33 protein-coding genes, 2 tRNA genes and 1 pseudogene are annotated in these 51138 nt (G+C 71.5%); 33 read left to right on the top strand and 3 right to left on the bottom strand.

What is annotated here, in order from left to right; genetic code table 11:
- Positions 1-223 precede the first annotated feature (223 nt).
- The 12 genes from J7E94_RS28435 (at position 224) to galE (ending at position 24467) form a co-directional block, all read left to right on the top strand.
- Positions 224-1048: a hypothetical protein gene (locus J7E94_RS28435; protein WP_215019664.1), complete on the top strand. Its 825-nt coding sequence runs from the start codon at positions 224-226 to the stop codon at positions 1046-1048.
- A gap of 111 nt (positions 1049-1159) precedes the next feature.
- Positions 1160-1939 (top strand): TIGR03936 family radical SAM-associated protein, encoded by a 780-nt coding sequence (locus J7E94_RS28430; RefSeq protein WP_215019663.1) that lies wholly within the window; start codon positions 1160-1162, stop codon positions 1937-1939.
- Positions 1940-2174: 235 nt separating this feature from the next.
- On the top strand, positions 2175-6176 hold the full coding sequence (locus tag J7E94_RS28425) for an Rne/Rng family ribonuclease (protein ID WP_215019662.1): 4002 nt from the start codon (positions 2175-2177) through the stop codon (positions 6174-6176).
- Positions 6177-6541: 365 nt separating this feature from the next.
- On the top strand, positions 6542-8122 hold the full coding sequence (locus J7E94_RS28420; protein ID WP_308345492.1) for a VCBS repeat-containing protein: 1581 nt from the start codon (positions 6542-6544) through the stop codon (positions 8120-8122).
- Positions 8119-11727, top strand: coding sequence for a LamG domain-containing protein (locus J7E94_RS28415; RefSeq protein WP_215019661.1), 3609 nt, complete (start codon positions 8119-8121; stop codon positions 11725-11727). Before J7E94_RS28420 ends, J7E94_RS28415 begins: the two co-directional genes overlap by 4 nt.
- 97 nt (positions 11728-11824) lie before the next feature.
- On the top strand, positions 11825-18745 hold the full coding sequence (locus J7E94_RS28410; RefSeq protein WP_251057348.1) for an RHS repeat-associated core domain-containing protein: 6921 nt from the start codon (positions 11825-11827) through the stop codon (positions 18743-18745).
- Positions 18746-18752: 7 nt separating this feature from the next.
- A complete protein-coding gene (locus tag J7E94_RS28405) occupies positions 18753-19268 on the top strand; it encodes a DUF4265 domain-containing protein (RefSeq protein ID WP_215019660.1) in 516 nt (171 codons plus the stop codon).
- Positions 19269-19487: 219 nt separating this feature from the next.
- A complete protein-coding gene (gene rplU / locus J7E94_RS28400; protein WP_008738952.1) occupies positions 19488-19808 on the top strand; it encodes a 50S ribosomal protein L21 in 321 nt (106 codons plus the stop codon).
- Between the two features lie 13 nt (positions 19809-19821).
- Complete coding sequence (gene rpmA, locus J7E94_RS28395; protein ID WP_069920265.1) at positions 19822-20076, top strand: 50S ribosomal protein L27; 255 nt, start codon at positions 19822-19824, stop codon at positions 20074-20076.
- A 178-nt stretch (positions 20077-20254) separates the two neighbouring features.
- Positions 20255-21700, top strand: a complete 1446-nt coding sequence (gene obgE, locus J7E94_RS28390; protein ID WP_215019659.1) for a GTPase ObgE — start codon at positions 20255-20257, stop codon at positions 21698-21700.
- Between the two features lie 67 nt (positions 21701-21767).
- On the top strand, positions 21768-23384 hold the full coding sequence (locus J7E94_RS28385) for a glycosyltransferase family 2 protein (RefSeq protein ID WP_308345491.1): 1617 nt from the start codon (positions 21768-21770) through the stop codon (positions 23382-23384).
- A gap of 69 nt (positions 23385-23453) precedes the next feature.
- Entirely contained in the window at positions 23454-24467 is a 1014-nt protein-coding gene (galE, locus tag J7E94_RS28380; protein WP_215019658.1) for a UDP-glucose 4-epimerase GalE, read from the top strand.
- Between the two features lie 85 nt (positions 24468-24552).
- Here the strand turns inward: galE and J7E94_RS28375 are convergent, their stop codons facing one another.
- Positions 24553-25725: a glycosyltransferase gene (locus J7E94_RS28375; protein ID WP_215019657.1), complete on the bottom strand. Its 1173-nt coding sequence runs from the start codon at positions 25723-25725 to the stop codon at positions 24553-24555.
- Positions 25722-28601 carry a bifunctional glycosyltransferase family 2 protein/CDP-glycerol:glycerophosphate glycerophosphotransferase gene (locus tag J7E94_RS28370; RefSeq protein WP_215019656.1) on the bottom strand — a complete coding sequence of 960 codons (2880 nt, stop codon included), beginning with the start codon at positions 28599-28601 and terminating at the stop codon, positions 25722-25724. Before J7E94_RS28370 ends, J7E94_RS28375 begins: the two co-directional genes overlap by 4 nt.
- A gap of 167 nt (positions 28602-28768) precedes the next feature.
- Between J7E94_RS28370 and J7E94_RS28365 the strand changes: the two genes are divergently transcribed.
- The 7 genes from J7E94_RS28365 to J7E94_RS28335 all read left to right on the top strand — a co-directional run bounded on the left by J7E94_RS28365 (position 28769) and on the right by J7E94_RS28335 (position 35426).
- Positions 28769-29788 carry a glycosyltransferase family 2 protein gene (locus J7E94_RS28365; RefSeq protein ID WP_215019655.1) on the top strand — a complete coding sequence of 340 codons (1020 nt, stop codon included), beginning with the start codon at positions 28769-28771 and terminating at the stop codon, positions 29786-29788.
- Positions 29785-30216, top strand: coding sequence for a GtrA family protein (locus J7E94_RS28360; RefSeq protein ID WP_215019654.1), 432 nt, complete (start codon positions 29785-29787; stop codon positions 30214-30216). Before J7E94_RS28365 ends, J7E94_RS28360 begins: the two co-directional genes overlap by 4 nt.
- A 75-nt stretch (positions 30217-30291) precedes the next feature.
- Positions 30292-31419: a glutamate 5-kinase gene (gene proB, locus J7E94_RS28355; protein WP_215019653.1), complete on the top strand. Its 1128-nt coding sequence runs from the start codon at positions 30292-30294 to the stop codon at positions 31417-31419.
- A gap of 99 nt (positions 31420-31518) precedes the next feature.
- A complete protein-coding gene (locus J7E94_RS28350; protein ID WP_251057351.1) occupies positions 31519-31920 on the top strand; it encodes a hypothetical protein in 402 nt (133 codons plus the stop codon).
- Between the two features lie 370 nt (positions 31921-32290).
- Complete coding sequence (locus J7E94_RS28345) at positions 32291-33568, top strand: glutamate-5-semialdehyde dehydrogenase (RefSeq protein ID WP_215019652.1); 1278 nt, start codon at positions 32291-32293, stop codon at positions 33566-33568.
- A gap of 76 nt (positions 33569-33644) precedes the next feature.
- On the top strand, positions 33645-34208 hold the full coding sequence (locus J7E94_RS28340) for a hypothetical protein (protein WP_215019651.1): 564 nt from the start codon (positions 33645-33647) through the stop codon (positions 34206-34208).
- Between the two features lie 69 nt (positions 34209-34277).
- Positions 34278-35426, top strand: a complete 1149-nt coding sequence (locus J7E94_RS28335; protein ID WP_215019650.1) for a hypothetical protein — start codon at positions 34278-34280, stop codon at positions 35424-35426.
- Here the strand turns inward: J7E94_RS28335 and J7E94_RS28330 are convergent.
- Complete coding sequence (locus J7E94_RS28330; RefSeq protein WP_215019649.1) at positions 35410-36504, bottom strand: M48 family metallopeptidase; 1095 nt, start codon at positions 36502-36504, stop codon at positions 35410-35412. The genes J7E94_RS28335 and J7E94_RS28330 overlap by 17 nt on opposite strands.
- Before the next feature lie 139 nt (positions 36505-36643).
- Here J7E94_RS28330 and J7E94_RS28325 point away from each other — a divergent pair, with 139 nt between their 5' ends.
- The 14 genes and pseudogenes from J7E94_RS28325 (at position 36644) to J7E94_RS28265 (ending at position 50913) form a co-directional block, all read left to right on the top strand.
- Complete coding sequence (locus tag J7E94_RS28325) at positions 36644-36811, top strand: hypothetical protein (RefSeq protein ID WP_215019648.1); 168 nt, start codon at positions 36644-36646, stop codon at positions 36809-36811.
- A gap of 51 nt (positions 36812-36862) precedes the next feature.
- Entirely contained in the window at positions 36863-37480 is a 618-nt protein-coding gene (gene nadD / locus J7E94_RS28320) for a nicotinate-nucleotide adenylyltransferase (RefSeq protein ID WP_215019647.1), read from the top strand.
- A gap of 24 nt (positions 37481-37504) precedes the next feature.
- A complete protein-coding gene (locus tag J7E94_RS28315) occupies positions 37505-39169 on the top strand; it encodes an LCP family protein (protein ID WP_215019646.1) in 1665 nt (554 codons plus the stop codon).
- A 108-nt stretch (positions 39170-39277) separates the two neighbouring features.
- Positions 39278-39724: a ribosome silencing factor gene (rsfS, locus tag J7E94_RS28310; protein WP_215019645.1), complete on the top strand. Its 447-nt coding sequence runs from the start codon at positions 39278-39280 to the stop codon at positions 39722-39724.
- Complete coding sequence (locus J7E94_RS28305) at positions 39721-40377, top strand: histidine phosphatase family protein (protein WP_215019665.1); 657 nt, start codon at positions 39721-39723, stop codon at positions 40375-40377. The genes rsfS and J7E94_RS28305 overlap by 4 nt, the downstream gene beginning before the upstream one ends.
- 124 nt (positions 40378-40501) lie before the next feature.
- Positions 40502-40574, top strand: a tRNA-Ala gene (locus J7E94_RS28300).
- Between the two features lie 144 nt (positions 40575-40718).
- Positions 40719-40952 carry a hypothetical protein gene (locus J7E94_RS28295; RefSeq protein ID WP_008738908.1) on the top strand — a complete coding sequence of 78 codons (234 nt, stop codon included), beginning with the start codon at positions 40719-40721 and terminating at the stop codon, positions 40950-40952.
- A 155-nt stretch (positions 40953-41107) separates the two neighbouring features.
- Positions 41108-41180 (top strand) — tRNA-Ala (locus J7E94_RS28290).
- A gap of 260 nt (positions 41181-41440) precedes the next feature.
- Complete coding sequence (gene leuS / locus J7E94_RS28285; RefSeq protein ID WP_215019644.1) at positions 41441-44326, top strand: leucine--tRNA ligase; 2886 nt, start codon at positions 41441-41443, stop codon at positions 44324-44326.
- 174 nt (positions 44327-44500) lie between these two features.
- A complete protein-coding gene (locus tag J7E94_RS28280) occupies positions 44501-45232 on the top strand; it encodes a hypothetical protein (protein ID WP_215019643.1) in 732 nt (243 codons plus the stop codon).
- A gap of 366 nt (positions 45233-45598) precedes the next feature.
- Positions 45599-46444, top strand: coding sequence for a DegV family protein (locus J7E94_RS28275; protein WP_215019642.1), 846 nt, complete (start codon positions 45599-45601; stop codon positions 46442-46444).
- Between the two features lie 443 nt (positions 46445-46887).
- Positions 46888-47520: a ComEA family DNA-binding protein gene (locus J7E94_RS35820; protein WP_308345490.1), complete on the top strand. Its 633-nt coding sequence runs from the start codon at positions 46888-46890 to the stop codon at positions 47518-47520.
- Positions 47517-49898 (top strand): annotated as a pseudogene (locus tag J7E94_RS28270) (ComEC/Rec2 family competence protein); the annotation flags it as partial. The gene J7E94_RS35820 and the pseudogene J7E94_RS28270, both read left to right, overlap by 4 nt.
- 133 nt (positions 49899-50031) lie before the next feature.
- A complete protein-coding gene (locus J7E94_RS28265) occupies positions 50032-50913 on the top strand; it encodes a YceI family protein (protein WP_215019641.1) in 882 nt (293 codons plus the stop codon).
- Positions 50914-51138 lie beyond the last annotated feature (225 nt).

The raw sequence follows: 51138 nt of genomic DNA, 5'->3' as shown, positions 1-51138 counted from the left end.
TCACGCAGGCGGCTTGACACGGTCATTGAGATTCTCCTTTGGTGAGACGGGTGGAAAGGGTCTCTCCAGTACCCCCCGGCAGGCGCACCGCGTCACGACCCGGAATCACGTGGCTTGACGGACTGAAGCGACCGCTGGTATCGAACGGGCCGTCGCCCGCGGCGTGACCGAATCGTCACTGGCGTCCCGCAACAGTCGGGGCCGTCCGGGTGTCCTTCAGGGCATGGAGAACGAAGAGCCGCAGCTCGCGCACCGTGGTGACGGCTGCCTGGTCGGGATCGTGCGGATACCCGTGAAGATCATCGCGGTGCTGGTCGTGCTGCCCGTACGGGTGGTCTGGGACCTGCTCGCCGCGCTCGGGCGCCTCGTGCACCGCCACCTGCTCGCCCCGGTGTGGACGTATGTCCTCGCGCCCGTGCTGCGCGGGCTCGGGTGGGTCGTTTCTACCCTGCTCAAGCTCGTCTTCGTGTGGCCGTGGGTCGGGCTGTGGCGGTACGTCCTCCTGCCGGTGGGCTCGTGGGCGTACGCGTACGTGTTCGCCCCGGTCGGGCGCGTGCTCTCCGCGTACGTGCTCCGCCCGCTGGGCCGGGCCATCGCCTGGCTCGCGACGCTGACCTGGCGCCATGTGGTGGTGCCGGTCGGGCAGGCGATCGCCTGGGCGGCCATGACGGTCCACCGCCACCTGCTGCTGCCGCTCTACCGGTACGTGCTGACCCCCCTCGGGCGGGCCCTCGCCTGGGCCTGGCACGTGGCCGGGGTGATCACCGGTGCGCTGTGGCGGGCGTTCAAGTGGGCCGGCTGGGTGGTCGTCGGGTGGCCCCTCGCGCAGGTGTACCGGTACGTGCTGACGCCGGCCGGGCACCTCCTGCGCGCGGTGTGGCGGACGGTCCGCGACACCGCCCGGGAGATCCGGGCCGAGGTGGCCAGGGCGCTGTTCGGTACTCCTCCCCGGGAACCGGCGAGGTCACGGGCGCGTACTCTGGGTAGTACGACAGCCGCCGACGCGGCACCCGCTGACGAGATCTCCCTGCACCAACGGCAGGGGTGAGCCGGAGCGGGTCGAGAAGACCTCAGGGCGACGCGCGAGCCGCGGAGCCCCGCACAAGGAGAAGAACCACTGGGCAAGCGACAGCCCGAAGGCCCGCCTCCCGCACCGGTGGTGCAGCGCATCCGACTGCGCTACACCAAGCGCGGCCGCCTCCGGTTCACCAGCCACCGTGACTTCCAGCGCGCCTTCGAGCGGGCCCTGCGCCGCGCCGAGGTGCCGATGGCGTACTCGGCGGGCTTCACCCCCCACCCGCGCGTCTCGTACGCCAACGCCGCCCCGACCGGGACCGGCAGCGAGGCCGAGTACCTGGAGATCGGCCTCGCCGAGGCCCGCGACCCCGACAAGCTGCGCGAGCTGCTCGACGAGTCGATGCCGACCGGGCTCGACATCATCGACGCCGTCGAGGCCCGCACCTCGGGCCTCGCCGACCGGCTGACCGCCTCCGTGTGGGAGCTGCGCCTGGACGGCGTGCAGCCCGCCGAGGCCGAGCGGGCCGTGGCGGCCTTCCTCGACGCCGAGAGCGTGGAGGTCCAGCGCCGCACCAAGAACGGCATGCGGACCTTCGACACCCGGGCCGCCGTCGTCAGTCTGGAGGCCGTTCCGGCCCCGGCTGATAGGCCTCTGGACCATGCCTGTGCGATACTGCGCCTGGTTGTTCGGCATCTGACACCTGCCGTGCGACCCGACGACGTCCTGTCCGGTCTCCGAGCTGTGGCCGACCTGGCGCCGCCGGTCCCCTCAGCGGTGACCAGGCTGGCGCAGGGGCTCTTCGACGAGGAGTCCGGCACGGTGACCGACCCGCTCGCGCCCGACCGCGAGGCTGTCACGGCCGCCCCACCCACGGCCGCCGTAGCCGCCGACGCGAAGGCGCCGGAAGGTCCCGCCGCGTAGGGATCGTCGTCGTCGCGCCGCCCTGGCACTCGGGAGCCACCTGGGTCGGGCAGCGCACAGACCTGAAGACTTCCGCCAGGCCGTACGGACCATACGTACGGAACCGGCGGCCATGGACTACAGCTCCCGTGTGGCGAACGCGCCCCGGAGGCCGGCTCCGCGCTCATTACGCGAAGCCGTGCCGGACCGGAAGTCAGCCGCGGCGCCCGGGGGCGTGACGGGAGAACCGCCCGCAATGCCGAACAACGAAATCGATACCACCGCCGACAACACCAGCCCGAGCGACAACCTGCCTCCGCGCAGGCGTCGCCGCGCCGCCTCCCGGCCCGCCGGGCCGCCCGGCGCCACCGCCGCCGAGGCGACACCGGTGAGCGAGGCCGCTCCGGCCGCCCCCGTGGAGGAGGCCGCCCCGGCCGCCGCCCCCGCCCGTACCCGCCGCCGTGCGACCCGTGCCGTGGCCGCTCCCGAGGCTCCGGCCGCGGAGGCCGTCGTCGAGGCGCCGGCCGCTGCGCCGGCCGCTGCCGCTGCCGCCGCCGAGGAGCCCGCTGCTCCGGCGCCGCGTGCCCGGCGCCGTGCGACCCGCGCCGTCGCCGCCCCGGAGGCTCCGGCCGCCGAGGCCGCCCCGGTGGTCGAGGAGGAGGCCCTGGCCGCTCCCGCCCCCCGTACCCGGCGCCGTGCGACCCGTGCCGTGGCCGCTCCCGAGGCTCCGGCCGCGGAGGCCGTCGTCGAGGCGCCGGCCGCTGCTCCGGCCGCTGCCGCTGCCGCTGCCGCCGCCGAGGAGTCCGCCGCCCCGGCGCCGCGTGCCCGTCGCCGCGCGACCCGCGCCGTCGCCGCCCCCGCTGCCGAGGCCCCCGCCGCTCCGGCCGCCGAGCCCGCCCCGGCTCCCGTGGCGGAGGCTCCGGCCGCCGTCGCCGAGGAGCCCGCCGCCCCGGCCCCGCGTGCCCGTCGCCGTGCCACGCGCGCCGTCGCCGCCCCCGCTGCACCGGCCGCGCCCGCCGAGGAGGCCGCCGAGGCCCCCGCCGAGGTGGAAGAGGCCCCCAAGGCCGCCGCCCGGACCTTCACCGTCGCCGACGCGCTGGACTCCCCGAAGCGCGGCGGCCGCCGCCGCGCCACCCGGTCCTCCGCCCCGGCCGCTCCGGCCGCCCCCGCGCAGCCCGCCGCCGAGGCCGAGGCCGAGGCGCCCGCCGCCCCGGGCCGTGCCCGCCGCGCCGCGCGTCCCGCCGTGGCCGTCTTCCAGGCCCCGGTCTTCGCCGAGCCGATGTTCCAGACCCCCGAGACCGCCGCGATGGCCGCCATGGCCGCGCGCGCCGCCGCCCCGGACGAAGAGGCCGAGGAGGAGGAAGAGGCCGAGATCGAGGCAGAGGCCGTCCAGACCCTGGCCCCGCAGCCGGCCGGCCGCCGCCGTCGCCGTGGCCGCGGCGCCGCCGAGGCCGCCCCGGTCGCCGAGTCCGGGCCGATGTCCCTGCCCGAGGTGCTCGCCGAGGAGGAGCCGGAGGCCGAGGCCGCCGAGCTCGAGGAGGAGTACGAAGAGGGCGACGAGTCGGGCGAGCGCCCCTCGCGCCGCCGCCGTCGCGGTGGCCGTCGCCGCCGCCGTGGCGAGGCCGCCGACCTCGATGAGTCCGCCGAGGAGGAGGCCGCTGCCGAGCAGGAGGCCGACGAGGAGGAAGAAGAGGAGTCCGAAGAGGCCCTCGGTTCCAGCTCCAGCCGTCGCCGCCGCCGTCGCCGCCGTCGTAGCGGTGAGCCCACCGACGTCACGGCCGAGGCCGTGGGCGAGGAGGAGGGCGTACGCACCGTCGTCAAGGTCCGGGAGCCGCGCCCGGCCCGCGAGCGCGCCGAGTCCACCTCCTCCGACGAGGTCCAGTCCATCAAGGGCTCGACCCGCCTGGAGGCGAAGAAGCAGCGCCGCCGCGAGGGCCGCGAGCAGGGCCGCCGCCGCGTGCCGATCATCACCGAGGCCGAGTTCCTGGCCCGCCGTGAGGCCGTCGAGCGCGTCATGGTCGTCCGCCAGAGCGGCGAGCGCACCCAGATCGGCGTCCTCGAGGACAACGTGCTCGTCGAGCACTACGTCAACAAGGAAGAAGCCACCTCCTACGTCGGCAACGTCTACCTGGGCAAGGTCCAGAACGTGCTGCCGTCGATGGAGGCCGCCTTCATCGACATCGGCAAGGGACGCAACGCGGTCCTGTACGCCGGTGAGGTCAACTTCGAGGCGCTCGGCATGGCCAACGGGCCGCGCCGCATCGAGTCCGCCCTCAAGTCCGGCCAGTCGGTCCTGGTGCAGGTCACCAAGGACCCGATCGGCCACAAGGGCGCCCGCCTGACCAGCCAGGTCTCGCTGCCCGGCCGCTACCTGGTCTACGTGCCCGAGGGCTCGATGACCGGCATCAGCCGCAAGCTGCCCGACACCGAGCGCGCGCGCCTGAAGACCATCCTCAAGAAGATCGTCCCCGAGGACGCGGGCGTCATCGTGCGCACCGCCGCCGAAGGTGCGAGCGAGGACGAGCTGCGCCGCGACGTCGAGCGTCTCCAAGGCCAGTGGGAGGACATCCAGAAGAAGTCGAAGCAGATCTCGACCTCTTCGCCGAGCCTGCTGTACGGCGAGCCGGACATGACCGTCCGCGTCGTCCGCGACATCTTCAACGAGGACTTCTCGAAGGTCATCGTCAGCGGTGACAGCGCCTGGGAGACCATCCACGGCTACGTGAACCACGTGGCCCCGGACCTGGCCGACCGGCTGTCCCGCTGGACCTCCGAGGTCGACGTCTTCGCGACGTACCGGATCGACGAGCAGCTCGCCAAGGCGCTCGACCGCAAGGTGTGGCTGCCCTCGGGCGGCTCGCTTGTGATCGACAAGACCGAGGCGATGATCGTCATCGACGTCAACACCGGCAAGTTCACCGGTCAGGGCGGCAACCTCGAGGAGACCGTCACCAGGAACAACCTGGAGGCGGCCGAGGAGATCGTGCGCCAGCTGCGGCTGCGCGACCTGGGCGGCATCGTCGTCATCGACTTCATCGACATGGTCCTGGAGTCCAACCGCGACCTGGTCCTGCGGCGCATGCTGGAGTGCCTGGGCCGCGACCGCACCAAGCACCAGGTGGCCGAGGTCACCTCGCTGGGCCTGGTCCAGATGACCCGCAAGCGGGTGGGCCAGGGTCTGCTGGAGTCCTTCTCCGAGACCTGCGTCCACTGCAACGGCCGCGGTGTCATCGTGCACATGGAGACCCCGACCGCGATCGGCGGCAACGGCAAGCGCGCCAAGCGCCGCGCCGGCAAGGCCGAGTTCGACCAGCACGAGCACGAGATCGAGACGGTCGAGGCGGAGGCCTTCGAGTCCGAGGCCGAGGTGGCCGCCGAGGCCGCCGCGCCGCGGGCGCTGCCCGAGCCCGAGTTCGTCGCGGACGAGGAGCTGTACAGCAGCCCGGCCGAGGCGGAGGCCGCCGCGGGTCTGAGCGGCCGTCGCAACCGCCGCCGCGCCACCCGCAAGGCGACCGCTCCGGCGGGGGCCCCGCGCGGTACGGCCGCTCCGGCGCCGGCAGCGGCACCGGCCCCCGTGGCCGAGGTCGTCGCCGAGCCGGTCACCGAGCCGGTCGACACGGTCCTGGAGCCGGCCGCCGAGGTCGTCGCCGAGGCCGTGGAGGCCGCCGAGACGGTCGAGGCCGCCCCGGTCGAGGAGGCCGCGCCGAAGGGCCGTACCCGTCGCCGCGCGACTCGTAAGGCCACCGCCCCGGCGGGCGCCCCGGCCCCCGCGGCCGAGGTGGCCCCGGAGCCGGAGCCGGTCGCCGTGCCGGAGCCGGTCGTGGAGCCCGAGCCCGAGCCCGAGCCGGTCGTCGCCGAGGCCGAGCCCGAGCCCGTAGCCGAGGCCCCCGTGGCCGAGGCCGCGCCGGCCCGCCCCCGCCGGCGTGCCACCCGTAAGGCCACCGCCCCGGCCGGTTCCCCGGCAGGCGCGGCCGAGGCCGCCATCGTGGTCGTGGAGACCCCGGCTGCCGAGCCCGAGGCGCCGGCCCCGGCCGAGGCCGAGGAGCCCGCTCCCGCCAAGAAGGCGGTCCGCAAGACGGCCGCCAAGAAGGCGACCACCACGGCGAAGAAGGCCCCGGCCAAGAAGGCGGCGGCCGCGAAGAAGACCGTCGCCAAGAAGACGACGGCCAAGAAGACCGTGGCGAAGCGGGCGACGAAGAAGACCGCGGCGGCGGAGCAGCAGACGCCGCCCTCCGTCTCGGCTCCGACCGAGGGCTGATTTCGGCCTCGCGGTCCCCGCTCCACCCCCGGCCCCGCCCGGCACCGGACTTCCGGCGTCGGGCGGGGCTTTTGTCTGGACTCTTGGCGGATCTTGGTTCGGATGTTACCGATCTGTTAATAAATAAGATCCTCCGATGTCGGACATCGTCAGTTGTCGGAGGTGCGTACGGCGGGCGATGGTGTGCCCAACGCTTCAATGCGGCTTGTCACGGGTGGGGATCTGCGACAACCGGGGGGAAACGGCCGAGCGCGCTTGACCACGCGCTTTGATGCCCTTTTCATCACTTAACTCCGTTTTTTGCTCCATCGAATTCCAGCCGCGGTGCAGCGTCCCCGCGTATTCGACGGAGACGGACCACACAGGTGATCAGAAAAACCCCCGCGCCGCCCGGCGCTTCCAGGCGGCATGCCGCCAGAGGGACGCTGGGCCTCGCGGCCGCGGCAGTCGCACTGGCCCTCACGACGGGGCCGGTGGCCAACCCGGCCGTGGCCGCGGTCGCGATAGCCGCCGGATGCAGCGGAGCCGAGGCGGACTTCAACGGCGACGGCATACGCGACACGGCCATCGCCGACCCGGAAGCCACGGCCGCAGGCATCTCGAAGGCCGGGGTCGTGCACATCGTGTACGGCGGCGGCAAGGGCAATCTCGAACTGACCCAGGAGGCCGCGAAGGCCGGACCCTCCGAGTCGGGCGACCTCTTCGGCCACGCGATGGCGGTCTACGACGCCGACCTCGACGGCTGCTCCGACCTGGCCATCGGCTCGCCTTACGAGGACGTCGGAGCCCAGGTCGACGCCGGCCGGGCCGTCGTCGTCTACGGCTCGCCCGCAGGACTGGCCGCTGGCAAGGCGACCGTGGAGTACGTCCAGGGGTCGGGGCTGCTGTCCGGTATCGGCGCCGAGGCGGACGACTGGACGGGCTACTCCCTCGCCGCGGGCAAGTCCCAGGCCGGCGTTCCATTCCTCGCCGTCGGCATCCCGGGCGAGGCCCTCGACACGACGGTCGACGCGGGCGCCTTCCTTTACATCTCCGGCTCGACCACGGTGACGGCCGCGTTCGTCACCCAGGAGACGGCCACCGCCGGCGCCGTGCCCGACGTGAAGGAACCGTACGACCGCTTCGGTGCGGCCATCGCGGCAACCCCGACCCACCTCGCGGTCAGCTCCCCGGGCGAGGCGCAGGCCGCCATCCCCGAGGCGGGCGCGGTGACGATCTTCAGCCACGTCCTCACCTCGGGCTCTCCCAAGCCGCTGAGCGTGATCACCCAGGACACCCCGAGCGTGCTCGGCGCCTGCGAGGACGGCGACGGCTTCGGCACGTCGCTCGCGGCGGTGCCCTACCGTGCCGCCGGGGCCACCGCCACCACCGAGTCGCTCCTCGCCGTCGGCATCCCGGGCGAGGACCTGTCCACGACCGTCGACGCGGGCGCCGTCCAGGTGTTCAAGCTCGACGCGGCCGGTGCCTCCACCGAACTCACCTGGATCGACCAGAACGTGACCGACGTCGGTGGCACGGCCGAGCCGGGCGACCACTTCGGCCAGCGCGTCGCCGCCTTCAACACCGCTCCCACCAGCACAAGCACGGCGACCAACGTCCGCCTCGCGGTGGGCGTACCCGGTGAGGACGCCGCCAACGGCATCGTCGACCGGGGCGTCGTGCACATGTTCCCGATGATCGGCCCGCCCGGAGCCTCCGACAAGATCCTGGAACCGGGCTCCGAGATCCCGACCCCGGCAGCCCCGCGCCAATACGCGGGCATGAGCATCGGCGGCGGCACCGCCGGGCTCTACGTCGGCATGCCCTACGGCCCCACCGAGGGCCGCGCCGTCTACCTCTTCCCGTGGACGATCAGCGGCACGGGCGGCGCCCCCACCGAGACGTTCAAGCCCGGCGAGGGCGGACTGCCGGCCGAGCGCAACACCTTCGGAACGGTGGTCCGATGATGACGACCCAGCCCAACGGACTCCGCCGTACCGTACTGCGCCGCGCCTCGCTCGCGGCCGTCACCGCCGGAGCCCTCGTCGCCACCACTCTCGGCCTGGAGCTGTGGAGCGGAGCCGACGCGTCCCGCTCCCCGGAGCCCATCGCCGTAGGCACCCCCGTCCAGACGGAGGCGGAGGCCCAGGCCGCGGCCCGCAAGAGCGGCAAGCAGGTCGAAGTCCTCGGCATGCGCACCGAGCAGCGCGAGATCTTCGCCGCGCCGGACGGCACGTACACGGCCCGCGAGTACACCGAGCCGGTCCACGCCGTGCAGAACGGCAAGTGGGTCGACATCGACAAGAACCTCGTCAAGCGGGCCGACGGCAGCGTCAGCCCCAAGGCGACCACGGTCGCCCTGACCTTCTCGGGCGGCGAGGCGGGCAAGCCGTTCGTCACGATGCGCCGCGCCACCCGCGAGATGTCGCTGACCTGGCCGTACGGCAAGCTCCCCGCGCCCGTCCTGGACGGTGACACCGCCACCTACCCCGACGCCCTGCCGGGCGTCGACCTCAAGGTGCGCGCCGAGGCGAACGGCTTCGGTCACCTGCTGGTCGTCAAGACCCCGCAGGCAGCCGCCGATCCGCGCCTGGCGCGCCTGGACCTGGGCCTCAAGTCCAAGGGCCTTACGTACAAGAAGGACGCGAACGGCGCGGTCACCGCCGTGGACAGTACGGTCGGTGGCACCGTCTTCCAGTCCGGCGCCCCCAGCATGTGGGACTCGGCCTCATCCCAGGAGGCCGCCGCCCGCGCCAAGGGCCCCAAGGCCGTCGCACAGTCGCTGTCCGCGGCCCGCGCCGACGCCCCCACCGGGCAGGACGCCGCCGCGGCGCTCGCCCCCGAGCTTCAGGGCCCGGGCGGCGGCGGCAAGGCAGCGCCGCTCGGACTCGAAGTCTCCGCCGACAAGCTGACGCTGGTCCCCGACCAGAAGCTGCTGCGCGACGGTGCCACGGTCTTTCCCGTGGTCATCGACCCGATCCAGAAGACCGCAGACCGCTCCGGCTGGCTTGGCGTCATGTCGGGCAAGCCCTCGGTCGGCGAGTGGCAGTACTCCGGCAGCGCGGGCGTCGGCAAGTGCCCGACGGACTACAGCGCGGCCTCCTGCGCCGGCGTCGGTGTGCGCCGTGTCGCCTTCCAGATCCCGCTGTCCTTCTACAAGGGCAAGCAGATCCTCGACGCGACCTTCAGCGCCCGCGTCCAGCACGTGTACTGGGCCGATGCCCGTGCCGAACCCATCCAGCTCCAGCGGATCGGGGGCAGCACCGCCCACATCGACAGCCTCAGCAACTGGTCCAACACCCAGAACACCACGCTGACCACGCTGGAGACGCTGAACCAGAAGATCCAGCCCACGAGCTGCGAGTCGCAGGCCAACATGCACTTCAAGTCGGGTGCCACCGGTGGCCTGACCAACAGCGTGCGCACTGCGGCGAACGATGGCTGGGACTCGATGCTCCTCAACCTGCGCGCGCAGGACGAGAGCAGCTTCGGCGGCTGGAAGCGCGTGTGCGGCAACGCGTACATGACCATCAGCTACAACACGCTGCCCGGCCAGATCAGCGCGAGCGCCATGTCGTCCAATCCCGGTGGCGCCTGCGTCACGGGGACCGGCCGGCCCTACACCGACGTGCCGCCGACCCTGCGCGCCGTCGCCAACGACGTCGACTCCGGTGAGCAGGTCAAGGTCCGCTTCCGCGTCGCGTGGAAGGACGCGGCCGGCGCCGCCCAATCGTACGAGGAGGACACGGAATACAAGGCGCCGACGACCTCGACCCCGTTCGAGCGCATCGTGAGGTCCACGATCCCCGAGAACACGCCCATCTCCTGGAGCGTCGCCACCCATGACGGCGACGGCTGGGGCCCGTGGAGCGGCACGTGCGAGTTCATGTACGACAAGTCCTTCCCGGGCAAACCGGAGGTGTTCTCCACCGCGTACCCGGCCACCAACGAGTACCACGACGGTGTCGGCGCGCCCGGCACCTTCACCTTCTCGCCGAACCCGAACGACTCCGTGCCCGACACGGATGTCGTCAAGTACCGCTACTCCTTCGACGGTGCGCCGAACCAGGACGTGGCCAACGCCGCCGCGGGCGGTCCCGCCTCGGTGACGTGGGCGCCCACCCGCCCCGGCCCGCACTGGGTCGATGTCGTCGCGATCGACAAGGCGGCGCATCCGAGCGCCACCGCCCGCCACAGCTTCTACGTGGCCAACGGCGCCGCCGCCGCCGCGCAGTGGAACCTCGCCGATGCGCCGGGCGGCAACGCCGCTGACGAGGAGCAGGGCAAGTACCCGGCGGGCTTCGGCCCCGGTGTCACCTTCGGTGTCCCCGGACCGGGAGGTTCCATCGACTCGGCAGCCCACTTCGACGGTACCGGCGACAGCTGGGTGGACGCGGGCAGCACGGTGCTGGACACCCTCAAGGGCTTCAGCGTCAGCGCCTGGGTCCGGCCCAGCGACCTGAGCCGTGACATGACGGTGATCAGCCAGGACGGCACCGGTGAGCCGGGATTCGTCCTCGGCTACGACGCCATGGCCAAGACCTGGAAGTTCTCCGTCCCGGTCGGTGATGTGGAAACCCTCGGCGAGTGGAAGGCCCTGTCCACCGGGGTCACCCCCGTCAAGGACCAGTGGGTGCTGCTGACCGGTCTCTACGACGGCGCCGCCGGCAAGATCCAGCTGTACGTCAACAAGGACCTCAAGGGCGAGATGGTCCGCCGTTCCACCTGGAAGTCGTACGGCGCGCTGCAGATCGGCCGGCACATCGACAAGGCGGGCTACGAGGACGCCTTCGTCGGCGACCTCGCCGAGGTCCGCGTCTTCAGCCGGCCGCTGCTGCCGGGCCAGATCAACGAGATCACCACGGTCAAGCCCGCGCGCAAGGGGTACTGGCAGCTCAACTCGGCGCAGTCCGGTGTCACCCCGGACATCGCCGGCGGCCAGGGCCTGACCCTGGCGGGCAACGCGGCCCTGTACACACCGAACATGGACGACCCGCTCGAGGCCCCCACCGCGCCCATGGTGGGCGCCGGTCACCTGGCCCTGGACGGGAACGGGGACTACGCCACGACGGCGGCCGCCCCGGTCACCGGAACCGCGAGCTTCACCCTCGCGGCGCGGGTCCAGCTCACCTCGATCGACGCCCCCACCTCGCAGACGGTCTTCTCGCTGCCGGGCAACACCACCAACCGGGTCCAGGTCCGCTACCAGGGCGCCACCAAGCGCTGGGAGCTGGCCGTGGCCGCCTCGGACACGGCAGGCGCCGCGGTGAAGGTCTTCTCCGACGACCAGGCCCTGCCGGACACCAACCCGGTGGGACAGCACCTGGCCGTGGTCTACGACTCCTTCGCCGGCCAGATCAGGCTGTACGTCAACGGTCAGCTGGCCGCCTCCGCCAAGGGTGTGGACAACACCCTGTGGGCCGCCACCGGTGGTCTCCAGGTGGGCCGTTCGCTGCGCGGCAACGCGGAGTACTTCGCCGGAGCCATCGACGAGGTCCGCGCGTACGACGGAGCCATCGACCCGACGGCCGTCATCCAGCTCGCCTCGACCGGTGAGCTGACCGACCGCTAGGTCTCCCCTTCCTGACAGGTGTGCCCGCCCCTCCCGGGGCGGGCACACCTGTCCGATCACGCACCACCTTCCTGCTCGAACTCTGTGGAGTGCACTGATGTCTCTACGCGGCCGATTGCTCAATCGGCGCATATCCAGGCGGACACTGGGGTCCGTCGTCATCGGACTGAGCCTTGCTCTGTCCGCCTCCTCCGTACAGGCCCTCGAAGCCGCTCCCGGCGGCACCAAGCGGCCCGGAGTCCAGAACTTCGGCGACCCCGTGAAGGGGACGAAGGCCAAGCCCAAGGGCCGCCCCGCGAACGCCACCGCCAAGGCGGCCGTCAAGAAGCTCGACAAGCCGGTCTGGCCCGGCAGCGGCAGCGCCGAACTGCCCGTCGCCGGCCACACCACCGCGGCCTCCCGGGTCAAGGTCGGCGGCCTGCCCGTCACCGTGACCAGCCCGAAGGAGGCCGCCGCACCGCAGGCGAAGGCCACGTCCTTCCGGTCCGCCGTGCTGGGCGGCTCGAAGCAGCCCGCCAAGGTCCAGGTCGACGTGGTGCACCCCGAGCGGGCCGCCAAGCTCGGCGCGGGCGCGCTGCTGCGCGTCCAGCGGACCGAGCAGGGCGGTGAGGCAGCCCCGGTCCGGGTGAACATCGACTACTCGGCGTTTGCCGACGGCTTCGGCGGCAGCTACGGCTCCCGCCTGGGCCTGGTTGAACTCCCGGCCTGCGCTGCCATCGCCGATCCCGGCACCGCCGCCTGCCCCGACCTCCCCAAGCCGCTGAAGACGGTCAACGACCCGAAGACGAAGACCGTCTCCGCGGACGTGACCGCCCAGGCGCGCCAGGCCGGCATGTCCACCATGGCGGCGGGCACCACCTCGGACGGCTCGATGCTCGCCCTCGCCGCGAGCGGCTCCTCCGCGCAGGGCAACTACGCGGCCACTCCGCTCGCCCCGTCGGCGAAGTGGAGCGTGTCGAATTCCTCGGGCGGCTTCTCCTGGTCGTACCCGCTGCGCACGCCCCCGGTCCCGGGCGGCCAGGTGCCGACGGTCGGCCTCGGCTACTCCTCGCAGTCCGCGGACGGCCGTACCTCGGACACCAACAACCAGGGCTCCTGGCTCGGTGAGGGCTTCTCCTACGAGCCCGGCTACGTCGAGCGCCGCTACAAGCCCTGTGCGAAGGACGGCCAGACGTCCTCCGCCGAGCAGTGCTGGGCCTTCGACAACGCCACCGTCATGCTCAACGGCTCGGCCACCGAGCTGATCAAGGGTGACGCCGACGGCAAGTGGCGGTTCGCGTCCGACGACGGTTCCAAGGTCGAGCAGCTCACCGGCGCCGTGAACGGCGACAACGACGGCGAGCACTGGAAGATCACCACGACGGACGGCACCGAGTACTACTTCGGCAAGAACCGTCTGCCGGGCTGGGCCACGGGCAACGAGGAGACCTCGTCCGTCTGGACCGCCCCCGTCTTCGGCAACAATGCGGGTGAGCCCTGCTACAACGCCACCTTCGCGAACGCCTCCTGCCAGCAGGCCTGGCGCTGGAGCCTGGACTACGTCAAGGACCGCCAGGGCAGCGTCATGTCGTACTTCTACGGCAAGGAGACGAACCACTACGCCCTGAACGGCAAGACCGACGTCAACGGCACCCCGTACACGGCCGGCGGCTACCTCAAGCGCATCGACTACGGCCAGCGCGAGGCCACCGTCTACTCCGCCAAGGCCCCGGCCCGCGTAGTCTTCACGACGCAGGAGCGCTGCCTGCCGACGGAGACCTTCAAGTGCCTTCCGGCCGACTTCAAGACGGCGAACGCCGCCTTCTGGCCGGACGTCCCGATGGACCGCTACTGCGCGCCGAGCACCAAGTGCAACGCCACGCAGGTCGCGGCCTCCTTCTGGACGCGCCAGCGGCTGACGGGCGTCACCACGCAGATCCGCAAGGACGCCACGAACTACGACGACGTCGAGGCGTGGACGTTCACGCACCAGTTCACCGACAACGGCGACCAGTCGAAGACCCTCTGGCTGTCCAAGATCGACCACCAGGGCCGCAGGGGCGGCACCGCCGACGTCCCCTCGGTCGAACTGATGGGTACGCAGCTCAAGAACCGGGTCGACGGCACGGACGAGAGCATCGCTCCCTTCTACCGCTTCCGCCTGTCCACGGTCCTGAGCGAGACCGGCGCCCAGCTGGACGTCAACTACGCCCCGGCGGAGTGCACCAAGGACGCCCTGCCCAAGCCGGGCGAGTCCACCAAGCGGTGCTACCCGGTCGTCTGGTCGCCCCCGGGCTTCCTCGACCCGATCACCGACTGGTTCCACAAGTACGTCGTCGCGCAGGTCATCGAGACCGACCGCACCGGCGGCGCCCCCGAGCAGGTCACGAACTACGAGTACCAGGGCCCGGCTGCCTGGCGTAAGGCCGAGCCGGACGGCATCACCGAGGACAAGTACCTCACCTGGGGCGGCTGGCAGGGCTACGGCAAGGTCATGGTGACCACCGGCGGCACGGCCACCACGAAGACCCGGGTCGACTACACGTACCTCCAGGGCATGGACGGGGACAAGGACTCCGCCGGAGGTACCCGCTCCGTCCAGGTCACGGACTCCGAGGGCGGCACGTACACCGACTACAAGGAGTTCAGCGGGCACGAGCTGGAATCCGCCACCTACGACGGCGACAAGTTCGTCTCCAAGGTGATCAAGACCCCGATGCGGCACTACACCGCGACGGACACCAACACCTGGGGCACCAGCCACGCCTCGTTCACCAGGACCGTCAAGACGCGCGGCTACACGGTGACCGAGGGCGGCGACGGCCGCCGCGAGACCGAGTCGAACGCGACGTACGACCTGACGAACGGCACCGGTCGCATCCTGGAGTCGGAGGACCTGGGCGACCTGTCGACCACGGCCGACGACACCTGCACCCGCACGTCCTACGTGGACAACGCGGCGGCCAACATCCTCGGCACGGCGTCGCGGGTCGAGTCCGTCTCGGTCAAGTGCGCCACCACCCCCGACCGCAGGACTCAGGTCATCTCGGACGAGCGCACCTCGTACGACGGCCTGGCCTTCGGCGCCGCGCCCACCGTGGGCAACGCGACGCAGACCGAGCGGATGACGTCCCACAACGGGACGACGGCCACCTACAAGGTCACCGGCACGACGACGTACGACGCCTTCGGCCGGCCGACGATGCAGACCGACGCCGTGGGCGCGGAGACCAAGACGGCGTACACCGACGTCAACGGCCTCATCTCCCAGGTCAAGGTCACCAACGCCCTTGGTCACGTCAACACGAGGGACTACGACCCCGCCTGGGGCCTGTCCACCGGCCAGACCGATCCGAACGGCAAGCGCGGCGACCTCGCCTTCGATCCGCTCGGCCGACTGGTCTCCGTCTGGCTCCCGGACCGCTCGAAGAGCGCCGGCCAGACGCCGAGCGTCAAGTACAGCTACAACTACCGTCTCGACAAGCCGGTCGTGCTGAAGACCGAGAAGATCGAGATCGACGGCTCCTACGGCGCGGAGTACGTCCTCTACGACAGCCTGCTGCGGCCGCGCCAGAAGCAGACGGAGGGACCGTCCGGCACCCGTATGGTGGCGGACACCTTCTACACCTCGACCGGCAAGATCGCCAAGGTCAACGCCACGTACAACGCAGCGGGGGCGTCCTCCGAGGAGCTGCTGATCGTCCCCAACGGCGACGTCGGCGCGCAGACCCTGTACGAGTACGACGGCTTGGGCCGCACCACCGCCCAGGTTGCCGCTGTGGCCGGCGGTGAGCAGTGGCGGACCACGATCGTCCACGGCGGCGACCGCACCCACGTGGACCCGCCGGTCGGGGGCACGCCCACGACGACCGTGACCGACGCCCAGGGTCGCAAGACCGAGGTACGCCACTACAAGGGCGCCTCCCCGGTGCCGAACGGGCCGACCGCCGGTTACGACACCACCAAGTACAGCTACACGCCGACGGGCAAGCTCCAGCAGCTGACCGATCCGGCGAACAACGTGTGGTCGTACAAGTACGACCAGCTCGACCGGCTGATCGAGGCGGTGGACCCGGACTCGGGCAAGCGCACGACGGCCTACGACGAGGCCGACCGGCCGACGTCCACCACGGACGCCCGCGGCAAGACGGTCTCGACGGTCTACGACAAGCTCGACCGCGTCCTGACGACGTGGGACGGCCCCGCGAACACCGGGACCAAGCTCACCGAGCAGCGGTACGACAAGGCGGGCTGGCTCGGCTATGAGTGGGCCTCGCTGCGCTACATCAACGCCACGGAGTACTTCGCTTCCATCGTTCAGGCGATGGACGAGTTCTACCAGCCGCTGAAGACGGCCTACACGGTCCCCGCCTCTTCGGGGACGGGTCTGGCCGGCACCTATGTCTTCAGCAGTGCCTACAACCGTGACGGCACCAAGCAGAGCGACTCGCTGCCGGCCGCGGGCGGCCTCGACGCGGAGACGCTCGCCTACACCTACGACGACATCCAGCGCATGAAGACCATGACGGGCGCGACGTCGTACGTCACCGATGCGACGTGGTCCGGCCGCACGCTCCTGCAGCAGCTGGAGCTGAACAACGGCGGCAAGAAGGTCTGGCAGACCTTCCAGTACGAGACCGGCACCGACCGCCTGATGCAGTCAAAGGTGGACGTCTACGGCTCGACCACCGGTCCGGTCAAGCAGTCGAACTACTCCTACGATCAGATCGGTAACGTCAAGTCCATCGCGGACGTAGCGGGCGCGGGCACGCCCGACCTGCAGTGCTTCGCGTACGACTACCAGGCCCGTATGACGGAGTCCTGGACCCCGGCCACGACCAAGGCCGCAGCAGCCGCGTCCGGCACGGTCGGCAGTCAGGTCCCGGTCTCGGGATCGGGTCCGGCGGCCTGCAACACGGCTCCCGGCGCCTCCGCGCTGGGAGGCCCGGCGCCGTACTGGAACTCGTACACCTTCGACTCGGTCGGCAACCGCCTCACCGAGACGGCGCACGACACCGGCCTGAACGCCTTGAAGGACGTCAAGCGCACCTTCACCTACAAGGCGGGCAGCCACCAGGTCCAGAAGGTCGTGGAGAACACCCCGACCGGCGACCGCCAGTACACCTACGGCTATGACACGGCCGGCAACACCACCACCCGCACCATCGGAGGAAACACCCAGACCCTGGAGTACGACTCCCTCGGCAACCCGGTCAGGATCAGCCAGCCGGACGACGTCACCACGACGGGCCAGAACGAGGCCTCTGAGACCACGTTCCTCTACGGCCCCGACGGCGGCCGCGTCCAGCGCAAGGACGCCACCGGCACCACGGTGTACCTGCCGGGCATGGAGCTGCGACTGGACGCGGGGACGACCACGGCCAAGGCGACGCGGTACTACGCCTTCGCGGGTCAGAGCATCGCGATCCGCACCCCGGACAAGAAGCTGTCCTTCCTTGCCTCCGACCACCACGGCACAGCCGAGATGTCGATCGACGCCACGACGGGTGCGGTCACCCAGCGGCGGATGGACCCGTACGGCAACAGCCGTGGCACTCCCCAGGGCTCCTGGAAGGGCGAGAAGGGCTTCGTCGGCGGCACGATCGACGCGTCCACGGGTCTCACGACGATCGGGGCACGCGAGTACGACCCGTTCCTGGGCAAGTTCATCACCCCGGACCCGGTCGTCGACACGAGCGACGCCCAGCAGCTGAACGCGTACGCGTACGCGCACAACCGCCCGGTCTCGGCGAGCGACCCGAGCGGTCTGTACGACCCGGACGAGCGGGCGTTCTGCCAGGGCAGGGACGACTGCACGAACGGCAGGTATACCCCGAAGCCCGACACGAACGACGACCCGCCGCCGCCCCCGGTCACGGACGCCGAGAACGATCTGCGTGATGCAGAGGGCGAGCACAACCACACCAAGACGAAGATCAAGAACGCCGTCAAGCAGATCACCAAAATCCTCATGGATGAGCTCGGTGTGACGGCGGCCCTGGACTGCTTCTCCAGCGGCGACCTGGGAGCCTGCGGCGAAACGGCGCTCAACATCGCGAGCAGCTTCGCCGGCGGCATCGCCGGCAAGGTCCTCAAGAAGTACGGCTGGCCGACCCAATGGGAGAAGGCCGGGGCCCTCATCAAGAAGCTGGGCGGGCTCGCGCTCGACCTGGTATCCGGAGTCAAGGCCTGGTTCAAGACCTCGGAGAAGGTGGCAAAGGCCAAGGGAGCCCTGCAGTCGGCGAAGGCCCGGCTGAAAAAGTCGTGCGAAGTGAAGCACAGCTTCCTCCCGGGCACACAGGTCTTGATGGCCGACGGAACGACCAAGAACATCGAGGACGTTCAGCTGGGCGACAAGATCACCACGACAGATCCTTCGTCGGGGGAGACCACGGCGCGCGAGGTGGCCGGCACGATCGTCACTGAAGACGACAAGGACTTCGTCGACCTGACGATCGCCGCAGGCAACGGTGACGCCGCCCTCGTCACGACGGTCACGCACCCGTTCTGGGTGGAGAACGAGAGTCGATTCGTCGAGGCCGGTGAGCTCGAACCGGGCATGCTGCTCCGTACGCCCGAGGGTTCCACCGTCCAGCTGAATGGGATGCGTTACTTCCACGAGCGCCGGCAAACACATGACCTGACCATTTCGGAAATTCACGCGTATTATGTGCTGGCCGGGCCGGTCCCGCTCCTGGCGCACAACTGCGGAGGGTCCGCCAATGAACGCGATGGCCAAGACTTCACGGATAAGGGGCGCCAGGAAGTCTACGATGAGAACTTCGCCCGGAATGGCGGAGAACTCAAGTGTGACTACTGTGGTCAGAATGTAGAGCGGCGCGCCTCGCGTGACGCGGACGGAAATGCGATCAAGGGCAAGCCGGATGATGCTCAGATCGACCATGAGATCCCCAAAGCGCAGGGCGGGTGTGGTGCTGCTCACAACGGCTGCGTGGCATGCAGAAGGTGCAACAGGGACAAGTCGGCCAAGACGGTTGAGGAATGGGATGATGAACTCCGAGACTTCGTGGATCCGTAGGGGTAATGTGACTGAACGCAGCGAACGTCCCATTTCGGCGAGCGGTGCCAAGACATTCAAGGTCGCTTTCGATCTGGAAGCGGAGGGCGCTGACTGGCCCCCGGTCTCGGTTGAGCGGTTGTGGGGCGAGAAGACGGATGTCCGGTTCGAGATCCGCGTGTTGAATACGCCTTTCTTCGTGCGAGGCATTGCCTTCGGTGATCTCATCGCGGTTCGCCCGGATCATGAACGCCGAGAGCTCGTCTATGAGAGCTTCACTGCCGAGTCCGGAAACTCGACCGTTCGGATCATTTTCATGAGGAATGGTGACAGGCGTGTGATTGAAAACGGCCTGAGAGAGGCCGGCTGTAGTTGGGAGTCGATCAGCGAGTTCGCAAACCTGGTAGCCGTTGACATTCCCGCGGACATCGATTATCGAAAGCTGCGGAAATGGCTGCTCGCGAAGGTTGAGTCCCAGGACATCGAGTTGCAGGAGAGTGCCGTCTCGGCCGTGCATCGGGGGCAGTTGCCTCATTTCCCGTAGCCGGTCCGGCTGGCCGCGGGCCCCGGTTTGACCACGTCGAGCCGGGGCCCGTAGTCTTGACCGTCGGCGTGTCGTAGGACGCGCCGCGCTCCTGAGCACCTTCCTCCCGCTGAGCACCGCGCGGGAGAGGCCGCTCGTCCAATCCGGATCAGCGTGGGCCCCGGCCCGCCTGAGCGGCTGGCTTCAGGAGCATCCGTCCCGAGTGAGAGAGAGATCCGCGTGTACGCCATCGTGCGCAGCGGTGGTCGCCAGCACAAGGTTGCTGTTGGTGACATCGTTGAGGTTGACAAGATTTCCACTGCCAAGGTTGGCGACACGGTCGAGCTCTCGACCCTGCTCGTTGTCGACGGCGACGCCGTGACCAGCGACCCGTGGGTCCTGGCCGGGATCAAGGTTCAGGCCGAGATCGTGGACCACCACAAGGGCGCCAAGATCGACATCCTGCGCTACAAGAACAAGACCGGCTACCGCCGTCGCCAGGGTCACCGCCAGCAGTACACGGCGATCAAGGTCACCGGTATCCCCGCGGCTGCGAAGTAAGAGGGACTGAGACATGGCACACAAGAAGGGCGCATCGTCCACCCGGAACGGGCGCGACTCCAATGCCCAGCGGCTCGGCGTGAAGCGCTTCGGCGGTCAGGTCGTTTCCGCCGGCGAGATCCTCGTCCGCCAGCGCGGCACCCACTTCCACCCGGGTGCGGGTGTCGGTCGCGGTGGCGACGACACGCTGTTCGCGCTGCAGGCCGGTGCGGTCGAGTTCGGCACGCACCGTGGCCGCAAGGTCGTCAACATCGTTCCGGCCGCCTGATCCAGCTCCTGCTGATCAAGCGTACGTAGCTTCCCGAGGGCGGATCTCACCTCTTCCCGGCGTCAGCCGGGAAGAGAGGTCCGCCCTCGGCGCGTTGTCACATAGACACGTTTAATGGGTAGCAAGGCCTACCCCCCGGGCTTTCCGGGATATTCCCGCTGTATCTGGAGGAACAACCATGACCACCTTCGTGGACCGCGTCGAGCTGCACGTCGCCGCGGGTAACGGGGGCCACGGCTGCGCCTCCGTTCACCGGGAGAAGTTCAAGCCGCTCGGCGGCCCCGATGGCGGCAACGGCGGCCGTGGCGGCGACGTCATCCTGGTGGTGGAGCAGGCGATCACCACCCTGCTGGACTACCACCACAGCCCCCACCGCAAGGCCACCAGCGGCAAGCCCGGCGAGGGCGGCAACCGCTCCGGCAAGGACGGCCAGGACCTGATCCTGCCCGTGCCGGACGGCACCGTCGTCCTCGACAAGGAGGGCAACGTCCTCGCCGACCTCGTCGGCCAGGGCACCACCTACGTCGCGGCCGAAGGCGGCCGTGGCGGCCTCGGCAACGCCGCGCTCGCCTCCGCCCGCCGCAAGGCCCCCGGCTTCGCGCTCCTCGGCGTCCCCGGCACCGGCGGCGATGTCATCCTGGAGCTCAAGACCGTCGCCGACGTGGCGCTGGTCGGCTTCCCTAGCGCCGGCAAGTCCTCGCTGATCTCGGTGCTCTCCGCGGCCAAGCCGAAGATCGCGGACTACCCCTTCACCACCCTCGTCCCGAACCTGGGCGTCGTCACCGCCGGCTCGACGGTCTACACGATCGCCGACGTCCCGGGTCTCATCCCCGGCGCCAGCCAGGGCAAGGGCCTCGGCCTGGAGTTCCTGCGCCACGTCGAGCGCTGCTCGATCCTCGTGCACGTCCTGGACACCGCCACCCTGGAGTCCGACCGCGACCCGGTCGCCGACCTCGACGCCATCGAGGAGGAGCTCAAGCTCTACGGCGGCGGCCTGGAGAAGCGCCCGCGCCTCGTCGTCCTCAACAAGGTCGACATCCCGGACGGCCAGGAGCTCGCCGACATGGTCCGCCCGGACCTGGAGGCCCGCGGCTACAAGGTCTTCGAGGTGTCCGCGGTCGCCCGTACGGGTCTGAAGGAGCTGTCCTTCTTCCTCGCCGAGGTCATCGCGAAGGCCCGCGCCCGCAAGCCGAAGGAGGAGGCGACCCGCATCGTCATCCGCCCGAAGGCCGTGGACGACAGTGGCTTCACCATCGCCTACGACGAGGTCGAGGAGGTCTACCGGGTGCGCGGCGAGAAGCCGGAGCGCTGGGTCCGCCAGACCGACTTCAACATCGACGAGGCCGTCGGCTACCTCGCCGACCGCCTCAACCGCCTCGGTGTCGAGGAGGCGCTCCGGAAGGCCGGCGCCCGCGCCGGTGACGGCGTCGCCATCGGCTCCGATGAGAACGCGGTCGTCTTCGACTGGGAGCCGACCATGATGGCCGGCGCCGAGATGCTGGGCCGCCGGGGTGAGGACCACCGTCTGGAGGCGCCGCGTCCGGCCACCACGCGCCGCAAGGAGAAGGACGCCCAGCGCGGGGACTCGGCGCAGCAGGAGTACGACGAGTTCCGGCCGTTCTGATCTGCCCTTTTTGGACCGGTGGGCGGCCTTGAGGTGATGTTTACCCGGGTCGCCTAGGATCCACCGGGTGAGCAGCGCAAAACCTCCCACCGTCTCCGTCGTGGTGATCGCGTACAACGACGCCGGGCTCGTGGGCGAGGCCGTTACCTCGGCCCTCGCCCAGGGTCCGGCTGTCGCCGAGGTCATCGCGGTGAACGACGCCTCGTCCGACGGCACCGCGGGGGTGCTGGACGAGCTGGCCGCCGTACACCCCCGCCTCAAGGTCGTGCACCGCACGGAGAACAGCGGCGGGTGCGGCACTCCGCGCAACGACGGGATCGCGGCCGCGTCCTCCCCGTACGTCCTGTTCCTCGACAGCGACGACGTCCTGCCCCCGGGGGCGGCCGAGGCCCTGCTGCGCGCCGCCGAGGAGCACCGGGCACCGGTCACCGTCGGGGCGTGCGTACGCCGCGAGCTGCCGCTGCACCACGATGTGCCGTGGGTGCCCGGCCTCTACACCCCGGGCGAGGTCGTCGAGCGGCCCGCGGACCGGCCCGAGCTGGTCCGCGACACGCTCTGCGTCAACAAGCTGTACGAGCGGTCCTTCCTGGAAAAGCATGAGATCCGCTTTCCCGACGGACGGTTCGTCTACGAGGACTTCGTCTTCACCGCGCGCGTCCTGGCCGCCGCCCCCCGCATCGCGGTCATCGGCGACCTCGTCTACGTCTGGCACGTGCGCCGCGACGCCGCCCAGGTGTCGATCTCCCTGGACCGCAAGGACGTGGGGAACTGGCGCGCCCGTATCGAGGCCCACCGCACCGCCTCGCGGACCCTCGCCGCCGCCTCCCCGGAGCTGGGCCGCGCCTGCCAGGTGAAGTTCCTCGAGTACGACCTGCGCATGTACCTGCGCGAGCTCGGCAAGGACCCCGAGTACCAGGCCGCCTGGTGGACCTTGACCCGCGCCTACCTCGACACCTTCGACGAGGCCGTCTTCGAGGCCGCCGCCCCGCGCGCCCGCTGGATCGTACGGGTGCTGCGGGCCACCGCCACCCCGCCCGCCGACGTCGAGCGGCTGACCCGCTTCGCCGCCGAGCCGCCCCGCCTGCTGCCTCCGTACGCGACCGGCGCCGAGGGGGTGCCGGTGTGGAGTGAGGAGCTGCCGGTCGAGCTGGACGCGCTGCGCGAGATGCCGATCGCCGAACTGCCGGTCACCATAGACGCCGAACCGGCCGGCAACGCCGCCGTCCGGCTGCACCTGCACGACCTCTACGGGCGGCTGGCCGGGGCCGGCCCGCTCACCGCCCAGCTGCGCTTCCTGCCCCGCTCGGGCGGAGACCCCGTACTGGCCCAGCCGGTGACGCTGAGCCCCGACGAGGGCGGCGGCTGGACGGCCGTGCTGCCCTTCCGCCTCGCCGACCTGGCCGCCACCGGCCGTCGGCTGGGCCTGCGCAGGCTCCAGGCGTGGCACGTCGGGGTGGTCGTGGAATGCGCGGACGGGAGCTCCCTGTCGACGTCCCTGCGCCCCCGGGGCAGCCTGCTGCGTCGCCGCGCCCTGCCGAGCAGCCGGTACGGTGTCCTGCTGACGCAGCCGTACCGCACGGGTTCCGGTTCGCTGGCCCTGCGCCTCGCGCCGGGCGCCGCGGGCGCTCTGTACCTCGTGAGGAACAGACTCGACCGGGCCACGGCAGGCCGCGCCCCGCGCTGACGGGCTCACGACCCTGACGGGCTCACGACCTTCAGCCGCAGAACCACGGACAGGACCAAGGAGTTACACATGACGTTTCTGATCACCGGTGGCGCCGGATACATCGGCGCGCACGTCGTCCGCGCGATGCTCCTCGCGGGGGAGAAGGTCGTCGTCCTCGACGACCTCTCCACGGGCAACGAGGACCGTGTGCCGGAAGGCGTCCCGCTGGTGGTCGGCTCGGTCCTGGACCGGCTGGTGCTGGACGAGGCCATCGCCGAGCACAAGATCACCGGCGTGGTGCACCTCGCGGGCAAGAAGCAGGTCGGCGAGTCCGTCGAGAAGCCGCTGCACTACTACCACGAGAACGTGCACGGCCTCACGGTCCTGCTCCAGGCCGTGGCCGCCGCGGGCATCCGCAACTTCCTCTTCTCCTCCTCCGCCTCCGTCTACGGGATGCCCGACGTGGACCTGGTGACCGAGGACACCCCGTGCGCGCCGCTGAGCCCCTACGGCGAGACCAAGCTGGCCGGCGAGTGGCTGGTCCGCGCCGCCGGCAAGGCGCACGGCATCTCCACCGCCTGCCTGCGCTACTTCAACGTGGCGGGCGCCGCGACCCCCGAGCTGGCCGACACCGGCGTCTTCAACCTGGTCCCGATGGTCTTCGAGCGCTATGACGCAGGCCAGGGCGCGAAGATCTTCGGCGACGACTACCCGACCCCGGACGGCACCTGCATCCGCGACTACATCCACGTCGAGGACCTCGCGGAGGCCCACGTGGCAGCGGCCCGCAAGCTCGCCGAGTGGGCGGCGGCCGGGGACTACAAGGACCTCACCGTCAACATCGGGCGCGGCGAAGGCGTCTCCGTCGCCGAGATGGTCGACCTGCTGAACAAGGGCACCGGGCACACCTACGCCCCGGTGATCAGCCCGCGCCGCCCCGGCGACCCGGCGAAGGTCGTGGCCTCGGCCGACAAGATCACCAGCGAGCTGGGCTGGAAGGCCCGTCACGACGTCCGCGAGATGGTCACCTCCGCCTGGGCGGGCTGGGAGGCCAACAAGGTCGCCCGCCGGGACGCGCACAAGGACGTCCACCGCGCCTGACCCGCTGCCCGCGGCCACGTGACGAAGCCGCCCGCCCCGGAGGGATCCGGGGCGGGCGGCTTCGTACGTACGGAGTCCCGGGCGGTCAGCGCTCCAGGAAGGAGAACAGCGTCTCCCAGCGGTCGGTGATCTCGGCGCTGGAGTACCGCTTCACCGCCTGGAAGGCGGTGTCGCCGAGCCGGTCCCGCAGCTCACGGTCCGACATGAGCGCGTCCAGGTGCCCGGCGAGCTCCATCGTGTTGCCCAGCCGGGCCAGCAGCCCGTCCTCGCCGTGCGTCACGATCTCCCGTACGCCCGGCGCGCAGTCGAAGGCGGCCACCGGCAGGCCCGCCGCCATCGCCTCCAGCAGCGTGATCGGGAACCCCTCGGCCCGCGAGGCTTGCGCGAAGACCGAGGCTCCGCGCAGCGCGCCCAGCACATCGCCGGTGCTGCCCATCCACTCCACGGAGTCGTCCAGCCCCAGCGAGGTGCAGTGCGCCCGCAGCGCCGGCTCTTCCAGGCCTGCCCCGTAGATCCGCAGGACCCAGTCGGGGTGGCGCGGGGCGGTATCCGCCCAGGCGTCGAGCAGCAGGTCGACGCCCTTCTCGAAGGCGAGGCGGCCGACGCTCGCCACGACCTTCTCCGTGCGCGGAGCGGGGGTTTCCGGCATGAAGGGCAGCGGGTTCGGCATGCTCCCGACGTTCTCCATGCCCGCCCGGATCCACAGGTCCGCGTCCTCGGCGGTCAGCACCAGCAGCCGGTCGACCTCCGCGTAGTGGCGGCGGACCCGCTCGCCGCGGGTGGACTTCTTGCTGGCCTCGAAGGACTCGTGGCTCATGCCGATGACGCTGAGCCCCTTGGTGTCGGCGAGCGCCACCCACTCCATCGCCCAGACCTGCGTGACGATCACCAGGCCGCCCGGGCGCGCGGCCCGGAAGAGCTCGCTCAGCTGCTCCCCCTTGGCCCGCATCCCGGCCCGCCGGGCCGCCTGCCGGCGCCGCTCGGGCGCGTTCAGCCGGCCCTTGATGCCGCGCAGCCGGCGGGCCGCCGGCGGGTGCTCCTCGTAGAGGGTGGTCACGTCGTACGGCAGGTCCTGCGGCAGCTTCTGCCGGATCTCCTCGGCGACCGGTGCGATGCCCACGATGTGCACCCGGTGCCCGCGGTCGGTGAACAGCCGGGCCATCTGGTGCGACCAGGTGGTCACGCCGCCGAGCTCGTCGACGTTGTTGGAGACGATGAAGATGTCACGGCCGCCCGGGGTGGCGGTCTGCTGGCTCACTTGCCGCTCCTGGTGAAGAACTTCTCGACGATCTGGCGGGCCGCGTCCCCACGGTCGTACTCGCCGAACTCGGTCAGGAAGCGCTGGCGCGCCTCCGCGTACTTGGCGTCCGCCTCCTCGAAGGCGGCGAGAGCCTGGAAGAGCTCGTCCGCCGTGGCCACCACCGGGCCCGGGGCCTTCTCCTTCAGGTCGAAGTACGTGCCGCGGATGTCGGTGGCGTACTTCTCGTAGTCGTACGCGAAGAACAGCATCGGCCGGTCCAGGACCGCGAAGTCGAACATCACGGACGAGTAGTCGGTGATCAGACCGTCGGCGAGGGCCAGCAGCGGGGTGATGTCGTGGTGCCCGGACACGTCGATGACGCGGCCCGCGACCGACGGCGGCAGCGAGACGCTGTTGAGGTAGTGGGTCCGCACCAGCAGGGTGAAGCGGTCGCCGAGCCGGTCCGCGAACTCCTCCACGTCGAAGGGGAAGGTGAAGCCCTCGACCGAGCCGTCCGCGGCCGCCCGGAAGGTGGGCGCGTACAGCAGCACCTTCGTCTCCGGGTCGATGCCGAGCTCGGCCGCCAGCGGGCCGCGGACCCGCTCGCCGCTCTGGACCTCGCTCCGGTGGGCCTCGACCAGGGCGTCGTTGCGCGGATAGCCCGTGCGCAGCAGCACCTCGTCGCGCAGCCGGAAGGCCTTGGCGAGGGTGCGGCGGTCGTGCTCGGAGCGGATCAGGAAGTGGTCGAAGCGGTCGACGGCCGCCTGGAAGCGGTCCTGGCCCGCGCGGCCCTGCGCCTTGGTGCGGGGCTCGTGGAAGCCCATCCGCTTGAGCGCCGAGCCGTGCCAGGTCTGGATGTACGTGGTCCCCGGGCGCTTGGCGAGGGCCAGCGGGAAGCCCTGGTTGTCGACCCAGAACTCGGCCTGGGCCAGCGCGCGCAGGTAGGCCCAGCCCCAGCGCCGCACCAGGGTGGCCTCCTGGGGGAAGCCGGTGGGCTTGCCGCCCGCGTACGACCAGATCGCCTCGAAGGGCACGCCCTGGCGCACCATCTCCTCGTAGACCGCCTTCGGGCTGTCGCTGTACTGCTTGCCCATGTGGCTCTCGAAGACGACCGTGCCCTTCTTGATCGGCAGCTTCGAGAAGACCTCGTGGTAGACCTTCACCTTCTGCTCTCCGGAGCCCAGGTTCCGGCGGGCCCGCAGGGCCTTGCGCAGGCCCCGCTTGACCACGTTGGCCGCCTTGCCCTGTATGGCGTTGTTGAGCAGGCTCTGGGTGCGGACGGCGGCGGCGCCCTCGGCGGTCAGGACGTAGGAGAGGTTGCCCTTCTTGGTCATCTCCGGCTCGAAGCGGTCGGAGACGAGGCGGGTCAGCCGCGGCCGCACGCGCAGCCGGGCGGCCGAATCCAGGTCCACCCCGCCGACCGAGACGCGGGTGGTGACCCGGTCGCTTCCGGCGGTCAGCTTCAGCCGGACGTCCCAGACGGCGTCGATGATGCCGAGGGGGCGGACGGTGCCGCCGATGTCGGCCGTACCGGTCCACTCGATCGTGTCACCGGCGTGCCGCACGGTTGCCACCGGGAAGCTGAACGAGCGCACGCCGATCTGACGGCGGGCCCGGAACTCCAGGGAGGCCTTCAGCTCCGCGTCCGGCCCGATCCGGCCGAGCGGGTTGACGAGGGCGCCGGACAGCGTGACGGTGCCGCGCCCGTCGTCCTCGTAGGAGGTGAGGCGGTTGCCGAGCTGGAGGGAGCCGAGCGGGGTGGTGTGGAAGCCCTGCTTCGTGACGTCCAGTATCCGGCGGGCCTCGTCGCCGTCCGGACCGTCGATGTGCTGCGCGCACCAGTAGACGCGCCCGTCGCGCTCGGCGAGCGGCGAGGAGAGCCGGCCCTTGTTGGTCATCGCGTCGGCGGCCGGGAGCAGGTTGTCCCAGTCCTCCTTGCCCAGCAGGTAGGCGCAGATCGCCTGGAGGTACGTGACGTTCTCGTACGCGGCAGGATCGATCCCGGCGAGGTAGCCGTTGGCGAGGCGGGCGAACTCCTGGCGGTACTCGTCGCTCAGCAGCGGCAGGTCGCGCAGGTGCAGCACCAGGTCGTGCTTGAGGAACTTGGCGTCCTTCGCGGACTTGATGTCCGTGTGGCCCTTGGCGGCCAGCAGCTCGTCGACGCGGCGGTGGATCTCCATCCGGTGGACGAAGTTCGCGATCTCGTGGCGCCGGTTGCTGATCGACTTGGAGGCGGCCTTCTCGACCACGTTCCAGAAGTAGACGTGGTTCGGGATCAGAGTGATCCGGCCGGCCGCGACGTACGCCTGCGCGGAGAACAGCAGGTCCTCGTAGTGGATCCCGACCGGGAACTCCAGGCCCTGCTCCAGCAGGAACGCGCGCCGGTAGCACTTGTTCGTGGAGAGGGTGTCGTAGACCAGCAGGTCGGGGAACTCGGTGATCGACTCCAGGGTGCGCGTGCGCGAGTAGATCCACGGGTACCACTCGGTGGTCTTGCCCCACCGGTTGTCGAGGTGCACGCGGACGCACATGCCCGACACCAGGTCGGAGCCGGTGCGCTCGGCGGCGTCCAGCATGTTGCGGCAGGCGTTGCGCTCCAGGACGTCGTCGCTGTCCAGGAACATGACGTAGGTGCCGGTGGCCTGCTGGATGCCGTGGTTGCGGGGCGCACCGCAGCCGCCGCTGTTCTCCGGCAGCCGGAAGGCGCGCACCCGCCCCGGGTGTGCGGCTTCCAGTTCCTGGGCGACCGCGTAGGAGCGGTCCTGGCTGCAGTCGTCGACGATCACAACCTCGACCCCGTGCAGGGTCTGGTCCAAAACCGACTGGACTGCTGTCGACAGACGCTCTGCGTCGTTGTAGACGATGACGACCACGGAGACGTCAGGCACGTGCACCTCGATCCCTTCGCTTCATTCCGCTTATCCCGTTCGATCCGTCAAAGCTACCGTGTGCCGCGCTCGACTCAGGCAGGCCGACCCTCGGCGTGCATACTTCTGAGGAAGTGGTGAGTGGCGGGTCCGGTCGCCGATAATCACCCGTTCGGACCCAGCAGGAAGTGTTCATGACGAAGCTGTCCGTAGTTGTCCCTTGCTACAACGAAGAAGCCGTCATCGACAGCTTCGACGTGGAGATCCGCAGGGTTTTGGACGCCCTCCCCGTCGAGTACGAGGTCTGCTACGTCGACGACGGAAGCCGCGACGGCACCCTCGAGAAGCTCCGCAAGATCGCCGCCGAGCACGGCGAGCGGACACGATACGTCTCTTTCAGCCGCAATTTCGGCAAGGAAGCCGGCATGCTCGCGGGCCTCCGCGAGGCCACCGGCGACGCCGTGGTGATCATGGACGCGGACCTCCAGCACCCGCCGGAGCTCATCGCGACCATGCTCGACTACCACCGGCAGGGCCACGACCAGATCATCGCCCGCCGCACGCGCGAGGGCGACAAGAAGGTCCGCTCCGTGCTCAGCCGCCTCTACTACCGCGGTGTGAACCGCTGGGTGGACGTCGAACTCACGGACGGAGTGGGCGACTTCCGCCTCCTCTCGCGCCCGGCGGTGGACGCGCTGCTGTCGCTGCCGGAGTACAACCGATTCTCCAAGGGCCTGTTCTCCTGGATCGGCTTCGACACCGTCCACTTCGACTACCGCAACGCCCAGCGCGAGGCCGGCGAGACGAAGTGGAAGTTCGGCTCGCTGCTGAACTACGCCATGGACGGCCTGATCTCCTTCAACAACCGGCCGCTGCGCATCGGGATCTGGCTCGGCGTGTCGCTGGTCGCCCTGACCGGTCTGTACGCCCTGTGGATCACGATCGTGGCGATGACCAACGGCGTCGAGTCGCCGGGCTACGTCACCCTCGTGGCGCTGATCGCCGGCATCGGCGGCGTCCAGATGATCATGCTGGGCCTGATCGGCGAGTACATCGGCCGTATCTACTACGAGACCAAGCGCAGGCCGCACTTCCTGGTGAAGGAGGCGCACGGCGCAGTTCCCCTCCCGGGGGGCGAGCGGGCGACGAGCGCCGGGGCGGCGAGCGCGGAGGCGACGAGCGTGGAGCGCAGTTCGGAGCGCAGCGCGCGATGAGCCGCAGGGAACAGCTCGGCCAGATCTTCCGCTTCGCCCTCGTGGGCGGGATCAACACCGCCACCTTCTTCGGCATCTACCTGCTCCTGCACCCGTGGATGCCGTACTTCGCCGCCTACTCGCTCGCCTTCGTGCTGGCGATGGTCGGCTCCTTCTTCATGAACACCTACTTCACCTACCGGACCCGGCCGACCTGGAAGAAGTTCCTCCTCTTCCCGCTGACGAACGTCACGAACTACGTGATCCAGTCGGCCGGCCTCTACGCCCTGGTGACCTGGGCCGGGATGGACACCCGGATCGCCCCGCTGGTCGCGGCGATCGTGGCCATCCCGTTCACCTTCCTGCTCTCGCGCAAGATCCTCGTCCCTGGCGCCGCCTCCCGGGCCGAGGAGCGGCAGCCCACCAAGGCCGGGTCGTCCAGGGGCTGAAACCCCCGGGCGGCCGCCGCGGCCCACCCCGTAGATTGAGACGGCAGGAATCCGGCGAGGGGCAAGGGGTAAGACGTGTCAGCGGCTAGGCAAGGTGTCGTGGACGCCCGCAGGATCGTGGTCAAGGTCGGCTCCTCCTCCCTGACCACCGCGGCCGGCGGCCTCGACGCCGACCGGGTGGACGCGCTGGTCGACGTCCTGGCCAAGGCCCGCAGCGGCGGGGAGAAGGAGATCGTCCTCGTCTCCAGCGGAGCCATCGCCGCCGGACTGTCCCCGCTCGGCCTCGCCCGCCGCCCCAAGGACCTGGCCCGGCAGCAGGCCGCCGCCAGCGTCGGCCAGGGCCTGCTCGTCGCCCGGTACACCGCCTCCTTCGCCCGGTACGGCATCCGCGTCGGCCAGGTGCTGCTCACCACCGACGACACCAGCCGCCGCGCCCACTACCGCAACGCGTACCGGACCCTGGACCAGCTGCTGGCGATGGGCGCGCTGCCCGTCGTGAACGAGAACGACACCGTCGCCACCGACGAGATCCGCTTCGGCGACAACGACCGCCTGGCCGCCCTGGTCGCCCACCTCGTCCGCGCGGACCTCCTCGTCCTCCTCTCGGACGTGGACGGCCTCTACGACGGGGACCCCTCGCTGCCCGGCACCACCCGCATCGACGAGGTCCGCGGCCCCGAGGACATCGCGCACGTCTCCATCGGCAGCGCGGGCAAGGCGGGCGTGGGCACCGGCGGCATGGTCACCAAGGTCGAGGCGGCGCGGATCGCCGCCGCCGCCGGGATCCCGGTGGTGCTCACGTCCGCGAGCCAGGCCGCCGACGCGCTGGCCGGGCGCGCCACGGGCACGCACTTCCACGCGACGGGCCGCCGCTCGGCGGACCGGCTGCTGTGGCTCCAGCACGCCTCCACCCCCCAGGGGCACCTCGTACTCGACGACGGCGCGGTACGCGCGGTCACCGAGCGCGGCAGCTCGCTCCTCGCGGCGGGCATCGCGGCGGTCGAGGGCGAGTTCACGGCGGGCGACCCGGTGGAACTGCGCGACAGCTCGGGCCGGGCGGTGGCGCGCGGCCTGGTCAACTTCGACGCCAAGGAACTGCCGCAGCTCCTCGGCCGCTCCACTCGCGAGCTCGCGCGGGAACTCGGACCCGCGTACGAGCGGGAGGTCATCCACCGTGACGATCTGGTCCTGCTGCAGGGCTGAGGTTCGGTAAAACCGCCGCGCGGCGGGCCGGGGACTGGTCAACTGTGAGGGGCGGCGGACACACGCGGCGCAGACAGGAGGCGGCTGGTGAGACGAGCGCTGACCAGCGTCGGTCCGGGGGACGGTGACGGTGGCGGTGGCCGAGACGAGCGGGACGAGACCTCCCGCCTCTGGCACGTGACCCTGAGCGTCTCCGGCAAGCCGGCGCCGTTGTCCGAGGTGCGGCGGGGGCTGGAGCAGCTGGCCCACGACCACCCCTTCCTGCTGACCAGCCGGTACGCCGACGACCATGCGGAGATCCGCTACTGGGAGGAGGCCCGCGACCTCCACGACGCGGCGGCCGTCGCCCTGCGGCTGTGGGGCGAGCACCGGTCCTCGGCGCAGCTCCCGCCCTGGGAGATCGTCGGCCTGGAGGTCATCGACCGCGCCACCTACCACCAACGTGTGGCGGAAGGCTACGGCCCACCCCCGGCCCACCCGGTGGGTGTCCACCCTTACTGAACGCCACCCACCCCAGGGGCTCCGGGCGCTCGAGCGCCGACGAGGCTGGACGTGCGCCCGCGCCTCAAGCGCCGGCGAGGCTGGACGTGCGCCCGCGCAATCCAGCCGGCCTGCCCGGGGCGCGCTGCGCGCACTTCCACGCCCAGGCCGGCCACATCCAGCCCCGCCGGCGTTTGAGGCGCGGGGTCTGGGGCGGAGCCCCAGGTCGTTCAGCCCGTCCGGTGTCTGAGGCCCGGGCAGCGCCCGGACCCACCCCCGCCGGCATGTGAGGCGCGGGGAGCGGCCCCGCGCAGCGGGATCGGGCGGGGGCGGGCGTCTCGCGGGGTGGAAGCCCAGCAACGGGGTGGCGCACGGGGATTACCCTGGCGGCATGACCTCGCTCGATGCCACCACCTCACCCGTCACCGCCACCGCGCAAGCGGCCCGCACCGCGGCCGCCGCCATCGCGCCACTCCCGCGGTCCGCCAAGGACACCGCGCTGCTGGCGATCGCGGACGCGCTGGAGGCCCGTACGGCCGAGATCATCGCGGCCAACGCCGTCGACACGGACAAGGCCCGCGCCGCCGGCACCAGCGAGACCGTCATCGACCGCCTCACCCTCACCCCCGAGCGCGTCGCCACCATCGCCTCCGACGTGCGGGACGTCGCCGCCCTCCCCGATCCCGTCGGCGAGGTCGTCCGCGGCAACACCCTCCCCAACGGCATCGACATCCGGCAGATCCGCGTCCCCCTCGGCGTCGTCGGCATCATCTACGAGGCCCGCCCCAACGTCACCGTCGACGCCGCCGCCCTCTGCCTCAAGTCCGGCAACGCGGTCCTGCTCCGCGGCAGCTCCTCCGCGTACGCCTCCAACACCGCGCTCGTCGCCATCCTGCGCGACGCCGTCGAAGGCGCGGGCCTGCCCGCCGACGCGGTCCAGCTCGTCCCCGGCGAGTCCCGCGACTCCGTCCGCGAGCTGATGCGCGCCCGCGGCCTCGTCGACGTGCTCATCCCGCGCGGCGGCGCCTCGCTCATCAAGACCGTGGTCGAGGAGTCCACCGTTCCGGTCATCGAGACCGGTACCGGCAACTGCCACGTCTACGTCGACGCCCAGGCCGACCTGGACATGGCCGTGGACATCCTGATCAACTCCAAGGCCCAGCGGCCCTCCGTCTGCAACTCCGCCGAGACCCTCCTCGTCCACCGCGACATCGCCGACGCCTTCCTGCCGCGCGCCCTCGACGCCCTCGCCGACGCCGGCGTGACCGTCCACGGCGACCCCCGGGTCCTGGCCGCAGCCGAGGGCACCAAGGCCACCGCCCTGCCCGCCACCGACGAGGACTGGGCCGCCGAGTACCTCTCCTACGACATCGCCGCCGGAGTCGTCGACTCCCTCGACGACGCCGTCGCCCACATCCGCCGCTGGACCTCCGGCCACACCGAGGCGATCGTCACCACCTCGCAGGCCGCCGCCCGCCGGTTCACCCAGCTGGTCGACTCGACCACGGTCGCCGTGAACGCGTCCACCCGGTTCACCGATGGTGGTCAGTTCGGCTTCGGCGCCGAGATCGGAATCTCCACGCAGAAGCTGCACGCCCGGGGCCCGATGGGCCTTCCCGAGCTGACCTCGACCAAGTACATCGTCACGGGCGACGGTCACATCCGGTAGTCGCAGACCGAACACGGTGTGGCCGGATTCGGCTCACACCCTGCCCAAAGCAGCCCCCCAGGTCTACGCTGGTCCTGTGCCGGACGACGTGGGGGGCAAGCCGTTCCCGGACGACGGGGAACCCGACGACGACCGCGGAGGCGCGGACAAGGACTTCGCCTCCGTGGTGTTCGACGAGGACTTCGTCCGGAACGCCGAGATTCATGAACCGAGCGCCGCCGAGCGCCAGCGGGCGGCCGACCGGGCGCGCGCCGAGGCGGAAGCCGCCCGCGCCGTCGCCGGCGGCTGGACCGGCGAAGACGACTACGACAGCTATGGTTACGGCCACCCCGACGGGTACGGCCCCGACGACCACGGCTGGGAGCACGACCGCGGCTACGGGTACGCCGACGGGCCGTACGGCCCGTACGGGGCCTACGGCGGCAGCCTGCGCCCCTACCGCGGCCGCTCGCCCTGGCTGCGTCCCGTCGCCTGGGTGCTCGCCTTCGTGATGGGCCTCGGCATGGTCGCGCTCGCCTTCAGCGCCGTCTACCGCAGCGCCGCGGGCGAGGCGGACCCGGCCCCCGCGCCCGCCAGTACCCCCCTGCGGGAAGTCACCGGCGTCGGCGCGTTTACGTACCCCTCTGGCCGCCAACCCTGAAGGTAACGACCCCACTCGCATCCATCGGAGCTGGGGGCTTCTCTGAAGCGGGGACAGCGGGGAGAAGCGATGGCCGTGCCAGGAGATCCACCCAACGGCACCCCCGAGGGCATCGGAGGGGGTGACGACGAGTTCCGCGCGGACGAACTCCGGTCGGTGGTGTTCGACGAGGAATTCGTGCGGGCCGCCCGGCTCCAGGAGTACTCCGCGCAGGAGCGCATGGGCGAACACGCCCGCGCCGTACGCAGCCGGTCCATCTGGTCGTCCGGCGGCGGATCCGCCTCCCGCACCGGCACTCCCGGCCGGGGCGCCCGCCAGGGCATGCTGCTCGTGCTGCTCATCGCCACGGCCTTCGCCGCCGCCGTCTACATGGGGCTGCGCAACCCGTACATCCCCCCGGCGAGCGGCCCCGCCCGGCCCCTCGCCGGCACCGTCGTCCCGCTCGCGCCCGCCTCCGCCGTGACCGGAGGGCGGCCCGCCGATCTGTACGCGACGAGCCCCGCCGCCGACTACCGTGTCGGGGCGGCCGGGATCGTCCTCCCCGCCGTGCGCCGCACGCACCACTTCACCGACGGCCAGGTCGTCACCGCGCTGTCCATCGCCAAGGACTACCTCGTGCAGTCCTCGCTGGACCCCGATGTCCTGGCCGGGACTGCCTCCCGGCCCGTGCGGGTGCTGCTCGACCCCGACCAGCTGGCGCAGTTCGACCGGAGCATGAGCGCCCCCGTCGGCGACGGCGCGCACGCGGCCACCGCCTGGCTGGTCCGCTTCGACCCGACCACCGCCGTCCTCGCCGACTCGCGGGTCCGGGTGAGCGGCACCCTCTCCTTCGAGGAAGTCACACCGAACGTGCTGGAGGTGACCACCGACCACACCTTCGTGTACGCGGTGCGCCCCGCCACCGGAGCCCCCGCCGCGGCCGACGGGGCCTCGCTCTTCACCGTCCGCCGCGAGCTGCGGCTGCGCTTCGACCGGGAGGACCTCGCCGCCCGGCGGGCGGAGGTGGCTTCGGCCTATGTGATGGCGGGGCCGCAGGACTGCTCCGCCGACCCGGCCGGAGGCTTCCGCCCGGTCCTGGCCGGAGCCGGACCGACCACGGTGGGCCCGGCCGCGAGCGACCCGTATGCCACCGGCCACCCGCGGCGCGCGGCCGGGCTGTGCGGCGTGCTGGCCCAGCCCGCGACTCCGACGGCCACCCCGGTCAGCCCTGCTCCGTAGCCCCGCCCTGGTCCTTGCCCTCCGAGGCTGCCCCGCTGCCCCCGGCGGGCCCCGGTGCGGCGCCGGTGAACCGGTCGCGGAGCTTGCCGCCCAGGTCGCCCGCCCCGCCGGCGATGTCGCCCACCAGCTTCATCAGCGGATCCTTGCTGGTGCGCACCGAGTCGGCGTAGTGCGCGGCGGACTGCCGGAAGGAGTCGGTCACCGAGGTGTCCTTGTCCTCGTCCCGCCGCGGGTAGTGGCCGTCCATGGTCCGCTGGAACTCGCGGCTCTCCGACCACTTCTTCAGCTCGGCCGCCCGCACCGTGGTGAAGGGGTGCGTCCGGGGCAGCATGTTGAGGATCTTCAGCACGGAGTCGCGCAGATCGCCGCTCGCCTCGTACTCCTCGGCCTGGGCCAGGAAGGCGTCCACGTTCATCTCGTGGAGGTGGTTGCCGCCCGCGATCTTCATGAGGCCCCGCATCGAGGCGTGCACGTCCTGCCCCACCAGCAGCCCGGCCCGGTCCGCCGACAGCTCCGACTTGCGGAACCACTCCCGCAGCGCCGTGACGATCGCCATGATCGCCATGTTGCCCAGCGGGATCCACGCCACCTTCAGCGCCAGGTTCGTCAGGAACAGCAGGATCGTGCGGTACACCGAGTGCCCCGACAGCGCGTGGCCCACCTCGTGGCCCACGACCGCCCGCATCTCCTCCTCGTCGAGCAGCTCGACCAGGGCCGTGGTCACCACGATGATCGGCTCCTCCATACCGATGCACATGGCATTGGGCTTCGGGTCCTGCTGCACGTACATCTGCGGGACCTTCTCCAGGTCCAGGATGTAGCAGGCGTCGCGGAGCATCGCGTACAGGTGCGGGAACTGCGTCTCGCCCACCCGCACGGAGTCCGACAGGAACAGCAGCCGCAGGCTGCGCTCCGGGAGCAGCCCGCTCAGGGCCTTGAACACGGTGTCGAAGCCGCTCAGCTTGCGCAGGGCGACCAGAGCCGAGCGGTCCGCCGGATGCTCGTACGCCCGCGAGGAAATGCCGGGGAACCTCCTGCGGTCCCGCGCCGGTGGCTGTCCGAACCCTGTCTCCGTCATTGCGCCCTCCCCTGGATCGACCTGACCGCTCTGCGTCTATCCTCTCCAACGCCTGAGTCGGCGCGAGCGTGCCCCAGGCCCCCGCATACGATGTGAGCGAAGTCTCCGCCCGCTCCCCGACTCGATAGGTACCTGCCTGATGAGCCTCTCCTCCACCGCCCACAACCTGGTCGTCCTCGCCTCGGAGGGGGCCGGGCAGCACGGCGGCAACCACGACAGCCTGAGCCCGTACCTGACCGGCGGCGGCGCCCTCTTCATCCTCTGCCTGATGCTCTGGATCACCACGCGCCTGAACCGTGACCGCTAGGCCTCGTCCGCCCGCAGTGCCCGCGCCACCGGGCCAGTAGGCTCTGCGCTCATGGGAGAGCAGGAAGTGCCTACCGGCCCGGTCAAGCGCCGGCTCGGCGTGATGGGCGGGACGTTCGACCCGATCCACCACGGACACCTGGTGGCCGCCAGCGAGGTCGCCGCCCTTTTCCACCTCGACGAGGTGGTGTTCGTACCGACCGGCGAGCCGTGGCAGAAGTCGCAGCGGGCCGTGTCGCCCGCCGAGGACCGCTACCTGATGACGGTCATCGCCACGGCCTCGAACCCGCAGTTCTCGGTCAGCCGCATCGACATCGACCGCGGCGGGCCGACGTACACGATCGACACGCTGCGGGACCTGAAGGCGCTGAACGGCGACGCCGACCTGTTCTTCATCACGGGCGCCGACGCGCTCGCACAGATCCTGACCTGGCGGAACGCCGACGAGCTCTTCTCGCTCGCCCATTTCATCGGAGTCACCCGGCCGGGTCATGTGCTCACCGACGACGGCCTGCCCGAGGGCGGGGTGTCCCTGGTCGAGGTGCCCGCGCTGGCGATTTCCTCCACGGACTGCCGCGCACGGGTCGCCGAGGGGGATCCTGTCTGGTACTTGGTGCCGGATGGCGTGGTGCGCTACATCGACAAGCGTGAGCTGTACCGGGGAGCCTGAGCTTCCGGAGAGAGGGGCCCCGCGGTGAACGACCGACAGGAGTCGTACGACCCGTACGCCGGTCAGGAGCAGCAGCTCATCGGCTACGACGCGTACGGGCGGCCGGTGTACGGCCAGGTGCCCGCCCAATCCACCCCGCAGTACGAGCAGCAGTACGAACAACCGTACGAGCCGCAGCAGCAGCAGTACGGCTACGAGCAGCATCAGCAGAGCTACGGCAGGCAGCAGTACTACCCGCCGCAGCCGGCCGCCCAGGAGTACGCGCAGCGGGAGTACGCCCAGCCGCCCTCCTACGGGTACGAGCCGCAGCAGACCCAGCAGTGGATCCCGCAGCAGCCCGCCCCCGAGCCGCCGCGGCCCGAGCGCCGGCCCGAGCGGGAGCGGCCGCAGCCGGCCGCGGCGCACGTCCCCGAGCCGCGCCAGGCACCCGAGTACCGCACCGAGCAGTTCTCCTTCATCGAAGAGCCGGACGAGGAGTCCGAGGACGTCATCGACTGGCTCAAGTTCACCGAGAGCCGGACCGAGCGCCGCGAGGAGGCCCGCCGCCGCGGCCGCAACCGGGTGGTCGCGCTGATCGTCGTCCTCGCCCTGTTCGTCGTCGGCGGCCTCGGCTACCTCTGGTACGCGGGCAGGCTGCCGTTCCTCGACGGCCCGGAGAAGAAGACCGGCGCCACCGCCGATGCCGGGGCGCAGAAGCGGGACATGATCGTCGTCCACCTGCACAACACCAAGAAGGGCGGCACCTCCTCGGCGCTGCTCGTCGACAACGTCACCGCGCAGCAGGGCGCCACCGTACTGCTGCCCAACACGCTCGGCGTCCCCGGCCCGGACGGCATCAGCACCGGCCTCGGCAAGGCGGTCGAGGAGGGCGGCCTCGGCACCCGAGAGTCCCTCGACTCGGTGCTCGGCACCCGCATCGGCGGCACCTGGCGCCTGGACACCCCCTTCCTGGAGAACCTGGTCGAGCTGGTCGGCGGCATCGAGGTCGACACCGACACCGCGGTCCCGGCCGACGACGCGGCCAAGGCCCCGGCCGTCGCCCAGGGCCAGAAGCAGAGCCTGAGCGGCGCGATGGCCGTCGCCTACGCCACGTACCGGCCCCAGGGCGAACCGGAGGCCAAGCAGCTGGACCGTATGGGCAAGGTGCTCTACGCCGTCCTGCGCAAGGTGCCGAGCGACCCGAAGGCGGCCGCCCTCACGGTCGAGAGCATGGGCCAGATCCTCGACCCGGCCCTGAACGCGCAGACCCTCGGCGCGCTGCTGTCCCGCCTCGGCGCGCACGCCAAGGTGGGCGCGTACCGCACCGACGTCCTCACGGTGAAGCCGGACGGGACGCTGACGGACGACGCCACCCAGAAGGTCGTCAAGGAGGTCCTCGGCGGCTCGGTCGCGGCGGCGCAGCCCGGTGCCACCCCGCGCGTCGGCCTCAAGGACGCCACCGGCGACGAGAAGACGCAGGTCGCGGCCAAGGCGGCCCTGCTGAACGGCGGCTACACCTTCGTGGAGGGCGGCAAGGCCGACAAGACCGCCGCCACCTCGCAGATCACGTACCAGGACGACACGCAGCGGGACCGGGCCATCGAGGTCGCCAAGACGCTGGGGCTGCCGGAGACGGTCGTGAAGAAGGGCGAGAACGCGGTGAACGCGGATGTCGTGGTGATCCTGGGCAAGGACTACAAGCCGTCCTGACCGGGCCCCGGAGCACAGGGTCGCCCGCGCGGAACGTTCCGCGCGGGCGGGGTCGGCGGTACATGAGACCCTTGTAAGGATCTGCCCGCCAACCCGAAAGCATGGCCAGTGACCGCCACGGACCGCTCCATCGAGCTCATCACCACCGCTGCCCAGGCAGCGGCCGACCGGCTCGCGCACGACATCATCGCGTACGACGTCAGCGACGTGCTGTCGATCACCGACGCCTTCCTGCTCGCATCCGCGCCCAACGACCGCCAGGTCAAGTCGATCGTGGACGAGATCGAGGAGCGACTGCTCAAGGAGCTCGGCGCCAAGCCGGTGCGCCGCGAGGGCGACCGCGACGCCCGCTGGATCCTGCTCGACTACGTCGACATCGTCGTCCACGTGCAGCACAGCGAGGAGCGGGTCTTCTACGCGCTGGAGCGCCTGTGGAAGGACTGCCCCGAGATCGAGCTGCCCGAGGACGCCAAGCTCACCATCGGCAAGGCCGAGGAGCACGCCAAGCTGCGCGAGGCGGCAGGCGACGACGACATGGACGGTGATCTGTTCTGAGCACGACCGCCACCGGAAAGACCGGCCGGAAGATCGTCCTCTGGCGACACGGCCAGACTTCGTGGAACCTGGAGCGCCGCTTCCAGGGCTCCACCGACATCGAGCTGACCGAGGCCGGTGTGGCGCAGGCGCGCCGCTCGGCGCGGCTGCTCGCTTCGCTGAAGCCGGACGCCATCGTGGCCTCCGACCTGCGGCGCGCCTCTGACACGGCCGCCGAGCTGGCCGCCGTCACCGGGCTGACCGTGACGCACGACCCGGCGCTGCGCGAGACCTACGCCGGCGAGTGGCAGGGCCTCACGCACGACGAGATCCTCGCGAAGTACGGAGAGCAGTACGCGGCGTGGAAGCGCGGCGAGCCGGTCCGCAGGGGCGGCGGCGAGCTGGAGACCGAGGTCGCCGACCGCGCGGCGCCGGTCGTGCTGGGGCACGCCGGCCGGCTGCCGGAGGGCGGCACGCTCGTCGTGGTCAGCCACGGCGGCACCATCCGCACGACCATCGGCCGCCTGCTGGGCCTGGAGTCGTACGACTGGGAGAGCCTGGGCGGGCTCTCCAACTGCTGCTGGTCCGTCCTCGGCGAGGGCGCGCGCGGCTGGCGTCTGATGGAGCACAACGCCGGCACGCTGCCGGAACCGGTGCTCGGCGACGACGACTGATCGACTCCCGACCGCTCCCCGCCGGGGCTGCCACCCGGATTTCACTTTCCGGCTGGGCGCAGGCTAGAGTTCTTCTTGTTCGCAGCGCAGAACACCGGAGACCGGGGGGAGCGCGGCGGAGAGCGGGGCTATAGCTCAGTTGGTAGAGCGCCTGCATGGCATGCAGGAGGTCAGGAGTTCAATTCTCCTTAGCTCCACAATCAGGATCCCGTCCCCAATAGGGGGCGGGATCCTTGCTTTTGTACCCTTTGCGTTTGCTGACCCGGCCCGCACCGGCATGGCAGAATCGGGACCGCCGGAGGGGGAGACGACGGCCCGATGCGGGAGGGAGTCGCTGACGGATGGGTGCACACCGGCGCCGGTGCGACTGGTGCAACAACGGCACGCCGATCGTGCGGGACATGGACCCGGTCAACCCCGACTACCAGTACTGGTGCGAGGAATGCGCGCGGGCGCTGATCATAAAAGGCGACCCGATCGAGACGTACCGCGAGCTGGAGGGGGAGCCGATCTACGGCCGGCTGCTCGACGAGCACTGCACGCTCAAGCGGTTCTATCAGTTCGCGAGAGCGTGACGGCCTGACGGCGTGACGGCATGACGAGATGGGTTAAATCGGGCATGGCTCGGGGCCGGCGGAAACCGATTTTTGGACCAGGGCCATGACCGTGTAATGTTTGGGACGTCGCCAAGGGGAACCGGCAAGGGAAACCGAAGCGGCAAGCAGGACAAGGGGCTATAGCTCAGTTGGTAGAGCGCCTGCATGGCATGCAGGAGGTCAGGAGTTCAATTCTCCTTAGCTCCACAGTGAAGAAGAAGCGGGCCACCCGGATCGGGTGGCCCGCTTCTCGTTGTGCTCGCCCTTCGGAACGGCTGAGCGCCCGCGGGGGCCGCTGCGGTACCCTGACGCCATGCGTGCCGTACGCCTTCTGCTTACCGAGCCGCGCTGATCAGTGCCGACCCCTCGAGACGGTCGGCATCGGCGCGGCGTCCCCTCCTGTGCGAGGGGTTTTTTCGTTTGGGCAGGCAGAGACGGCAGAGACGATCGATGGAGCTTCAGAAATCATGAGCGAGACGAACACCCCGGCCCCCGAGGCGGCCGAGGCGCACCGCTACACGGCTGCCATGGCCGCCGACATCGAGGCACGCTGGCAGGACGTATGGGACGCGCAGGGCACCTACGAGGCCCCGAACCCGACCGGTGACCTGGCCGGCCCTGATCCGATTCAAGCGGCCGCGGTCGTCGCGCGGCCCAAGAAGTTCATCATGGACATGTTCCCGTACCCGTCCGGTGCGGGGCTGCACGTCGGCCACCCGCTCGGGTACATCGCCACCGACGTCTTCGCCCGCCACCAGCGGATGACCGGCCACAACGTCCTGCACACCCTGGGCTTCGACGCCTTCGGCCTGCCGGCCGAGCAGTACGCCGTGCAGACCGGCACGCACCCGCGCGTGTCCACCGAGGCGAACATCGAGAACATGAAGGTCCAGCTGCGCCGGCTGGGTCTGGGCCACGACAAGCGCCGCTCCTTCGCGACGATCGACCCGGACTACTACAAGTGGACCCAGTGGATCTTCCTGCAGATCTACAACTCCTGGTACGACGCGGACGCGAAGAAGGCCCGCCCGATCACCGAGCTGGTCGTCGCCTTCGAGAACGGCTCCCGCGAGGTCCCCGGCGGCCGCGCCTGGGCCGGCCTGACCGCGGGCGAGCGGGCCGACGTACTGAACGAGTACCGGCTGGCGTACGCCTCGGACGCGCCCGTGAACTGGTGCCCCGGGCTGGGCACCGTCCTGGCCAACGAGGAGGTCACCGCGGACGGCCGTTCCGAGCGCGGCAACTTCCCGGTCTTCAAGTCGCGGCTGAGCCAGTGGAACATGCGGATCACCGCGTACGCGGACCGGCTGCTGGACGACCTGGACGCGCTGGACTGGCCCGAGGCCATCAAGCTGCAGCAGCGGAACTGGATCGGCCGCAGCGAGGGCGCGCGCGTCGACTTCGCGCTGGGCGACGAGGCCATCACCGTCTTCACCACCCGCCCCGACACGCTGTTCGGCGCGACCTACATGGTCCTGGCGCCCGAGCACCCGCTGGTCGAGAAGTTCATCCCGGCCGCCTGGCCCGAGGGCACCCACGAGGTGTGGACCGGCGGGTATGCCACCCCGGCCGAGGCCGTCGCGGCGTACCGCAAGCAGGCCGCCTCGAAGTCGGACGTCGAGCGGCAGGCCGAGGCCAAGGACAAGACCGGTGTCTTCACCGGCGAGTACGCGGTCAACCCGGTCAGCGGCGAGAAGGTCCCGGTCTTCATCGCCGACTACGTGCTGATGGGCTACGGCACCGGCGCGATCATGGCGGTCCCGGCGCACGACGGCCGCGACTTCGAGTTCGCGCGCGCCTTCGAGCTGCCGATGCGCTGCGTGGTCGCCCCGACCGACGGGCGCGGCACCGACCCGGCGGAGTGGGACGACGCGTTCGTCGCGCCCGACGCCGTACTGGTCAACTCCGTGGGCGAGGGCATCTCCCTGGACGGCCTGGACGTCGCCGAGGCGAAGGCCGCGATCACCGCGTGGCTGGAGTCGCGAGGCATCGGCGAGGGGACCGTCAACTTCCGCCTGCGCGACTGGCTGTTCAGCCGTCAGCGCTACTGGGGCGAGCCCTTCCCGATCGTCTACGACGAGGACGGCGTCGCGCACCCGCTGCCCGAGTCGATGCTGCCGCTGGAGCTGCCGGAGGTCGAGGACTACTCGCCGCGCACCTTCGAGCCGGACGACGCCGCCTCGAAGCCGGAGACCCCGCTGTCCCGCAACGAGGCGTGGGTCGACGTCGAGCTGGACCTGGGCGACGGCGCGGGCGTCAAGCGCTACCGCCGCGAGACCAACACCATGCCCAACTGGGCCGGTTCCTGCTGGTACGAGCTGCGCTACCTGGACCCGAACAACGCCTCGGCGCTGGTCGACCCGGCCATCGAGCAGTACTGGATGGGGCCGCGCGAGAACGCGCCGCACGGCGGTGTCGACCTGTACGTGGGCGGCGCCGAGCACGCGGTGCTGCACCTGCTGTACGCGCGCTTCTGGTCCAAGGTGCTGTTCGACCTGGGCCACGTGTCCTCGGCGGAGCCGTTCCACAAGCTGTTCAACCAGGGCATGATCCAGGCGTACGCCTACACCGACGCGCGCGGTGTGTACGTGCCGGCGGCCGAGGTCGAGGAGCGCGACGGCGGCTACTTCTACCAGGGTGAGCCGGTCAAGCGTGAGCACGGCAAGATGGGCAAGTCCCTGAAGAACGCCGTGACGCCGGACGAGATCTGCGAGGAGTACGGCGCGGACACCCTGCGCCTGTACGAGATGGCGATGGGCCCCCTGGACGTCTCGCGCCCGTGGGACACCCGCGCCGTCGTCGGCCAGTACCGGCTGCTGCAGCGACTGTGGCGCAACATCGTGGACGAGGAGACGGGCGCCGTCACCGTCGTCGACGGAGAGCCGGGCGAGGACACCCTGCGCGCGCTGCACAAGGCGATCGACGGGGCCGGCGCGGACATGGCGGGGCTGCGGTTCAACACCGCCATCGCCAAGATCACCGAGCTGAACAACTTCCTGACCAAGGCGGGCCGCCCGCTGGAGCGCTCGGTCGCCGAGCGGCTGGTCCTGCTGGTCGCCCCGCTGGCCCCGCACATCGCGGAAGAGCTGTGGCACCGCATGGGCCACAGCGAGTCGGTCGTCCACCAGGACTTCCCGGTCGCGGACCCGGCGTATGTCGTGGACGAGAGCGTGACGTGCGTGGTGCAGGTCAAGGGCAAGGTCAAGGCGCGGCTGGAGGTGTCGCCGACGATCTCGGAGGCGGAGCTGGAGCAGCTGGCGGTGACCGATGAGGGTGTCGTCGCGGCGCTGGGCGGCGCGGAGATCCGCAAGGTGATCGTGCGTGCGCCGAAGCTGGTGAACATCGTCATCTGAGGTCGCGTGAGGTTGCCTGAGGTGCTCTGAGGCGCTCTGAGGTCATCTGTCGCCCCCTATGGGGGAGATCCCTTACGGGCAGGTTGGGGGTTCGATTGGAACCCCTGGCCTGCCCGTGGCGTTTACGGTGGAGGGGACGGACAAAGTGCTGCGGGGACTGGGGAAGGGACACTCATGGAGGCCGCGTTGATCATCTTCGCGCTGATGGTGCTTTTCACCATTCTGGGCCTGGGCCTGTTCGTCACCGTCAAGGTGGTGAAGGCGGCCAAGCGCGGAGTCGACCGGACGATCACGCAGGCCCGCCGGACGGTGGAGGACACCGCGCTGAGGGCGAAGAGCTTCGGGCAGGTCGGTGTCGCGGGCGCGCTGGCGCAGCTGCGGCTGGATCTGCGGACGTCGATGCGGGCCACGCAGCAGGCGCTGTACGAGGGGGCCCGGGCGGATGCCTCGCTGAAGGAGTCCATCGGGCTGTTCGAGCGGCTGAGCGCGCACGGGCACGAGCTGGACGACGAGCTGAAGCGGCTGGAGCAGGAGCCGGACCGGCAGCGGATCGCCGACAGCCTGCCCGACCTGCGCGAGCGCACGTCCAAGATCACGCAGGCGGCGGATTCGCTGCGCTGGGCGGCCCGGGACCGGGCCCGGCGCTTCGCCGAGGACGACCTGTCCGCCCTGTCGGCGCAGATCGAGATGGAGTCCGGGGCGCTGCGCGACTGGTCCCGTCAGTCGGTGGACGACCTGACGGCGGCGGCAGCAGCGTGGGACGCGGCGCAGCCGGCCGGACCCGCGGCGGCCCCGCCTGCCCAGCAGCAGCCGCGTCCGCAGTCGCAGCCCGCGGCGCTGGACCCGGCCGCCCCGGCGACGCCGTACCCGTGGCAGAAGGCGCCCCGTCCGGAGCGGGCGGGCTGACCGGCGCGGGGTTCGGGTCGCAGACCCTGTCGGGGCCCGGGCGGCTCCGGCCGGCGGGCCGCTGTCGCGGCCGGTGGCGGCCGGGGTGCGCAGGAGCGGAGCCCTTGCCGCTGTCCGGGGCGGAGCCCCCAGTTTCGGGGAGGGGGCGGGGTGGGGGAAAGCCCCGCCGACCCCACGCCCGGCTCGCCGCCTGCCGCCGCACGGTGCCGTAGGCTCTGGCCGCCGCGGCGGGGCGTACCGGCGTGCCGGGCACGGGCAGGCGGCCCGGGGTCCAGGCCCCGCCGGGCACGGGCAGGCGGCCCGGCCGATGCCCCGAGAAGGGGCCCAGGCTGCCGTCCCACCCCCACTGGCGGTAACCTCCGCCTCATGTCCCGCCATGTCGCCATCGTCACCGATTCCACGGCCTACCTGCCCCAACCGGCCATGGCGCGGCACGGAATCACCTCCGTCCCGCTCACCGTCGTACTGGGCGGCGAGGCACTGGTGGAGGGTACCGACATCTCGGCGCGCAGCCTGGCCCTGGCCCTGCAGAAGCGCCGGTCGGTCACCACCTCGCGCCCCAGTCCGGAGGAGTTCGTGCGGGCCTACCAGGCGGCCGTGGACGCCGGTGCGACCGGCATCGTGAGCCTGCACCTTTCCGCGGAGTTCTCCGGGACCTACGACGCCGCCGTGGTCGCCGCCAGGACCGCCCCCGTACCCGTACGCGTCGTGGACACCGGCATGGTCGCCATGGCCCTCGGCTTCTGCGCGCTCACCGCCGCCGAGGCCGCGGAGGCGGGCGGTTCCGTCGACGAGGCCGTGGCCGCCGCCGAGAAGCGAGCCGCGGACATGTCCGCCTACTTCTACGTCGACACCCTGGACTACCTCCGCCGCGGCGGCCGGATCGGGGCCGCACAGGCCCTCCTCGGCTCCGCCCTGGCCGTCAAGCCGCTGCTCACGCTGGAGGGCGGCCGGATCGAGATGCTGGAGAAGGTGCGTACGGCCTCCAAGGCCATCGCCCGCCTGGAGGAGTTGGCCGTCGAGCGGGCCGGGTCGGGCAGTGTCGACGTGGCCGTGCACCACCTGGCGGCCCCCGAGCGGGCCGAGAAGCTCGCCCAGCGGCTGCGGGAGCGCATCCCCGGGCTGGTCGAGCTGCACGTCAGCGAGGTGGGCGCGGTGATCGGCGCGCACACCGGACCGGGGCTGCTGGCGGCGGTCGTCTCCCCCCGCTGATCACCGGAACGGGTGGCCCGGTTGTCCACAACGGGCCTGTCGTCCACCGGAATTGCGGGCTCCGAACGGGGGTCGGGCTTCGCCCTTACGGTCGTGGCATGACTCTTCGAACGCGTACCTCGCAACCGTGGGGCTCGGGCGCCACCAGCGGCCCGGGCCGTCCCCGACTCTCCGACAGCCGTGTGCGGAACCGCCGTGAGCGGCGACGCCCCCATCCCGAGCCGGCCGCGGTGCGGCGCCGTGCGGAGGCCCTGCTGGGCGGCAGCAGCCCGCCACCGGCGTCGCCGTCCCTATCCCCACCACCGTCCCCATCGCCGCCGTCGCCGACTGTTCCGGCCCCGTCCCCGCCCGCGCTTGCGGTCCAGGTTCCGGTCGAGGCTTCGTCCGGGGCACCGCCCGGGGAGGCGGCGGAGCTGCCTTCCGGGTTGGCGCGGAGGCTGGCCGTGCGGGAACGGCTGCCGGTGTGGCTCCAGGCCCACTGCGCGGTGGAGCCGCGCACCGTGGCCGCGGTGGCGGTGGTGCTGGTCGCCGCCGTCGGCTTCGCGGCACAGCAGTACTGGTCGGCCCGCCCGCAGCCGGTGACCGCGCCCGCGGTGGTCACCCCCGGCACGGGGTCCGCGACGGCACCCGCCCTGGCGGGGATCGCCGCCCCGCCCGGGCCCGCCGGGCGGATCGTCGTCGACGTGGGCGGCAAGGTCCGGGACCCGGGTGTGCGGCGGCTGCCCGCAGGCTCGCGGGTCGAGGACGCGCTGGCCGCCGCCGGGGGAGTGCGGCCGGGTACGGACACCTCCGGGCTGAACCGGGCCCGGGTGCTGGTGGACGGCGAGCAGGTGCTGGTGGGCGCCCCCGCGCCGCCCCCGCCGGGCGGGGCGGGGCCGAGTCCCGGCCCCGTCAGCCTCGGCACGGCCACGGTCGAGCAGTTGGACGGCCTGCCCGGGGTCGGGCCGGTGCTGGCCCAGCACATCGTGGACTTCCGCACCGCACGCGGGGGTTTCCGCTCGGTGGAGGAGCTCCGGCAGGTCAACGGCATCGGGGAGCGGCGCTTCGCCGACCTGCGCACGCTGGTGCGGCCGTGAACCGCCCCGAGGCGGGGAGGCCGGCGGACCTGCGCCTGGTGGTGCCGGCCCTCGCCGCCTGGGCGGCGGCCGCCCTCGCCCTGGACGCCCCGGCGGGACTCAGCGCCGCCGGGGCGGCCCTGGGGGTGGTCGCCGCCGGGCTGTTGACGGCGGTCGGGCGCCGGCGCCCCGGGTCGCTGTGGAAGGTCGCCCCGGCGGCGGCCGCGGCCCTGCTGTGCGCGGCCGCCGGGGCCGGGGTGGCGGGGCTGCAGCGGGCCGAGGCGCGGGCCGGGCCGGTCGCCGGGCTGGCCCGAGACCATGTCCGTGTCCACGCGGAGCTCACCGTCGGCTCCGATCCGCGGGTGCCGGTCTCCCGGGGCGGTAGCGGGCCGCCGCTGGTGGTGCTGGACGCGGTGGTGACCCGGGTGACCGGGCCCGACGGAGCGCGGACCCGGGTCGAGACCCCGGTACGGGTGCTCGCGGCGCACCCGGGATGGGCGCGGCTGCAGCCCTCCACCCGGGTCGCCGTGGTCGCCCGGCTGGCCCCGGCACGGAGCGGGGAGCGGGCGGTGGCCCTGCTGCGCCCGGCGGTTGACACCCCGCCCGGGGTGACCGGCGGCCCGGATCCCGCGCAGCGGTTCGCGGGACGGCTGCGGGCCGGGCTGCGCCGGGCCACCGAGGGGCTCGCGCCGGATGCCAGGGCCCTGCTGCCGGGGCTGGTCGTCGGCGACACCTCCAGGGTGCCGCCGGACCTGCACGAGGCCTTCCGGGCCACCGACCTGCTGCACCTGCTGGCCGTCTCCGGATCCAACCTGACCGTGGTGCTGTTCCTGCTCATCGGGCCCCCGGCCCGCGCACAGCAGGCCGAGCGGGGCGGGCTGGCGCCCCGGCTGGGGCTCTCGCTCCGGGCGACCGCCCTGGGCGGGGCGGCCCTGACGCTGGCCTTCGTGGTGGTGTGCCGGCCGGAGCCCAGCGTGCTGCGGGCCGCGGCCTGCGGCGCCGTCACCCTGCTGGCCCTCGCCACCGGGCGGCGCAGATCCCTGATCCCGGCCCTGGGCGCCGCCGTGCTGCTCCTGGTCCTCTACGACCCGTGGCTGGCCCGCAGTTACGGCTTCCTGCTCTCGGTCCTGGCCACCGGGGCCCTGCTTACCCTCGCGCCCCGGTGGAGCGAAGCCCTGCGGCGGCGCGGGATGCGGCCGCGGCTCGCCGAGGCCCTGGGAGCCGCCGCTGCTGCCCAGGCAGTGTGCGCGCCCGTGGTCGCCGTGCTGGCCGCCCGGGTCAGCCTGGTGGCGGTGCCGTGCAACCTGCTGGCCGAGCTGGCGGCCGGTCCGGCGACCGTGCTCGGCTTCGCGACGCTTGCCGCGGCCCCGGTGTGGATGCCCGCCGCGCGGGTGCTCGCCTGGTGCGCCGGGGTGCCGGCCGGGTGGATCGCCGCCGTGGCACGGGCCGGGGCGCGGCTGCCGGGAGCGGAGCTGTCCTGGCCGGGCGGGCTCACCGGCGGGCTGCTGCTGGCCGCCGCCACCGTCGCCCTCGTCGGCCTCGGCGCCCGGTTCGGCCGGCGGCGGTGGGTCTGCTCCGCCCTGGTGTTGGTGCTGCTCCTCGTCGTCCTGCGGCCGCCGCAGCTCACCCGTACGCTCACCGGCTGGCCGCCGCCCGACTGGAGCTACGTCCAGTGCGCGGTGGGCCAGGGGGACGCCGCCGTACTCGCCGTCGGGCCGGGCGAGGCCCTCGTGGTGGACACCGGTCCGGACCCGGGCCCGGTGGACTCCTGCTTGAGATCCCTGGGCGTGCGCCGGGTGCCGATGCTGCTGCTGACGCACTTTCACGCCGACCACGTGGGCGGCCTTTCGGGGGTGCTGCGGGGCCGGTCCGTGGGTGTGATTCAGGCCACCGCGTGGGAAGAGCCCCGGGGGCAGGCGGAGTTCGTCCACCGGGCCGCGGCGGCCGCGGGCGTACCCGTCGTACGGGCGGTGGCGGGAGAGCGCCGGCGGGCCGGGCCGCTGGAGTGGCAGGTGCTCTGGCCGCCCTCGGACGCGCCCCCGCCCGAGGGGCCCAACGACGCGAGCGTGGCCCTGCTGGTGCGGGGTGCGGGACTGACCCTGCTGCTGCTCGGCGACCTCGAACCCCCGGCGCAGGAAGCGCTGTTGAGGCGGCATCCGGAGCTGGGGCCGGTGGATGTGCTGAAGGTCGCGCACCACGGTTCCGCGCACCAGGATCCCGTGCTGCTCGCCCGGGTCCGGCCCCGGCTCGCGGTCGTTCCGGTCGGTGCGGGCAACCGCTACGGGCACCCCGCACCCGGTACACTCGCCCGGCTGCGGGCGGTGGGGGCGACCGTGCTGCGCACCGACACCGACGGCTCGATCGCCGTCACCGGAAGCGGCCCGGGGATGCGGGCAGTTCCGGCCAACCGGCGGCGGAGCAGGCGCGGGCATACCGGGCGCGACCATTCTGTTTGCCCCCAACCCGACAGCATGATCGAATGCGTCTTCGCCAGAGCGGTCCAAGACCACGCAGCACGGGGGTGCATCAGCCATGTTCGGTCGCCGACGGGGGATGGAGACGGCCGGAAGTTCCAGCCCGCCGACATCCGCGACACTGACACTGCCGCCGACGGCACGGCTGCTCAGCTGCCGGGTCCTCGACACGGTCCACCAGCCGGTCCGCCAGGCCGCGTTCGAGGTGACCGACCCGATCGGCCGCCGGATCGTCAGCGGGGAGACCGACCCGTACGGCGGGTTCACGGCGGCCGTGCCGGAGGGGGAGTACCGGCTCTCGGTCACCGCGGAGGGGTACGCGCCGTTCCACGGGGCGACGCTCGTGGGGGAGCCCGCGCAGCCCGGCACCGTGGAGATCATCCTCGACACGGTGGAGCCGCCGCTGCTGCCGCAGCCCGGCCACTGGGAGCTCGACCCGACGCACTCGTCCATCGGCTTCACGGCCCGGCACATCGGCTTCGCCCGGATCCGCGGCCGGTTCAACACGTTCGCCGGCGCGGTACGGATAGCCGAGCGCATGGAGGACTCCTTCATGCACGTGATCATCGATGCGGCGAGCATCGACACCGGGGTGCGGATGCGCGACGACCACCTGAGGTCCGCGGACTTCCTGGACGCGGCCCGGCACCCCACGGTGGAGTTCTACAGCGAACGGTTCATCCACCGCAGCGGCAGCCGCTGGGCCGTCGCCGGCGCCCTCACCCTCCACGGAGTCAGCCGCTCCGTCACCCTGGACACCCGGTATCTGGGGCACGGGACGGGCCTGGAGGGGGAGCCGCGGGCGGCCTGCCGGGCCACCGCCGAACTGCAGCGCGAGGACTTCGCCCTGAACTGGCAGTCGGTGCTGGCCCACGGGATCGCGGCGATCGGTTCGAGCGTGGAAGTGACGCTGGACGTCCAGATCGTCCACAAGGCCTGAGGCCCGAGGCGCGAGGCCTGAGGCCTGAGGCCCAGCCCGAGGGCCGGACCGGAGCCCGAGGCGCTGCTGGTGCTGTGCCCGGAAAGGTTCACCGGGTCGCGACGCTCCCCCGGCTACCTCCCCCGGACTCCGTCCGGGGGGACCCCCACGGAGGTGCCCCCAGGCACGGCACCTCGCCGTGTTGTCGGACCGCGCGAGTACGTCCAGTACGAGCCGCGGCCCTCC

Origin of the sequence: Streptomyces sp. ISL-94, from assembly GCF_018614075.1 — a bacterium.
GTDB lineage: Bacteria > Actinomycetota > Actinomycetes > Streptomycetales > Streptomycetaceae > Streptomyces.
Note: the sequence above shows the minus strand (reverse complement) of the source record. Positions and strands in the feature narration are given on the sequence as shown.

Coding starts and splice junctions, on each gene's coding strand:
- J7E94_RS28435 (WP_215019664.1), top strand. CDS start 224: ATGGAGAACGAAGAGCCGCAGCTCGCGCACCGTGGTGACGGCTGCCTG.
- J7E94_RS28425 (WP_215019662.1), top strand. CDS start 2,175: ATGCCGAACAACGAAATCGATACCACCGCCGACAACACCAGCCCGAGC.
- J7E94_RS28415 (WP_215019661.1), top strand. CDS start 8,119: ATGATGACGACCCAGCCCAACGGACTCCGCCGTACCGTACTGCGCCGC.
- J7E94_RS28410 (WP_251057348.1), top strand. CDS start 11,825: ATGTCTCTACGCGGCCGATTGCTCAATCGGCGCATATCCAGGCGGACA.
- rpmA (WP_069920265.1), top strand. CDS start 19,822: ATGGCACACAAGAAGGGCGCATCGTCCACCCGGAACGGGCGCGACTCC.
- obgE (WP_215019659.1), top strand. CDS start 20,255: ATGACCACCTTCGTGGACCGCGTCGAGCTGCACGTCGCCGCGGGTAAC.
- galE (WP_215019658.1), top strand. CDS start 23,454: ATGACGTTTCTGATCACCGGTGGCGCCGGATACATCGGCGCGCACGTC.
- J7E94_RS28365 (WP_215019655.1), top strand. CDS start 28,769: ATGACGAAGCTGTCCGTAGTTGTCCCTTGCTACAACGAAGAAGCCGTC.
- J7E94_RS28360 (WP_215019654.1), top strand. CDS start 29,785: ATGAGCCGCAGGGAACAGCTCGGCCAGATCTTCCGCTTCGCCCTCGTG.
- J7E94_RS28345 (WP_215019652.1), top strand. CDS start 32,291: ATGACCTCGCTCGATGCCACCACCTCACCCGTCACCGCCACCGCGCAA.
- J7E94_RS28335 (WP_215019650.1), top strand. CDS start 34,278: ATGGCCGTGCCAGGAGATCCACCCAACGGCACCCCCGAGGGCATCGGA.
- J7E94_RS28330 (WP_215019649.1), bottom strand. CDS start 36,504: ATGACGGAGACAGGGTTCGGACAGCCACCGGCGCGGGACCGCAGGAGG.
- J7E94_RS28325 (WP_215019648.1), top strand. CDS start 36,644: ATGAGCCTCTCCTCCACCGCCCACAACCTGGTCGTCCTCGCCTCGGAG.
- nadD (WP_215019647.1), top strand. CDS start 36,863: ATGGGAGAGCAGGAAGTGCCTACCGGCCCGGTCAAGCGCCGGCTCGGC.
- J7E94_RS28295 (WP_008738908.1), top strand. CDS start 40,719: ATGGGTGCACACCGGCGCCGGTGCGACTGGTGCAACAACGGCACGCCG.
- leuS (WP_215019644.1), top strand. CDS start 41,441: ATGAGCGAGACGAACACCCCGGCCCCCGAGGCGGCCGAGGCGCACCGC.
- J7E94_RS28280 (WP_215019643.1), top strand. CDS start 44,501: ATGGAGGCCGCGTTGATCATCTTCGCGCTGATGGTGCTTTTCACCATT.
- J7E94_RS28275 (WP_215019642.1), top strand. CDS start 45,599: ATGTCCCGCCATGTCGCCATCGTCACCGATTCCACGGCCTACCTGCCC.
- J7E94_RS28265 (WP_215019641.1), top strand. CDS start 50,032: ATGTTCGGTCGCCGACGGGGGATGGAGACGGCCGGAAGTTCCAGCCCG.